Source organism: Corynebacterium tuberculostearicum (assembly GCF_022347235.1).
Taxonomy (GTDB): Bacteria; Actinomycetota; Actinomycetes; order Mycobacteriales; family Mycobacteriaceae; genus Corynebacterium; species Corynebacterium tuberculostearicum_F.
The window spans coordinates 57,672-115,342 of sequence record NZ_JAKRDX010000005.1 but is presented as its reverse complement, the minus strand read 5'-3'; the positions used below and the strand labels follow the sequence as shown (position 1 = coordinate 115,342).

Here is a 57,671-nt window from a genome sequence, read left to right as displayed (position 1 = left end):
CCCCAGGAGCCAGAATCCTATGGATACTTTGGCTACCAGGTAAATTCCCGCTTGGCCACCACTAATGCTGGCACGTCTTTTGGTGATGCTACCTCCGCCGGACTGCTGTCTACGCGGCTTTATCCGGGGCTTTTTGTGCCCGGTCCCTCTGGCGAATTAATTCCCAATGCGGATCTGGTTGAAACTGAAGAGCTTCCGCCCGTTGCCGGCAGCGACCAGCGCAGCGTTCAGCTCACTTTGGAGGAGGACGCCGTATTCTCCGATGGCACTCCTGTTACCTGCGATGATTACTTGTTGACGTATGTGGCTGGTACTCATCCGGCTGAATTTGCCTCACATATGCCGTTGATGAATGACATCTCGGAATTTAGCTGTGAGCCCCAAAGCAAAACCTTCACCCTGACCTTTAACAAGGATCAGGGGCAGCGCTGGCGCCACATGTTTGGCGCCGGCACGGTCATGCCGGCCCATGCGCTGGCCAAGAAGTCCGAGTTGAGCATTGAGGAACTCAACGCCGCCCTGACAGTAGAAGACATGCAGGCGCTTGCGCCGGTTGCTAAGGAATGGCGCTATGGCTTTTCCGTGGCCGAGGATCAACTAGATCCCGAGCTGCAGGTCTCCTTTGGACCCTATGTCATTGACAAGGTAGGCGACGAAGGGGAGATAATTCTCAAAGCAAACGAAAAGTACTTCGGAGACGCCCCAGCGGAAGATCATGTTGTGGTCTGGCCTTCGGAGGCTGATGCACAGAAGCTCGCAGATAAAGGCGCGTTGCGCGTAGTCGATGCCGCAAGCGAAAATCCTGACTGGCTGGACAGCACGAAGGATGAGGCAGGGGAGTCCCCCTACGAGGTCACTCCAATGGTCGGCGAGCTAACGGATACGCTCACGCTATCTGAAGCTGGAGTATTCGCGGAGCCGTGGGCGCGCGAGAGCTTTGCGGCCTGCGTCGATCAGCAGGCGGTTGCTCAGGCAAGCTCGGCAGCCTCTGGTGTGGAAGTGCCACCGGCCTACCTGCGTACCGTTTCCGTGACCAACCCGGTCGCCGGCGGTCTAGACAAGGTGGGGAAGGATCACCAGGGCACCGATTTAGCCAAGGCCGGCGATCTCAACGGGACCACTATCAAGGTGGGCTACTTGGGACCGGATAAACGTTATGCCGCCATGGTGGAACAACTTCGTGCATCCTGTGAGCCGGCTGGTATCACCATCGAGGACGCGTCTGCGGAGTTCATGTCCCCGCACTACTTGGAAATGGAGCCGGAAACCTGGGCGCCTACCGTCGATGCCTTCCTCGGCCCAGTCGATCCCCAGACGGAGTATTCCACTGTGGAGTCGAGCATGAAGAACTCTGCGGAGCTGAAGAAGACAGAAGAGGCTCTGTGGAAGGATGTACCATCCATTCCTCTCTCCGCGCAGCCGCGCGTCTTCCTCGTCCGCCGCGACGTGGAAGGCGTCCTGCCGTACACTGGCGTCTCGGGCATCGGTTGGAATATGGATCGCTGGCACAGCACCGCCCCAACGGACAAGGAATAGGCCCCGAATATCGGGCGTTCAAAACCTCTCGCAATTATTTCTCAAGGAAGATTATGAGTTCGCACTACGAATCAGCAGCACAGGCACTCAAGGATAAGGTTCGCCTCGTTCAAGACTTCCCGGAGGAGGGCATCCTCTTCGAGGACCTCACCCCAGTCTTGGCGGACCCAGAGGCATTTCGCACCGTAGTGGACGGCTTGGCGGCCGCCTGCGAGGAATTGGGCGCAGATATGATTGGCGGCCTCGACGCCCGTGGATTCCTCCTCGGCTCGGCCGTCGCCTACAAGATGGGCCTAGGCATCTTGGCCATCCGCAAGAAGGGCAAGCTTCCCCCACCGGTATATACCGAAGAATATGAGCTGGAGTATGGCTCCGCGGCGCTGGAGATTCCAGCCAGCGGCGTTGACATCAAGGGCAAGCGCGTGGTGCTTGTCGACGACGTCTTAGCCACCGGTGGCACCCTCCACGGTGCCAAGCTTTTGCTTGAGTCCGCAGGTGCCGAAGTCGCTGGCAATGTGGTGGTGCTGGAAGTCAAGGGTCTCAACGGGCGTGAGCGTTTATCCGGCCCACCGCTCATTGTGTTGAATGCCACAGACTAAGATGGGATGCCTAAGCTAGATCGCACGATTTAGTTGGACATGAGGCCACAAGGCCCGTGGCACTGTGAAGGGCGGTAGATTTGGCCATGGACAAACCCGTAAAGCGCCAGTCCGGCGGCGGAATGCGCAGCATGTCGGCTCGCCTAGCTCGTTCGCTTACCGGCGGCCGAGTGAAGGTAAATCCGGTGCTGGACCCGTTGATGTCCATCCACCGCAAGTTTCACCCCAAGGCCGATGCTGATCTGCTCAATCGCGCCTATGACACCGCGGAGCGGCTCCATGAGGGTGTCTTTCGCAAATCCGGTGAACCGTATATCACCCACCCGCTCGCCGTGGCGACGATCGCGGCAGAGATCGGTATGGACACCACCACCATCGTGGCAGCGCTGCTGCACGATACCGTGGAGGATACGGACTACTCGCTAGAGGACCTCACTCGGGATTTCGGTCCTGAGGTAGCTCGCTTGGTCGATGGCGTGACCAAGCTGGACAAGGTGGCACTGGGCTCGGCCGCAGAGGCGGAGACCATTCGTAAGATGATTGTCGCCATGGCCACCGACCCCCGAGTCTTGGTCATTAAGGTCAGCGACCGCCTGCACAATATGCGTACGATGCGGTTCCTCCCGCCCGAAAAGCAGGCTAAAAAGGCGCGGCAGACCCTCGAGGTGATTGCTCCGCTAGCTCACCGCCTCGGCATGGCCAGTGTGAAGTGGGAGCTGGAAGACCTGTCCTTTGCCATCTTGTATCCGAAGAAGTACGACGAGATCGTGCGCATGGTGGCAGATCGTGCCCCCTCCCGCGACCGCGCGCTGAAGGAGATCATTAGCCAGGTCAGTGGGGCGCTGAAGGAAAACGGCATTGAAGCCGAGGTCATGGGCCGTCCAAAGCACTACTGGTCCATCTATCAAAAGATGATCGTACGTGGCCGTGACTTCGCGGAGATCTTTGACCTCGTAGGAATCCGCATCTTGGTCGAGGACGTCAATAGCTGTTATGCCGCGATCGGCGTGGTCCACTCGATCTACCAGGCATTGCCCGGACGCTTCAAGGACTATATTTCCTCCCCACGATTCGGCGTGTATCAGTCCCTGCACACCACGGTGCTGGCAGATGGCGGCGCTACCTTGGAGGTCCAGGTACGTACCCACGAGATGCACTACAACGCCGAGTTCGGCGTGGCTGCTCACTGGCGCTACAAAGAAACCAAGGGCAAGAACTCGGGCCACCAGGAAGAAGTGGACCAGATGGCGTGGATGCGCCAACTTCTGGACTGGCAGAAGGAGGCCGCCGATCCCAACGAGTTCCTCGACTCCCTGCGCTACGACCTGACCGCCAAGCAGATCTTCGCCTTTACCCCGAAGGGCGATGTGGTTAACCTGCCTGCCGGTTCTACACCAGTGGATTTTGCCTACGCAGTACATACTGAGGTGGGGCATAGGTGTATTGGTGCCAAGGTCAATGGCAAGCTCGTCGCGCTCGAATCGAAGCTTAAGTCCGGCGACAAGGTGGAGATCTTTACCTCCAAGGATCCCAATGCTGGTCCGTCCCGCGATTGGCAAGACTTCCTCGTGTCTGCTCGAGCCAAGACCAAGGTGCGGCAGTGGTTTGCCAAGGAACGCCGCGAAGAACACTTGGAAGCCGGTCGCGATGCCCTAGCGACCGAAGTCCAGCGCGGCGGCCTGCCTATGCACCGCCTGTTTACTGCCAGCTCCATGAAGCAGGTAGCGGAACAGCTGCACTACACCGACGTCGATTCGCTGTATACCGCCATCGGGGCCGGCCACGTATCTGCTCAACACGTTGCCAACCAATTGGTTGCCATGTTTGGCGACCAAGATGATGCCATCGACACCCTGGCCTCGCGCACGCCGCTTTCTGAGATTGAGCACTCCCGTGCCCAGCACACCGAAGATTCGGCATCGGGCACCGGCATCTTGGTGGAAGGCAGCCCCGATGTGATGGCAAAGCTCGCCAAATGCTGCCAGCCCGTGCCGGGCGATGCCATTTTCGGTTTCGTTACCCGCGGCGGGGGAGTCTCCGTGCACCGAGCCGATTGCACAAACGCGGAAAAGCTCAAGGCAGAACCAGAGCGCATGTTGGAGGTGGCCTGGTCTTCTGGTACCTCCGCAACGGGCGCTTTCTCGGCGACGCTGCAATTGGAAGCCCTCGACCGTCAGGGCCTCCTTTCAGAGCTCACTCGGGTAATGAGCGATGAGAACATCAACGTTTTGACGATGAACTCTAATCGTGGCGATGACCATATTGCGACGGTAAGGTTCACATTCTCCGTTTCGGATACCAAGCAATTGGGAACCTTGATGACCACACTGCGCAATACCGAAGGCGTCTTTGACGTTTACCGCGTAACCGCCTAAGGCGCTGTGCCCCACCCTCAAGGAGGGGCGGGGCAAGCAACGCAAAGGCATCGGGGAGGTTACCTGTATGTGAATTCTTGACTGCTGCAAGGTAAAACTCCAGCAAGCAAGCTTAATTTCTCCTGCCAAGTAGTTAGCGAAGCGATATAAATTATCCTGTCGCTTTCTACTATCTAGGAGTACTTCAATGCAGTTCCGTCGCATCGGCCAGCTTGTGGCCGCCACTACCGTTTCCGCTGTTGCTCTCTCCGGCGCGCAGGCGGTGGCACAGGAAAACAAGACCACCATCTCCGTCACCAATATCACCGATATTCACGGTCACTTGGAAGACAAGATTGGTGACCCAGCCAAGGCCGGCGATGAAATCGGCGTGGCTCGCTTGCAGTCCCTTATCAAGCAGGTAAATGAAGGACAGGAATTCAACCTGACCTCCTCGGGCGATAACGTGGGCGGCTCTGCCTTTGTCTCTGCAATTTCTGATGACAAGTACACCCTTGAAGCCCTCAACGAGATGGGTATGAAGGTGACTGCTGTAGGTAACCATGAGTTTGATAAGGGTACCGAAGACCTTACAGGGCGTATCGCTGATAGCTCTGATTACCCAATCTTGGGTGCCAACGTGTTCAAGGATGGGAAGCCTCTTCTGGAGGCTTCCCACGTCGAAGAAATTGATGGCGTAAAAGTCGGCTATGTTGGCACGGTAACGGAAAATACCAAGTATAAGGTGTCTGCTGCCAAGATCCCAGGGATCACTTTTACTAATCCAGCCGAGGCTACCAATAAGGAAGCTACTCGTTTGAAAGAATCTGGTGAGGCCGATGTTGTTGTTGCGCTCATGCACGAAGATGCCCAAGGCTTTGCAGAGGACTTTAACAAAGACGTCGACGTAGCTTTTGGCGGCGACACCCACGTTGCCACTAAGGGCGAAATTGAGCGCGAGGGCGCCTTGCCACTGCAGTGGGCACAGGGACACGAGTACGGCAAACTGCTCAACGACGTTGATATTACCTTTGATAAGACTGCTAAAAAGATTACCGACATCAGCTTGAAGCAGTACGACGCGACCGCTGCAGCAAAGGTTGAACCAGATGCTGAAATCGCAGCTATTGTAAAAAAGGCCCAGCAAGAGGCTGGAATCGAGGGTGCCAAGACCGCCGGTACTGTGGAACGGGCCCTGTTCCGCGGATCTGATGAGAATGCTGATTCGGGTTCTAACCGTGGTGTCGAATCTACCCTCAATAACTTCATTGCTGACGGCCAGCGTTACGCCATGAGCAAGCAGGTAGGCGAGGACATCGAGATCGGTGTGATGAACGCTGGCGGTGTTCGTGCTGACTTGAAGGGCGGCGACGTTACCTACAAGGATATTTTTGAGGTACAGCCGTTTGGCAACTCTGTAATTACCGCCAAGATTTCCGGCGAGGAGTTCATTAATGCCTTGGAAAACCAGTGGCAGGAGGGAAGCCGTCCACGCCTGGCCATGGGGCTTTCCAATAACGTGCAGGTGGTCTACGACCAGAAGGCCGGCAAGGGCGAGCGCGTAAAGTCCGTGACTATCAATGGCGAGCCAATTGATCCGAAGAAGGATTACTCCATTGCGCTGTCTTCGTTCCTTGCTTCCAGTGACGAAGAAGCCGGCGGCGATGGTTATTTCAATGCTGGTTCCATCAAGGACAAAAACGATGTGGGCTACATGGACACTCAGGCCATGATTGATTACATCAAGTCGGGTGAGTCTGAGGTTCGCACCGGCCAGGGTCAAATCGGCGCCCACGTTGAGGGTGACGTGAAGCCGGGTGAAGAAATCACCGTCAATCTATCTAGCCTTAATTACTCCACCGAGGGCGAACCGATGGCCAAGAAGGCAACCGTGAAGTTGGGCGACGCTGAGCAGACCGTCGACATCGACAACGCTGCGCAAGAAGGCGATGCGCAATTTGGTGAGCGCGGTCGCGCAACGGTAAAGCTCACCGTTCCAGAGAACCTGAGCGGTACCCAGAACCTAGAAATCACCACCGACGCAGGAACTAAGGCAACTTTGCCACTCGAGGTAAGCGGCGACGGCTCCGAAGAGCCGGGAGCTAAGCCTGCGCCAAAGGGCTCTTCCTTGTCCTCCAACGGCTCTTCCGTGGGTGGCGCAGTATTCGCCATCGTTGCAGCGCTGGTAGCTGGCGTTGCGGTTGTGGGCATGAACCCGCAGATTCTTCCTGCCCCAGCTCGCAAGATGATTGAGGACCTGCGCAAGCAGTTCCACATCTAGGACAGCACAGCACTAGGCGGAGCGGCTCTTCCTGAACGGGGGAGTGACGCTCCGCCTTTTCTGTATGTCTCGCGGCTGCCGGGTAACCTAAGCAGTCGTGGATACTCTAGAACTCTTCCTGCGCGAAATTACTTATCAGCTGGGTATTGAATGGCACCGTATTCCCGTTGTCGTGCTGGCGACTTTGGGTATCTACCTATCCTTCATGGTTTTGGTGAAGGTATTTGGCTCTCGCGTGCTTACGTCCATGACGGCCTCAGATGCCATCATCATTATTATGTTTGGCGCGGTCGCGGGCCGTGTCATCGTGGGCAATCCACCGACCCTAGCCGCCGGCGTCATTGGCCTGACTACGCTGATGGCGCTTGAAGCTGCCTTCGGTACCATTCGCAAGGTAGTGAAGTGGACGCGCTTTCTGGACCGTCGTCCCATCCTTTTAGTCTTTAGCGGGGAGATGGTTGAAGAAAACCTGACCCTGGCACACATTACGGAGTCAGATATCTACTCGGCGGCGCGTAGGGCCGGTATTAGCCGCATGGAAGACGTACAGATAATGATCCTTGAGCCTACGGGCCATATCTCCGTCATTAAGGTCGGTCAAGCCATCGACCCGGAGCTTTTCAAAGACCTCGTGGGGTCCGAATACATCGAAGACGCTAAAGACTCTTAGGGCGCACTCACAGCTTGGCCAGGAGCGCAAAGACCATCTGTAGGCTCCCTTAGCCCAAGAGCACGCGAAAAAGCCGCTGCTTTCCACTAAGGGAAGCAGCGGCTTAAGAATCGCTATGAAGCGGTGACCTTACTTGTTGCCGAAAGGCAGGTCGAGGTACTTGTTTGCGAATGCGAACAGGGTGCCCAGAGCGCCGATAACAGCGGTGACAACGCCGATCCAAGCCTTGATCTCCTTAGGATCAGCGTCCTTGAGGGAGGAACCCTCCTCGGCCGGCTCAGAAGCCTTGGTGGTGGTCGGCTTAGCAGGGGTGGACTGGGTGGTCGGCTCTGCAGCGGTAGCAACGGTGGTGCCAGCGAAGGTCATGGACAGAGCGGTTGCGCCAGCAACGAGTGCCTTGCGGGAGAAAAGCTTCATTTTTTGATTCCTAACAAGCTTGGGATGTTCAAAGACGATTCAAATACTAGACAGGCTGACAGCCTTCCGCAACAGTATTGGCAGGTTTTTGTTCATCGGATGAACTAGCTGAAAGTCCGCTGTGTGCTGCGTGTTTACTACTGTGGTTCTTGTGATCTGGGGGAATTTCGGTGTTCTCGTGTTTCTGCAGCTTAAACCTCATAATCGAGCTCAGTATAATTTAAGGAATGGATAAGCCCCGGCGCATTCGTCCACGGAATGTGTGGTGAATGGCCGGGGCTTTGCGCCCGCCCCCGTTAGGGGGTGTGGTGCGGTGGGTTACAGGGAGCCGTCGCCAAGCAGGGCTTTTCTGCCGCCTAAGCCTTGACGGTTGCCTTCTTAATCTTGACTTCCTTTGCCGGCTTGCCGTCTGGCTGCCCGCCTTCGACGCCGTTCTTGGCAATCTTATCCATCGTCTTCATGCCCTTGTCGGTGATGGTGGCGAAGTAGGTGTAGTTCGGGGCCAGCTCAGAATCGTCGTAGTTGAGGAAGAACTGGGAACCATTGGTGTCCGGGCCGCTGTTGGCCATGGCGACGGAGCCGCGCGGGTAGACAACGGGGTTCTGTGCGTCCTTCTCATCCACCTCGTCGGTGGGGTACTCATCACCAAAGCTGAAGCCGGGTCCGCCGGAACCGGAACCGGTGGGGTCGCCGCACTGCAGCACGTTGAGCCCGCCTGAGGTCATACGGTGGCAGACGGTGTCGTCGTAGTAGCCCGACTTGGCTAGCTCAGAAATAGCGTTGGTGGTACACGGCGCCTTGGCGCGGTCCATTTCCATCTCAATGGTGCCCTGGTTGGTTTCAAAGGAAACGGTGACGGTGCCCTTGGTGGAAATATCCTTGCCCTTTGGCTTCTTCGCGCCGTTGGACTCTTGACCGTTGTCTTCGTACTTACAGGTCACGGTATCCGGCAGGGCCTTGGCGCGCTTGTCAGCGATGGGCTGCGCCTGTGGGGTTTCCTGCGAGGTCTCAGCTGTGGAAGACTCTTCAGCCTGTACGTTTTCATCGTCGCCTTCGCGGGTGGACAAGAAGTAGATGCCGCCGACGAGGGCGAGAATTACTACGAGGGAGGCGGCAACAACGCCTAGGGGGCGTGCCTTTTGTTTGCGTTCACGGGATTTCAGCTCGCGCTCGAGCTTGCTCAGCGCCTCTTCGCCGCGCTTTTGATTATTTGGCACCGGGAGTCAACCTTTCTAGCGATTATCGGTGGCATGATTCAACCTGACCGAGTCTAGCGGTTCCATACTCTCGCGAGAGCGTTGGCATGAAAATAGGTCAAGTTAATAGCTTTTAAGCCCAATCATAAGTACGCTGGTTTCTATGGTTGAACCAGATTTTACCGATCCGCCAACGCCCACCGTTGGTGAACTTCCCGCAGTGGGAGACCCGCTGCCCGAATTTGAACTCATCGGTACCGACCTGCGTCAGATTACTAATGAGACCTTTGCGGGCACGCGCCTTATTATTTCCATCTTGCCCTCTATTGAAACCCCTGCCTGTCAGGAGCAGCTGCGCCGTTTTCATGAGCAGGTTTCGCAGCTAGATAACACTAAGCTTCTCTCCGTTTCTCTCGATTTGCCCTTTACCCTCAAGCGCTTTTGCGCGGCTGACGGCATTGATGATGTCATCGCTGCCTCCGCATTTCGCTCTGACTTTGGTGAGAAGTTCGGCGTGACTGTGCGCGATTCCGTCTTGGAAGGCTTGCTTGCCCGCTCCGTGGTGGTGGCTGATGAAAACCACAAGGTCATCCACACTCAAATGGTTCCAGGTGTGGTTACCGAGCTTGATTATGACGAGGTCTGGGATATTTTGCGTTAAGCCGTTCGGCGCTGTCGGCCTCTACTCATCATGAAAATGGGGGAGGCCGGCTCTTTTTTGTTTCAGGCAGCTAGGGTAGTGGGTATGGAAATCTACGGTTTTACTGCCGGTCCGTTTCAGACCAATACCTATGTGATTGCGGAAGGCCGCCGCGCCTTCATAGTGGACCCGGGCATGGATGCGGTGGAAAAAGTCCTCGAGCATGACTTGGACTATGAGGCTATCGTGCTCACCCACGGCCATATTGACCACACTCGGGATGCCGGATCTTTGGCAGAAGAGCTCGACATCCCTGTTTATATCCACCCGGCTGACAAGTTCATGCTTGACAGCGGTGAAGGTGTTTCGCCCCAGGCGCAAGAGCTTTTCGACGCCGCCCATATGACCCCCATCTCCGACCTCCGCGAGCTACGCGATGGCGAAACCCTGGAGCTTATCGGTCATACCTTTGCCCTCAAACACGCGCCCGGGCATTCGCCGGGATGCGTGATGATTGTCTCCGAGGAATTTGCTTTAACAGGGGACGTGCTCTTCGCCGGGGCCATTGGGCGCACCGACTTACCTCACTCGGACCCCAATGCCATGCAAAAATCTCTTGCCGGCCCAGTGTGGAGTCTGCCCGATAACCTTGACATTCTGCCCGGTCACGGTCCCACCACCACGATGCGCAAGGAGAGGGCGACCAATCCCTTCTTCGCAACATTGAGGGAGGTACTGTAATACCCGTGAGTAAAAAGAAGCAGTTCCAAGCCCTGTCCGCCCCCAAAGGTGTCCCAGACTATTTCCCGCCACAGTCGGCCGCATTCTATAAGGTGCGCCAGACCATGGTGGAGCAGGCACATCTGTCCGGCTTCCAGCACATTGAGCTGCCCATTTTCGAAGACACCGCGCTTTTCGCCCGTGGCGTGGGCGAGTCCACCGACGTGGTGTCTAAGGAGATGTACACCTTTGCCGATCGCGGCGACCGCTCCGTTACTTTGCGCCCGGAGGGTACCGCCGGCGTAATGCGCTCGGTCATCGAGCACAACCTAGACCGCGGTCAGCTGCCCGTGAAGCTCAACTATTTTGGCCCCTTCTTCCGCTATGAGCGCCCCCAGGCTGGCCGCTACCGCCAGCTACAGCAGGTCGGTGTAGAAGCTATTGGCGTGGACGACCCTGCGCTAGACGCCGAGGTCATCGCTTTGGCGGATCGTTCCTTCCGCGCGCTGGGGCTAAGCGGCTTCCGCCTCGAGCTCACCAGCCTGGGCGATCGCAACTGCCGCCCGGCTTACCGCGAGAAGCTGCAGGAATTCCTCTTTAAGCTCGACTTGGATGAAGAGACCCGGCACCGTGCAGAGATCAACCCTTTGCGCGTGCTGGATGACAAGCGCCCAGAGGTCCAAGAGCAGCTTGCCGACGCCCCCTTGATGCTCGACCACCTCAATGACGAATGCCGCGATCACTTCGAAACGGTCACCGGCATGCTGGATGATATGGGCGTAGCCTACGAGATTAATCCCCGTATGGTCCGCGGCTTGGACTACTACACCAAGACCTGCTTCGAGTTTGTCCATGACGGACTTGGTGCGCAGTCCGGCATTGGTGGCGGTGGCCGCTACGACGGGCTGATGGCCCAGCTGGGCGGTCAAGACCTATCTGGTATCGGCTACGGTCTGGGCGTCGACCGCGCCCTGCTAGCGCTAGAGGCTGAGGGCATCACCCTCGACGGCGTTGAGTCGCGCGTGGATGTCTTTGGCGTTGCACTGGGTGCTGCCGCCAAGCGCACCATGACCACCCTGATCAATGACCTCCGCAAGGCTGGAATCTCTGCGGATATGTCCTTTGGAGACCGCGGCCTGAAGGGCGCGATGAAGGGTGCCGACCGCGCCGGTGCACGCTTCGCGCTGGTCTTGGGCGAGCAGGAGCTAGAAAATGGTACGGTTGCGCTCAAGGACCTTGCCGCCCATGAGCAGCACGACGTAAAGGTTTCTGACCTAGTGTCCGTACTTGCTCGGGAAATGAACGGCGAGGCCTAAATTTCCTTTAGCCGGTGGGCATTGCGCTTAGGCGCGGTGCCCACTTTTTATGCCCGCCAGAAAGAGGTCAATGATCTTTTCTTGAATATCCGGCTGGTAGGCATCGATATCAACCTCGCGGGGTCGTGCCAGGCTCAACAGTCCCACAATGAATTCGAGGTGGGTGACGCCGGGGCCAATCTCGCCTTGCTCTTGGCCCAGCTCAATAAACCGTCGGCCGTTGCGCTCCAGAATGTCGCGCTGGGCGGTTAACTCAGGGCTAAGGGAATCCAAATCCTGCGGGACGAACGCAGGAATGAGCGTGTTTAGTCCCATTGTCAGGATATGGGTGGCGTAGGTCCGGACGTAGTCTTCCCCAGAATGTGTAGAGTTCTCGAAGTCCGTGATGAGGCGCTGTTGAAACTCGGCAAAGGCATCACCCATATATTCCGCGCATGCGCGGATGAGGCTCGCACGGTTGGGGAAATTGCGATAGACCGTAGCCACACTTACGCCAGCCTGCGTAGCCACCTTTTCCAAAGCGACATCATCGCCGTGGGTACGAAAGAGCTGGCATGCCGCAGCGATAATGGCGGTGCGGCGGTGAAGAGCATCTGCGCGCATGCAGTCCTTTTTAACACTCCACCTGCGAAACGCTAAAGCCCATGGTCTTGGCCAATCCGCCCAGGGAGGTCTCCTTGTACTTGGAGAGCATATCGCGGCCGGTTTCAGCCATGGTTTGTACCGCATTATCCAAGGTCACGTGGTGAGTGCCTTCTCCCATTTTGGCCATGCGCGCGGCGTTGATGGACTTTACCGCGCCGATGGCATTGCGCTCGATGCACGGAATCTGCACCAATCCGCCCACTGGGTCGCAGGTAAGGCCCAGATTATGCTCCAAAGCAATCTCCGCGGCGTTTTCCACCTGTGCCGGGGCTGCACCCAGCAGTTCCGCCATGCCTGCGGCGGCCATAGCGGAGGCGGAACCCACCTCGCCTTGGCAGCCAACCTCGGCTCCGGAGATGGACGCGTTTTCCTTGATAATCATGCCAATGGCACCGGCGGTCAATAGGTACCGACGGGCAGTGGAACGGGTGAAGTCTGCGCGGAAATCACGCGCATAATGCAGTACCGCTGGAATGATGCCGCACGCGCCGTTGGTAGGTGCAGTAATGACGCGGCCACCGGCAGCGTTTTGCTCATTAACCGCCAGGGCGTACAGGTTAACCCACTCCATGGCGGAGAAACCGCAGCTGGTATCGTCTTGGTTTTCTAGCAACTGGGCATACATCTTCGGGGCACGGCGTGCCACACGCAGGCCACCTGGAAGAAGTCCCTTGGTGGAAATACCCTCAGTCACACATTCACGCATGATGTCCCAGACCAAATCAAGGTGGCGCAGAACGTATTCCGCTCCGCCTTCATCGCGGTGCAAGGCCTCCTCGTTGGCAAGGATGAGCTCCCAAATTGCTTTGTCATGAGCCTCGCAGAGGTTGAGCAATTCTTCGCCCGTGGTGAACTTATAGGGAACGGAGTCATCTACATGGGCGGCGGCTACGCCGGCAGGAACCTCATTGCTTTCGGCGACTTCCGCATCGAGCTCGGCGCGGGAGAGAATAAAGCCGCCGCCGACAGAGAAGTACTCTTCCTTCTCTGCGAGGAGGTTGCCGCTGTCATCCCAGGCGCTAAAAATCATGCCATTCGGGTGCTGGGGCAGTGGTTCGTTATCAAAGACGATTTCATAGTCCACCGTGCCCCGGGGACCAGAAATGGTTCCCTCGCTAGGGATAAAGCCGCCCGCGTGAGGTTCGGCGTCGATAGGCACGCTCAGCGGATCCCAGCCGGCGAGCCCAAGAATGACGGCGCGATCGGAAGCGTGGCCACGGCCCGTTGCGGAAAGCGAACCGCGCAACTCCGTATAGACCTTAGCTGGGTGCTTCTCTAAGGAATCGAGGAATTGCCTAGCCGCGCGCATGGGTCCGACGGTGTGCGAAGAGGAAGGGCCAATGCCGATGGAGAAGATGTCCGTGACGCTAATTGTCATAGTTAAGCTGTGCCGAACCTTTCTGAAGGGATTGCTATCGGGTGCTTTGCTGTGCCGCTATTGCGGTCAAAGGTGGACCCAAAGGGTAGAGGCAGATTTTATGTGACCAGAGTAGCGAAAGTCACACTTTCTATCAATCGCCGTCTATACGTAGCACTGCTAGCGTTGTGGCTTATTTGCCGTACCCATTCAGGAGCTTGTCAAGGGGGATGAAGTTCTCCTTTGCTAGTCGGACGGTGGAGCGGCCTCCCAGCCCGGTGAGATCGCCGGCAATTCCGAGCACCCTGTCCTGTGGGGCAACTATCTGGTCAGCCAGCTGGATGGCAGAGCGCTCAATGCGGGCGGCAATGCGCTCTCCTTCCGGAGTGCCTAGATCTTCTGCGGCCTGGAATACGCCCGTCGGCACGATGTTGGCGTGGAGCTGGTTAAATAGCGGGCGGAGCGCGTAGTCCAAAATGAGGGCATGGCGCGAAGAACCAGCCGTAGCTGCGATGATTGTGGGTAAGTTGTCGAGGGCATGGGGCTCCAAGGTGTCAAAGAACATCTTGAAAAGGCCCGAATAGCTGCCTTGGAATACAGGGGTGACGGCGATCAGGCCATCGGCATCGGCAACTTGCTGCTTGGCTCGAGACAAAAGGGGCGTTTGCGCAGTCTGATCGGTCATGGCGGTAGCTAGTTCGAAAGCAAGATCGCGGACCTCAATGACGTCGATTTGGGATCCTTCACCGCGCGCGGAGATTTTGGCGCGCGTGGCTTCTGCGAGCATGTCTGCCAACCTGCGAGAAGAAGACGGGTGCGAAAGGCCAGCTGAGATAACGAGGAGGGAGCGCATAACTAGTTCTCCTTTCCCGGGCTGACCTGAAGGTGCGAAGGATTAGGCGCAGAGAGCAAGCTTGCGTGCGTCGGCGGGTCAGAAGGTACGTGGCTCGGACGGCGTTGCTCAAAGCGGCGTCGCAGCTCGGGGACAACCTGCGTGCCGAGGATTTCTATCTGCTGGAGAACTACTTCTTGTGGAAGTCCCGCGTGATCGATGAGGAATAGCTGGCGCTGGTAGTCACCGGCCCAGTCCGCAAAGCTGAGGGTCTTTTCAATTACCTGTTCCACGGTGCCAACGGTCAGTGGAGTCTGCGCCGTGAAGTCCTCGAGGCTCGGTCCGTGCCCGTAGACCGGGGCGTTGTCGAAGTAGGGGCGGAAGAAGTCTTTAGCTTCTTGTTCGGTTTCGCCAATGAAGACTTGGCCGCCAAGTCCTACGATTGCTTGGTCCGCTTGACCATGGCCATAGCTTGCAAAGCGACGGCGGTAGAGGTCCACCAACTGAGCGGTGTGCTCCTTATTCCAGAAGATATTGTTGTGGAAGAAGCCATCGCCGTAGTACGCGGCTTGTTCAGCGATTTGCGGCGAACGAATGGAGCCGTGCCAGACAAAGGGCGGAATTCCATCCAGCGGTGCCGGAGTAGCGGTAAACCCTTCTAGTCCCGCGCGGAACTTTCCTTGCCAGTTAACAACCGGCTCACGCCAGAGCCTGCGCAGCAGGTGATAGTTCTCAATAGCCAAAGGAATACCCTGCTGGATGTCTTTGCCGAACCAGGGATAGACCGGGCCGGTATTTCCGCGGCCGAGCATGAGGTCTACGCGGCCTTCAGCAAGGTGCTGCAGAAAGGCATAGTCCTCTGCGATCTTCACCGGGTCATTGGTGGTAATGAGCGTGGTCGCAGTAGATAGCTGCAAGCGCTCCGTCTGCGCGGCGATATAGGCCAAGTGCGTTGTAGGAGAGGACGGCACGAAAGGTGGGTTGTGGTGCTCGCCGGTAGCAAAGACATCAAGGCCGACCTCTTCGGCTTTAAGCGCAATTTCCGTTAGGTTGCGGATGCGCTCAGCCTCATTGGGTGTCTTTCCTGAGATGGGGTCAGTAGTTAAATCCCCGATAGTGAAGATGCCGAATTGCATGGTTGCCTTTCTATGCGGTGCACAGGAGTAAAGATAGACGCCGTGCCGACTGCGGAAAAGCCGACTGCGGGAGAATTATTCCCATTCTAGGGCATCAAAAAGTGCCGGTAGATCGGCCGGTGCAACGAGGCGCAGGGGCCTCTCAGTGACCTTGCCGTGTTCCGTGATGACCGCTGCGCATGGGCGATGTCCTTGGTTGTCGGTTTCTGAAAGGGCGTCCACCGTTTCCTGCACGCTGACTGTGCGGGCAAGAAAGATAGCGCGATCACTGGGTTCTTGATATTCCACGATGTCCGCGATGTCCGCGATGTCCGCCGCATCGAGCACGTGATTATCGCTGAGGTCCCCGGCTACCCATCGCGCAATGGTGTTGGTGGTTAGCAAAGCGGTGAAGCGGCCCTCATCGTAGATGGGGATTTGGGAGAAGTCCTTATCCTTTATGACGCTAAATGCCTCCATGATGGATGTGGCAGACGTCAAGGTGAATACCTTTTGTGGCTGCAAAACCTGAAGCGTGTCGGGCGGGGACACCACTATGTCTCGGAGAGCCGAAATCTGCTTAACCACTGCTTCGTGCGGTTCAGCGATGGGCTCTGATTTGTAGTAACGCCCGTGGGCAATGGCATTGCGTAGGTTGGAAAAATCTTTGAGTGCCTCGGCTTGCTTGCCAGAAAGCATGTGTTTGTCTCGTGCCTTGTCTACTATCCACCAAAAGGAATCTGAGTTCTCAGCGTTGAGAGCCGAGCGCAAGTGTTGCTCTATGTCGTTGAATGCGGCCAGGAATGCAGTTGCTCGGTGCGCGGTCATATGGGCCAGTGTAGAGAAGGGGGCGTCGCCAAGCAGGGCGTTTGTCCAAGCTACCCAATGGAAAATCCGCTAGCCCCGGCTCGATGGCCGGTGCGGCTAGCGGATGAAATGGGGAGTGTCGAGGATATGCGGCGCTGAGCTATCCCTAGAAGACTACGCGCAGCACAGATACGGTGATGGCAGCGATGACTGCCGCGGCGGGCAGGGTGATGACCCACGCCAAAGCGATAGGCTTCATCAGGTTCCAATTAGCTGCCTTGTTGACAATGCCCACGCCCAGCACGGCGCCGATGAGGATGTGGGTGGAAGAAACCGGAAGGCCCAAGATCGATGAACCCATCACCACAGCGGCGGCGGCAAGCTCAGCAGCGAAGCCGGAGGAGGGGTGCATTTGGGTTAGGCCCGAGCCCACAGTCTGAATCACGAAGCGGCCGATGAACCACAAGCCAGAAATCAGGGCAACGCCCATGGCAATCATGACGGCAACCGGCACGGCAGCCTCATCGCTGACTTGGTCGGTCTTGAGGACGTCAATAACCGCAGCGAAGGGGCCAATGGCATTGGCGATGTCGTTGGAACCGTGGGAGAAGGCGAAGGCGGAAGCGGTAAATACCTGCATCCAAGAAAAGAGAAGGAAGGTGGACTTAGCCAGCGACTTCTTTTTCAGGGAGCGGGCGAAAATGAAGACGGCCATCCACACTACTGCGCCGACCATGCCCATGACCAACAGGTTCTGAAGGACGCTGAAATCGAGTCCGGTGTGCTTGAGGCCCTTGAACATCACCATGGCGGAAATGATGATGGCACCGATGGCGGCTAGTACCGGTACCCAGCTCTCCAGGGCGCGGTGAGCCTTGACATTATCCATGTCCTTGTTGAGGTTATACAGATCGCGGTAATACTCGGATTCCAGCTGATCCGGATCAAAGTCTTCTTCTGCCACCAAGGCGGCGTCCCGGGCCATGGCGTTGGTGTAGCTGATCTGCTGGATTTCATTGAGGCGCGAAAAGCGAGACTTGTGCTCTTGGCGCAGCTCCGCACGACGGGTCTTGATTTCACGCAGCTTCTGGTCTGCTTCCTCGTTGTAGACCAAGATGGAGGTCTTAATCCACTTGAACAGGATGAACGCAGCGAGACCGCCGAGAACAGGGGAGAGCACCCACGAGATGGCAATAGTGCCAATCCCGCCCCACTGCACCATGTCCAAGCCACCCTTGCCGGTGATGAAGCCAACGGTGAGCGCGGCGCCGACGATGCCGCCGACGATGGAGTGGGTGGTAGACACTGGCCAACCCATACGGGTGGCAACGAGGAGCCAGATGGCCGCACCCAAAAGGGACGACATCATGATGTAGACGAACTCCATGGGGTCGAGCCCATCGATGGCGTCAAGGTCGACGATGCCAGAACGCACGGTATCGGTGACCTCGCCGCCGGCGAGGATGGCGCCAGAGACTTCGAAGATGGCGGCGACAACGAGGGCCTGCTTCATGGACAGCGTACCGGCACCTACGGAGGTACCGAAGGAGTTGGCAACGTCATTGCCGCCAATATTGAAGGCCATGAAGAGAGCGAAGAGAATGGCAGTGCCAAGCAGAATAGGTTTAGAGCCATCGACGTAGTCGTGGCCCCAGATCATAAAACCGATGAGGGTAACGGCTGTGAGGCCGCCAAAGATGGCGTGCCAAATCCAGTCGTTGCCCTTGCCATTGACGGCCTCAATGTCCGTCATGTGGGTGGTAGGGGTAGACACAGGAAGAACCTTTCAGGAAAAGCGTGCACGAGAGGGATGACCGCGCTTCTCAGCGTGGTTAAGAGGATTCTCAAAGGAAATTCTTATGTAGAGAATGCACACTCAGACTAAAGGCCCTAGGTGTCAGGAAAGTGAACTCAAGATGTGGAGTTCGTGAAAGCAATGTGGCTATTTGTGAACATAATGGCCGCCGCTCTCGGCGACGGCCACGTTGAGAGTTTTAGCCGCGGTAGGCGCCGCGCTCCAGGGTGTCGCACTGGGACATCTTGCCAGAGTTATATCCGGCGAGGAATGCCTTCTCACGCTGTTCGGAGGAACCGTGCGTCCAGGAATCAGGCTGGACCTGGCCGCCGGAGCGGCGCTGGATATTGTCATCGCCCACCGCCTGGGCAGCCGCGACAGCGTCTGAGACCTGTTCCCTAGTAATCGGCTCGAGCAAGGGGTTATCGCCCTTGTCGGCGTAGGAAGCCCACAGGCCTGCGTAGCAGTCAGCCTGGAGCTCGATCTTCACCGCGTTGGAATCGGCGCCTGGGTCGTCATAGTCCGACAGGCCGAGGGTGCCCTCAAGGTTTTGAATGTGGTGGCCGAACTCGTGCGCCACGATGTACATGCGGGCCAAGGGGGCATTTTCCGCGCCGAAGTTGCGCAGGGAATCAAAGAACGCGGTGTCGAAATAGGCGGACTCATCGCGCGGGCAGTAGAAGGGGCCGGTAGAAGAAGAGGCCGCGCCGCAACCGGTATTAACGCCGCCGTGGAAGACCACGCGCTCCGGCTCGGTGTATTGGATATCGGCCTGTTCCGGCAAGACCTTGGACCAGACGTTGTCTACGCTGCGACCGGTGAACTCAACGAGGCATTCATCCTTGGTGTTGCCATCTTCTGCAGTTTCGCATTCGGGGCTTTCGCCTTGTGCAGCGCCGTCGGATTGGGTCTGCTCGCTGCCCAGAATTGAGCCCAAGTCTGAGGGATTGCCGCCCAAGAGGAGGAAAAGGCCTACTAGAACAATCGAGCCGACGCCACCGCCAATGGCGATACCACCGCCACCACCACCCGAACGCGCTTCTTTGCCGCCGAAATCGGCACCTGATCTAAAAGTCATGCCTAAATAGTGCCACATGGTCCCCTCATACACTGGATGGAGATTGTTGCAAAGAAGCCGAAGGAGGGAAACGGGGGTTCTTCTGCGGCCTTCAGGGTTAGCTTGCGTCCACCTAACTGCGCTCCGCGTACCGGTAGGGATGTAGAATTGTGCGCGTTCCTAGTCTTGTGCTTGGTTTGGCGCGCGCTGTTTACGCGTGGCGGGACCCGCAAGTGACACAATTTTCAGAAGGGATTGAACAACAGTGCTGCGTACCCACTTAGCAGGTGAGCTCCGCAAAGAACTCGCAGGAGAGACCGTCACCCTAACCGGTTGGGTTTCCCGCCGCCGCGATCACGGTGGTGTGATCTTCATTGACCTGCGCGATCGCTCCGGCATCGCCCAGGTTGTCTTCCGTGAATCTGACGTGGCGGAGCGCGCCCACGACCTGCGTTCCGAATACTGCGTTAAGGTCACCGGTACCGTGGAGCCTCGCCCAGAAGGCTCAGAAAACCCCAACCTGCCGTCCGGTGAAATTGAGGTCAATGTCGCGGATCTTGAGGTTTTGAATAAGTCCGCAGCGCTGCCGTTCCAAATTGATGATCCTTCCACCTCGGGTGAGGTAGGCGAGGAGACTCGCCTGAAATACCGCTACCTGGACCTGCGCCGCGAGCGCCAGGCACAGGCACTGCGCCTGCGTTCTGCAGCCAACCGCGCGGCCCGCAAGGTGCTGGATTCGCATGACTTTGCTGAGATCGAGACTCCAACCCTGACCCGGTCCACCCCGGAGGGTGCGCGCGACTTCCTGGTTCCAGCACGCTTGAAACCAGGCACCTGGTATGCACTGCCGCAGTCCCCGCAGCTTTTCAAGCAGCTGCTCATGGTCTCCGGCATGGAGCGCTACTACCAGATCGCGCGTTGCTACCGCGATGAAGACTTCCGCGCTGACCGCCAGCCGGAGTTTACCCAGCTGGACGTGGAGATGTCCTTTGTAGACCAGGACGATGTCATCGCCTTGGCGGAAGAGATCGTCACCGAGCTGTGGAAGCTCATCGGCTACGAGATCAAGACCCCGATCCCGCGCATGACCTACGCCGATGCGATGAAGTACTACGGTTCCGATAAACCGGACCTGCGCTTTGACATCAAGATTGTGGAGTGCACCGAGTTCTTCAAGGACACCACCTTCCGCGTCTTCCAGAACGAATACGTCGGCGCCGTGGTTATGGAAGGCGGCGCCTCCCAGCCGCGCCGTCAGTTCGATGCTTGGCAGGATTGGGCAAAGCAGCGTGGCGCCAAGGGTCTGGCCTACATCACCGTGGGCGAGGACGGCACCTTGGGCGGTCCGGTGGCTAAGAACATTACCGACGCCGAGCGCGAGGGCATTGCAGAGCACGTCGGCGCCAAGCCGGGCGACGCCATCTTCTTTGCCGCTGGTGACACCAAGTCTTCCCGTGCCCTCCTGGGCGCTGCACGTGGCGAGATTGCAAAGAAGCTGGACCTTATCAAGGAAGGCGACTGGGCCTTTACCTGGGTTGTAGATGCTCCGCTCTTTGAGCCTTCCGCTGATGCGACCGCTTCTGGCGACGTCGCACTGGGGCACTCCAAGTGGACCGCGGTTCACCACGCCTTTACCTCTCCTAAGCCGGAGTACCTGGACAACTTTGACCAGAACCCGGGCGAGGCGCTGGCATACGCCTATGACATTGTCTGCAACGGCAATGAGATCGGCGGCGGCTCCATCCGTATCCACCAGCAGGACGTGCAGAAGCGCGTCTTCGACGTTATGGGAATCGGTGACGAGGAGGCTCAGGAGAAGTTCGGCTTCCTGCTCGATGCTTTCCAGTACGGCGCCCCACCACACGGCGGCATCGCCTTCGGCTGGGACCGCATCGTCTCCCTGTTGGGCGGCTTCGACTCCATCCGCGACGTCATTGCGTTCCCGAAGTCCGGCGGCGGCGTGGATCCGCTTACCGACGCCCCTGCGGCAATCCCTGCCGCACAGCGTAAGGAGACCGGCGTAGACTACAAGCCGGAAAAGAAGAAGGAACAGGAAAAGTCTGGTTCCACTGCGGCCGAGACTGCTGAGGAGAAGTAAGCCGGGAACTTAAACCTCGGCCTTTCAGGCGCACCGTGCGGGGCACATCGTAGTCCGCGGCAATTTCGCTGCGGGCGAACTTGTGACCCCGCTTTGGTGTGAGGGGGCATACTGGATAGAACTATGGTTGATAACGAAGCTGTGCTATCACCCGAGGATGTCATCAAGGCCGCCTCGGAGATGTTGTCGCGCCGTTTTGGTGGTACCCCGGAGATGTCGGGTGTGGAGCGCTTGGACGGTTCCGGCAATGCAATGGTCCTGCGCGCCAGGATTGCCCCCGGAGCCTTCCTGCCGCACCGCTCGGTAGTCGTTAAGTACAACCCGGTCACCGGCTATGGCGTCGACGATGCCGCGATGCTGCGCGAGGTGGTGGCTTATCAATTCACCACTGCGTTATCTGAGGACGTGCGCCCGGGACCCGTACTTCTGGCCCACGATCTGGAGCAGCGCATTATCGTGTTGACGGACTTGGGTGAGGGCGAAACGCTTGCCGACGTCCTTGTACAGTCCACCGATGATGACCGCGTGCGGGTGCTGCGCTCGCTGGGCAGTGCGTTGGGGCACATGCACGCTGGAACCGCGGGCCACGAGCAAGATTATGAAACCCTGCTCAATAGGATGCTGCGCAAGAATCCGGACTTGGCCCCGCACCAGTCCGTGCGCGATGAGGCGCTGGAGCGCTCCATTGGCATCGGCCTCGACTTGCTGGATAAAGCCGGGCTCGAGGCACCGGCCAGCTTCCGGGATCTTGCGGGTCAAGCCGCACGCTCCCTGGCATCCGGCAAGGACCGGGCCTTTACTCCCTTCGACCTTTCACCGGATAACATCATTGTGTCCCAGCGCCTGCACTTCTTGGACTATGAATGGGCAGGATTCCGCAATGTTGGCTTCGACGTAGCCTGCGTTATCGCCGGATTCCCACAGTTCCTCTTCTCCAAGCCGATTACGGACGAAGAGGCAGATATCTTCATCTCTGCTTGGTCCCGTGCCGTATCTGAGGTGTGGCCGCTATTTTCCAATGCGGAAGAAACCCATGGTCTCATTGTGGCCTCGCTCATCGGCTGGGCGCTATCGAGCGTGACCACGATGCACGCCGGCGGCATCGAAGGGCTGGTTGCCCTAGCCAGGGGTGAAGCCGAAGTGGTCCACGATCCGCAGCGCTCCATCTTGCGCCCTGCTGACCATGGTCCGTTCACGGAAGATGAATTGCTCGTGCGCCGCGACCTCTATGAAACCTTTGAGGCGCTATCCCGGTATGCCGCGCGCTGCGATGGCCCCGCCTGCGCGCCCATCGCGGAATTTGGCAGCGCCATTGCGCGCCGCTTGGATGACGAATAGACAATCACGATGTGCCCGCACGCTTTTAGGAGGTAGCTTTCCAGTGTCTCAAGACTCATTATTTGGCGGGCCCACTCCGGACCGCAGCGCGTCGCCGCTGCCGGGGAAGAACCTTTTTGCCACCCACGCTGGGTCCCCACTGGCGGCGCGCATGCGTCCCCAAAACCTCGATGAAGTGGTCGGACAAGACCATCTTCTGGCGCCCGGCAAGCCATTGCGCCGCCTCGTGGAAGGATCAGGAGAGGCCTCCGTCATCTTGTACGGGCCGCCGGGCACCGGCAAGACCACCATTGCCTCGCTCATCGCCAGCCAAATGGGGCAGAACTTCGTGGGCCTTTCCGCGCTTGATTCGGGCGTCAAGCAGGTCCGCGAGGTCATCACCCACGCCCGGCAAGAGCTCATTCATGGCCGGCGCACGGTGCTGTTCATTGATGAGGTACACCGATTTTCCAAAACCCAGCAGGACGCACTCCTCGCAGCCGTGGAAAATCGTACGGTATTGCTCGTCGCGGCGACGACGGAAAACCCTTCCTTCTCCGTCGTCGCGCCGCTTTTGTCTCGTTCGCTGCTGTTGCAGCTGCATTCGCTCAGCGACGATGACTTGAGGGGCGTCGCCAAGCGCGCGCTAGAAAGCGACCGTGGCCTAGGCGAGCGCAAGATTCGGATTACCGATGAAGCCTTGGACCAGTTGGTACTCCTCGCCGGCGGCGATGCGCGGCGCACGCTGACCTATCTCGAGGCCGCGGCCGAGGCGGTTGACGATGGCGGGGAGATTACCCCACAAACGGTCACGGACAACGTCAATAAGGCGGTGGTGCGCTACGACCGCGACGGCGACCAACACTATGACGTGGTTTCCGCGTTCATTAAGTCCATTCGCGGCTCCGATGTCGACGCTGCGCTGCATTATCTCGCCCGCATGGTAGAAGCCGGGGAGGACCCGCGCTTTATCGCCCGGCGGCTCATCGTGCACGCCTCCGAGGACATCGGCATGGCCGATCCCACCGCGCTCCAGGTGGCCGTGGCGGCGGCCGAGGCCGCTCAGCTCATTGGCATGCCAGAAGCCCGAATTCCGCTGGCGCAGGCCACCATTCACCTGGCCACCGCGCCAAAATCGCCCTCGGTCATCTCTGCCATCACGCAGGCCCAAGCCGATGTAGCCGCCGGCAAGGTGGGCCACGTGCCACCGCACCTGCGCGATGGGCACTATGAGGGCGCCAAGCGGATGGGAAATGCCGTGGGCTATGTCTACCCCCACGATGATCCCCGCGGCGTTGTAGAGCAGCAGTACCTACCCGATGAGCTGGAGGGTTCGGTTTACTATGAACCCACCGATCACGGGGCTGAGAAGCGTGTTTATGACTATATAGGCCGCTTGCGCAGCATTATTCGAGGCAAGCGTGGCCCAGGCAAAAACGCTCGCCGGCCGCGCTGATCCCCACCGATGGGAAATCGCTGTGCAGCGAAGGGTAGAGTTGGGCGGGTTAGAAACTTCTTGATAGAAGATGAAAGCTCAGACAGTTAGGATTGTTGCTCGTGAAGACTCATGAGATCCGGGAACGGTTTACCCAGCACTTCGTCAATTCTGGTCACGAGGCAGTACCAAGCGCCTCGCTGATCCTGGATGACCCTAACCTGCTGTTCGTTAATGCCGGCATGGTTCCGTTTAAGCCCTACTTCTTGGGCCAGCAGAACCCGCCCTTTGCCAAGGGCCTTGCCACTTCCATCCAAAAGTGCGTGCGCACCTTGGACATTGATGAGGTGGGCATTACCACCCGCCACAACACCTTCTTCCAGATGGCCGGCAACTTCTCCTTTGGCCAGTACTTTAAGGAAGGCGCCATCACCAATGCGTGGACCTTGCTTACCGGCTCCGTTGATGAGGGCGGCTTTGGCCTAGACCCAGAGCGCCTGTGGGTTACGGTTTACCTGGATGATGATGAGGCCGCCGAAATTTGGCGCGACAAGATCGGCGTGCCTGAAGAGCGCATTCAGCGCCTCGGCATGGAGGACAACTACTGGTCCATGGGTATCCCCGGACCCTGTGGCCCGTGCTCTGAGATTTATTATGATCGTGGTCCTGAGTACGGCAAGGACGGCGGCCCGATTGCCGATGACAACCGCTACATGGAGATCTGGAACCTGGTCTTCATGCAAAATGAGCGCGGCGAGGGCATTGGCAAGGGCAACTTTGAGATTGTCGGCGAGCTGCCCAAGAAGAATATCGATACCGGCCTGGGCATCGAGCGCGTGGCCTGCATTTTGCAGGACGTAGACAACGTCTACGAAACGGACCTGCTGCGCCCAGTCATTGACGTAGCCGAGGAGCTTACCGGCGCCACCTATGGTGACAAGGCCTCCCACGAGGACAATATCCGCTTCCGCGTGGTTGCTGACCACTCCCGTACCGGCATGATGCTCATCCTGGATGGCGTGACCCCGGGCAACGAGGGCCGCGGGTACATCCTGCGCCGCCTGCTTCGTCGCATTATCCGTTCCGCCAAGCTGCTGGGTGCTAAGGGCGCCACCATGGAGCGCTTCATGAATACGGTCATGGATACCATGACCCCGTCCTACCCGGAGATTGCGGACAACCGCGAGCGCATCCTGCGCGTTGCCGTGAATGAGGAAAAGGCCTTCCTGAAGACCCTCGAGTCCGGCACCCGCCTCTTCGATGATGCCGTACAGGAGCTCAAGTCCACTTCCCGCGCGAAAACCGCAAAGGTCCTGCCGGGCGAGAAGGCCTTTGAGCTGCACGATACCTACGGTTTCCCCATCGATTTGACCTTGGAAATGGCCCAGGAGGCCGGCCTTGAGGTCGACATGGATGGCTTTAACGATGCCATGGGCGAGCAGCGCCGCCGCGCCAAGGCCGATAATCAGGCCAAGAAGCACGGCCACACTGACCTTTCCCTCTACCGCGATTGGGTGGACAATAACCCCACCGTCTTCACTGGCTTTGAGGAGCTTACTTCCGACGCCCGCGTGATCGGCCTCGTCCGCGGCGGCGAGAAGGTCGACCAGGTACGCGAGGGCGAGCAGGTTGAGGTCATCTTGGACCACACCCCGCTATACGCCGAAGCTGGCGGCCAGATGGCAGACCGCGGCCGCATCATGGCCGGCGAATCCCTCCTTGAGGTCAACGACGTTCAAAAGATCGGTAAGAAGCTGTGGGTACACAAGGCGACGGTTACTGCCGGCGGCCTTGACTTGGGCATGTCCGTTGAGGCGGCCGTCGACGAGCAGTGGCGCCACGGTGCTACCCAGGCACACTCTGCTACGCACCTCATTCACGCCGCACTGCGCCAGGTGCTTGGCCCCACCGCCGTCCAGGCCGGCTCCATGAACCGTCCGGGCTACCTGCGCTTTGACTTCAACTACACCGAGCAGCTCAGCCAGGCACAGTTGGAAGAGATTGCTTTGATTACCAACCAGGCAATCGACTCCAACTTTGCCGTGAACACCATTGAGACCTCCCTGGAGGAGGCCAAGGCCATGGGCGCTATGGCACTATTCGGTGAGAACTACGGCAAGGAGGTCCGCGTAGTAGAAATCGGCGGACCGTTCTCCATCGAGCTGTGCGGTGGTACCCACGTTGGTTCCTCCGCTGAAATCGGACCGGTGTCCGTGCTGGGTGAGTCCTCCGTTGGCTCTGGTGCTCGCCGTATCGAGGCCTACTCCGGTTTGGATGCCTTCCGTTATTACTCCAAGGAAACCGCCTTGGTAGAGGGCGTTTCCCGCGAGCTGAAGGTGCAGACCGAGGATCTGCCAGAGCGCATCGCGCAGCTGTCTGAAAAACTCAAGGCAGCGGAGAAGGAAATTGAAACCCTGCGCAAGCAGCAGCTGGCTGCGCGTGCTTCCGAGTTCGTCAGCGCAGCTAAGGACGTCAATGGTTTCAAGGTCATTGCGCTGACCTTGCCAGAAGGCACCACCGGTGGCGACCTGCGCACCGTTGCAACGGACCTGCGCAACCGCCTGCGCGAAGAAGAAGCCGTCATCGTCCTGGGCGCCGAAGACAAGGGCAAGTTCCCATTCATCGCGGCAGCCACGGACAAGGCTGTTGGCCGCGGCGTAAAGTCCGGCGACATCGTCAAGGAGTTTGGACAGTACGTCGACGGCCGCGGTGGCGGAAAGCCGGATATGGCCCAGGGCTCTGGCTCTACTGCGGCCGGCGCTGAGCGCGGCTTTGAAGCTGTCAAGGACATGCTCGAGTCCCTGTAGGAGTTCGACCGTGGCAAAAGTGGAACCAGATAGCCCCGGAGTTGATGACCCGGGGCAGGGCCGCCGGCTCGCGCTCGATGTCGGCACGGTGCGCATTGGTGTGGCAGTGTCCAATAGGGAAGCCACGCTTGCCACCCCAGTGGAGACCGTGCGCCGAGAAACCGGGTTCAAAGACCGCGATAAGGGCGATATTGACCGCATCCTGGAGCTCATTGATTCCTATGATGCAGTTGAAGTTGTCGTTGGCCTGCCACGGGACTTGCAGGGAAATGGCTCCAAAAGCGTAAAACACGCTAAAGAAATTGCGTTTCGGATCCGCCGTCGGTTGAATCGAGATGCAAATATAGATAAAGTTCCACCACCAGTACGTTTGGCTGATGAGCGTCTGACTACCGTGGCAGCGACCACCGCGCTGCGCGCGTCCGGCGTGTCCGAGAAGAAGGGCCGTAAAGTCATCGACCAAGCAGCAGCGGTGGAGATATTGCAGACTTGGTTGGATGGGCGCGCGAGCGCGCTACGATCCCATGATGCAATAGACCAGCCTTCAGACTCAGGAGACTAAAACACGTGAGCCGTAATCAAGAACGCCTCGGCCGATCGATGGAGCCGAAATACGTCAAGCGCCGCCAGCGCGGCATTGCCGTTGTTATTGCGTCGATCATCGTCATCCTTGGCGCCCTTATCTACATCGGATTCCGACTCGGCAATACCTCCGCCGATTATGAAGGAACCGGCAACGGTACCACCCAGCTGGTGGAGGTGCCGGAAGGCTCGTCCATGTCCGAGCTCGGACCTGCATTGGTAGAAAAGAATGTGGTGAAGACGCAGGACGCTTTCGATTCTGCTGCGTCGATGAACCACGGCGCGAGCCAAATCCAGCCGGGCTTCTATCGTCTGCAGGAAGAAATGAGCGCGGACGCGGCAGTCGAGGCACTGCTGGATGAGAATAACCGCGTGGACATGCTCGAGGTCCAAGGTGGCGCCACCTTGGAGGACGTCAAGGTTGTGGGCGGAGACGTCCGCTACGGCATTTACTCCCTGATTTCTGAGGTCAGCTGCAACGATGGCAACTGCCTGAAGAAGGAGGACTTGGAAAAGGTTGCGGCGGAAACCGACCCAGCCGAGCTGGGCGCACCGGAGTGGGCCTTGGACGCCATCAATAAGCGCGGCAATGATCCCAAGCGCATTGAGGGCCTTATTGCCCCAGGCCAGTATGTCCTCGACCCCAACATGGAGGCCAAGGATATCCTCAAGGACCTCATCACCCGCTCCACCAAGCGCTACAACGAGACCAATATCGAGGAACGCGCCCAGGCTATCGGCTTGAGCCCTTATGAACTGCTCACCTCCGCTTCCTTGGTGGAGCGCGAGGCTCCGGCGGGCGAGTTCGATAAGGTTGCCCGCGTTATCCTCAACCGCTTGGACGAGCCAATGCGCCTGGAGTTTGACTCCACCGTGAACTACGGCTTGGAAGACGTTGAGCTGGCCACCACCGATGAGGCCCGTGGGGAGAAGACCCCGTGGAATACCTACGCGAAGGAAGGCCTACCGGATACCCCGATTGCTTCTCCTTCGGACGATGCAATCAAGGCCATGGAAGAGCCGGCTGAAGGCAACTGGAAGTTCTTCGTCACCGTGGACAAGGAGGGCACCACCGTCTTCTCCGATTCCTACGATGAGCACTTGGGCCGCGTCGATGACGCCATCCGCTCCGGCGTGCTTGACTCCAAGCGCGAAGGTGAGGGCGCTGGTTCCGGCAACGGCGACGCCGCTGCCGAGCAGCCCGCCCAGTAGAGTCGCGACAACCACAAAGAGGTAGAACACCATGCCACGTGCGGCGGTCCTTGGTAGCCCCATCAAGCACTCCTTGTCTCCGGTGCTCCACAATGCTGGCTACGAGGCCGCCGGGCTGGCCGGTTGGGACTACACCCGCTTTGAAACATCGGCGGAAGGCTTGCCGGAATTGGTGGCGGCAAGCGACTCAGAGTTTGTTGGTTTCTCCGTGACCATGCCCGGCAAGTTTGCCGCCCTCCGCTTTGCGGACACCGTAAGTGACCGGGCCCAACTGATTGGCTCAGCAAATACCTTGGTGCGCAGGGCTGATGGTTGGTATGCGGACAATACCGATACCGAGGGCGTACGCGGTGCGCTCGCCGAACTTCTGGGGGATGATCCAGCAGCTCATGCGCTGCTCATTGGTGCTGGGGGCACCGCTCGTCCCGCGTTGTGGGCGCTTTCCGAGCGCGGGGTGAAAAAGGTTACGGTCCTCAACCGTTCCGACCGCAGCACCGAACTTTTGCCGCTCGCGCAGAACCTAGGGCTGGAACTTTCCTTTGTTAGCTTCGACGGGGACTTATCCGCGCTGGCTCGCAGCGTCGATGTCATTGTGTCCACCGTTCCAGCCGCGGCGGTGAAAGATTATGTCTTTGACCTCGCCCACGCACCGGTGCTGGACGTCATCTATGATCCCTGGCCTACACCGCTGACCACGTGCGCGGCGGCCAATGGGTACAAGACCGTGGGCGGGCATGTCATGCTCGCGCACCAAGCATTTAGCCAGTTCGAGCAATTTACCGGGGTGGCCGCCCCGCGGGAAGACATGCTGAAGGCATTGCACGAGGAGCTGCAGAAGCGGTCGCAGACGACTAAGTAAAAAAGGGGGCGTCGGCAAGCGCGGGCTGGAATCCCCGTGTAGCAGGAACTGCAGACTTCGCCATGTAGACATTGACGCCCAGCGCTTCCTCACAGCGTGCCTTAGAGTGATCCCCGTGCTAATAGTCGGGGGAATTATTTATGGTTTGTGGGCAGCAACCTTGTCTTGGTGGGATATTCGGCAGCGCCGATTGCCAGACTGGTTAACCCTTCCATCTGCGGTGCTCTCGCTCGCCGTTGCCAATTGGAGTGGGCTGTGGTGGCCGGGGCTGTACCTGGTGCTAGGGCTAGCTCGTGCAGGAGTCGGTGGAGGCGACATTAAACTCGCCTGGCCCCTGGGAATGCTGGTGGGGCATGTGGCCGGGTTTATGGGCGTGGTAGCGGCAAGCGGCTGCGCGTCCCTTCTGACTTTGGTCTGGTCTGCGTGTAGCGGGCAGAAGGAGAGCCCGCACGGTCCTGCAATGTTGCTAGCGGCAACGGTCGTTATCGCATGTGCGCACCCTCTTTGAGGGGGTGGAAGAATATATTGCGGGGCCAAGTTGGTACTGGATTGGCCAGGCCGTGCGATAATACCCGCATGCTTCGTTGGACTACTGCAGGCGAATCCCACGGCCAGGCTCTTATTTCGATGCTGGAGCACATGCCCGCTGGGGTCCCCATTACCCGCGCCGATATTTCCCATCAGCTTTCCCGGCGCCGCCTAGGCTATGGCCGCGGTGCCCGTATGAAGTTTGAGGCCGATGAGGTGACCGTGCTGGGTGGAGTCCGCCATGGGCTTACCTTGGGTAGTCCCATCGCCATCATGATTGGCAATACGGAGTGGCCCAAGTGGACCACCATCATGTCGGCCGATCCGCTGGATATGGACGATGAAGACACTATTAAAGCGATGAACTCCGGCCGCGGTGCCGCCTTGACTAGGCCGCGCCCAGGGCACGCGGATTTTGCCGGCATGGTGAAGTACCGCCACAGTGAAGCGCGCCCCATCCTCGAGCGATCCTCTGCGCGTGAGACGGCGGCGCGAGTGGCCGCAGCTACCGTTGCGCGCAATTTCCTGCGCGAGACCTTGGGCGTCGAGGTTCTTTCCCACGTGATTTCCATTGGCGCTTCCGAGCCTTATGAGGGGCCTGCGCCAGCGTTCGCGGACATCGAGGCGATCGATGCCTCGCCGGTCCGCGCCTGCGATAAGGCGGCTGAAGCCTCCATGATTGTGGAAATTGAGGCCGCAAAGAAGCAGGGCGATACCTTGGGCGGCATCGTTGAGGTTGTGGTCGATGGCCTGCCCATTGGGCTGGGCTCGCATATTTCCGGCGATGACCGCTTGGACGCCCAATTGGCGAGCGCGTTGATGGGCATTCAGGCTATCAAGGGTGTGGAAATTGGCGATGGTTTTGCCGAGGCCCGCCGTCGCGGTTCTGTTGCCCACGATGAGATGGTGCGAACCGAAGACGGCGTATCCCGCCTTAGCAACCGCGCAGGCGGACTCGAAGGCGGCATGACCAACGGGCAGCAGCTGCGCGTGCGGGCGGCAATGAAGCCGATTTCTACCGTTCCGCGTGCCTTGCGCACCATTGATATGGAGTCCGGTGCTGAAGCTACTGCCATCCACCAGCGCTCCGATGTGTGCGCGGTTCCGGCTGCGGGCGTGGTAGCAGAAGCAATGGTTGCCCTCGTCCTTGCGCGCGCCGTGCTAGAAAAATTCGGTGGCGATAGCCTCGAAGAAACCTCCGCGGCCATTGCCGCGTATGATAAGTACGTTTCGGACCGCCTTGCTTTTGACCAGGAGTAAGTTATGACCACCCCAACCGCCGTTACGGGCCTGCCCCGTCCACGCGTTGTTTTGGTTGGCCCGCCAGGTGCGGGTAAATCCACCATCGGCCGCCGCCTTTCCCACGCCTTGAGCTGCGAACTGGTGGATTCGGACCACCTTATCGAACAGGCTAAGGATAAGCCGTGCGGAGAAGTCTTTAGCGAGCTTGGTGAACCAGACTTTCGCGCGCTCGAAGCCGAGCACGTTGCTGCGGCACTGCGCACCGGTGGAGTAGTCAGCCTCGGCGGCGGGGCAGTGCTGACGGACGCCACCCGTGAGCTGTTGGAGCGCCATACCGTCATCTTTTTGGATATCTCGCCCGAAGAAGGCGCACGGCGGACGTCCGGGGATAGCAATCGGCCGGTTCTCGCAGCCGCAGATCCCCTTGAGCACTACCGCAACCTCGTGGAGGCGCGCCGCCCCTATTACCAAGAGGTGGCCGATTACCGGGTACGCACCGATGCCCGGACCCCACAGCAGGTAGTGGGCGATATCCTCGGCTTCCTCGATACCCTGTAGACTCCCGCAGCGCTACCACTAACTCCTCGTCATGCCGGCTTGGCGGCGAACGGAAAGGACCACCATGCCCAGCATTGCCGTTAATGGACCACAGCCCTATGAAGTTCGCATTGGCACCGATCTCAACCGGGACATCGCGCAGCGCTGTGCGCAGATTGGTGCAGGCCAGGCGGGCATTATCTGCCAGCCGCCGCTGCGCGCCGCGGCCGAGCGCTTAGCGGAACTCGTCGCCGCTGAGGGGGTGGAGCCTACGCTTATCGACGTCCCCGATGCCGAGGCCGCCAAACAGCTCAGCGTTATCGGCGGCGTGTGGGATCAGCTGGGGGAGAAGGGCTTTAACCGCCGTGACGCCATCATCGGCCTCGGCGGCGGCGCCACCACCGATTTGGCTGGGTTCGCGGCGGCTGGGTGGATGCGCGGTATCAAGGTCATTCAGGTGCCCACCACGCTATTGGCCATGGTTGACGCGGCCGTCGGCGGCAAAACCGGTATCAATACCCCCGCCGGCAAGAACCTCGTTGGCGCCTTTCATGAGCCGGATTCTGTGTTTGTGGACCTCGAGCGCCTCGATACCCTGCCCGCAGCGGAGATCATTGCTGGCTCGGCAGAAATCATCAAAACCGGATTCATCCATGACCCGGTGATCCTTGAACGCTATGACAGTGACCCCGGCGCATGCGTGGACCCGCAGGGCTATCTTCCAGAATTGATTGAGCGCTCCATCGCGGTAAAGGCCGCGGTGGTGGGCGAGGATCTTAAAGAATCGGGCCTGCGCGAAACGCTCAATTACGGTCATACCTTTGGCCATGCGGTGGAGCGCCATGAACAGTATCAGTGGCGCCATGGCAACGCGGTGGCCGTGGGCATGATGTTCATCGCCTACCTGGCGCATGCGCGCGGCCTCATTGACGCGGAACTGGTGGAAAAGCACCGCCGAATCCTGCACAGCATTGGGCTGCCGACCACTTATAGGCCAGGTCAGTTCGCGGACCTGCATGAGGCAATGACCCACGATAAGAAGAACCGCGACGGAAAGATCCGGTTTGTAGCCTTGACCGGGGTGGGCGAGACCACCCGTCTCGAGGGGCCCAGCACGGAAGAGCTAGAGGCGGCCTACGCCGCGATTTCGGAGTAGAAATGAAGATTATTGTCCTCAACGGCCCGAACTTGAACCGCTTGGGAAAACGCCAGCCGGACGTCTACGGCTCGACCACCTTGGCTGATGTAGAAGAGATGATCTCCTCCCGCGCCGCCGCGCACGGTGCAGAAGTAGAGTGCTTCCAGTCCAACTATGAGGGCGAGCTCATTGAGAAGGTGCATGCCGCCGCGGATGCGGGCCATCCGGTAATCATCAACCCCGGCGGATTTACCCATACCTCAGTGGCCCTGCGGGATGCCCTGGCAGAGGTAGCCGATGGCACCGGATTCGTAGAGGTGCATATTTCTAATGTGCATGCGCGCGAGCCCTTCCGACATCACTCCTATCTCAGCCCTATCGCCCGCGGCGTTATCGCCGGGTTGGGTATCTTTGGCTACGTGGCGGCAGTGGATTACCTTTGCCAATAGGCACCCCACGAACGGGCTGGGCGGCAGCCGGCTAGAAAGAAATCCGCCCAACTGCGGTGGCGGGGCCGATATACTGGGTGGATACTTTCTACACCGCAGTCGACCCTAAAAGGATGAAATCATGGCTTTGGCAGATACCCGTTTTAGTGACCGGCGCCGCAAGCTTGCCGCGGAACTAGCCGGCCAGCGCAGCGATGCCGTTCTGGTCACCCACCTCACGCACGTGCGTTACCTTTCGGGGTTCTCCGGCTCGAATGGCGGGCTATTGCTGCGTAAGGACCTTACCGCGCAGGTTGCTACCGACGGCCGGTACACCACGCAGATCGCCCGCGAGGTTCCCGATCTGGGGGCTATCCAGGGCCGCGCGGTAGGAAAGGTGCTGCTGCAGCAATTTGCCGATGTCGAGGGGCCGGTTCGAGTCGGTTTTGAAGCCGACTACCTCTCGGTCTCTGAGTTGAAGGAACTGGAAGACTCTGCCCCGGAGTCGGTTACCTTGGTTCCCATTGCCGGGGTCATTGAAAAGATTCGCTTGGTCAAGGATTCGCTCGAGCTAGAGAAGCTGGAAGAGATTGCTGCGCTGGCTAATCAGGCGCTGGAGGATCTGCTCGCTGCCGGTGAGTTGCGTGCCGGCCGCACCGAGCGCCAGGTGGCTGCCGATTTGGAATATCGGATGCGCATGCTTGGCTCGGAGCGAGTGAGCTTCGATACCATCGTGGCTTCTGGTCCGAACTCGGCGATGCCGCACCATGGCGCTGATGACCGGGTCATCGAGGACGGTGACCTAGTGACCATCGATTTTGGTGCTCACCTGCGTGGATTCAACTCCGATTGCACCCGAACCTACGTCGTGGGCACGGCGAATGACTTTGCCAAGGAAATCTATGATGTGGTGCTCCGCGCCCAAAAGGCAGGCGTGGCAGCGTCGGTGCCGGGCGCTAAGCTTGCCGACGTCGACGCCGCCTGCCGCGATGTCATCTCCGCCGCCGGCTATGGCGACTACTTTGTGCACTCGACGGGCCACGGCGTGGGCCTAGACGTCCACGAGGCCCCGTCCGCGGCACAGACCGGTAAGGGCGAGCTCGCCGCCGGTATGACCCTGACCATCGAGCCGGGCATCTATGTGCCTGGCAAGGGCGGCGTGCGCATCGAAGATACCCTCATCATCACCGATGGCGCACCGAAGATCATTACCGCCGCGACGAAGGAATTTACTGAACTGCCCGCCTAGTGAGCCAGCACCTTGGAGTTAAGCAGTTGGGCGACGTTGCGGTTGCCCAGGTGCGTGAGGTGATTGAAGAGGTTGTGCGGTACGGAGTACTCCCACTTGCCGGAAACCCAGCGGGTGCTGTCCGGCGCGCACATGCCGTGATCAATGGAATCGGCGCGTAGGTCGTAGTACTGCACGCCGTTTGCGCGGGCTGCCTTGTACATGGCGCTATTAACCTGGTCCTCGCCGGTGCGAACCAAGCCCGCGTAGTCCATGTTGAAACCGGCTTCAGAGGATCCCGGTGCGGAGGTGCGCAGCGGGCATACCGCGCCATTGCGGGCGGAAATGGCGGGATAGCCTACAACGGTGATGCGGGCATTCGGGGCAGCGTGGCGGACCCGCTGGATCGAATTCTTCATGCCGTCGTAGTAAGGGTTAGAAGAAGAAAGCGATGGGCGCACGATTTCCTGGAAATCATTGGCACCGAACTGAATCAAAACGTTCTTCGTTTCGCCATTGAGATCATTATTAGCAATGGCTCCGTTGATCTGCTCAGTGAAGTCCTTGCGGTGCGAGTGGCCAGCGGCCTTCGCCGCAGAGCATGCGTAGTTGGCTACGTGCTGACCAGAAACACGGCCCAGTTCGCGGCCAACATTACTCTGCCCCTGCGGGCAGCCCTGCGGGGATGGTGCGCCGGGAGCGTCTTCGATGCCGTGGGTGGCAGAAGAGAGCGTAGTGCCTGCCGAAGGAGACAGGCTCGAGGTCGTGCCAACTTGGCCATAGGTTGGGTTGGCAAAGACAGAATCGCCGAACATCACGGTCTGGGCGTCTGCTGCCATGGCCTGCGGAGCGGAGAGTGCTGCTACGGCTGCGCCAGTAGCGGTGGCCGCGGCGTAAAACTTCTTGAGAGGCATCGCAAAAATCCTTGGTAGACATGTGAAAAATCAATTAAGCAAAGCCTTATGGTACAGCGAGTTATTGCTGGATAAAAACCTTTGATTGCTCGCGTGTCTGATGGTTTAGGGCAGGCGACGGGCCCCAAAAGTCACTCCGCTATCAACTGTGGGGAAGAAATGGGGGACCGGTAATACCCCAAGGGGCAGTTGTCCGGTAGGCTTAAACATTGTTTTCAACCTTTAGTCCACAATTTTCGGGAGTTTAACCGCAATGGCTGATACTACTGATTTCAAGAACGGCCTCGTTCTGAAGATCGACAACAAACTGATGCAGATCGTTGAGTTCCAGCACGTGAAGCCGGGCAAGGGCCCAGCCTTCGTGCGTACCAAGCTCAAGGATGTTGTCTCCGGTAAGACCGTGGACAAGACCTGGAATGCTGGCGTTAAGGTAGAGACCGCTACCGTGGACCGCCGCGATATGACCTACCTGTACAACGATGGCACCAGCTACGTTGTTATGGATGAAAAGACCTTCGAGCAGTACGAGCTCCCGCCGGAGAAGTTCGGCGATGCCGCTCGCTTCCTGCTGGAAAACATGCGCGTTCAGGTTTCCTTCTATGAGGATGAGGCACTCTTTGCAGAACTGCCTATTTCCGTAGACCTTAAGGTCGAGCACACCGAGCCTGGCCTGCAGGGTGACCGTTCTTCCGGCGGTACCAAGCCCGCCACCCTGGAAACTGGCGCTGAGATCCAGGTTCCGCTGTTCATCGAGATCGGCAACGTTCTCAAGATTGATACCCGTACCGGCGAGTACCTCTCCCGCGTTAACAACTAGGGCATCTGACTGTGTCTGATAACACCCCTAAGCGCGATATCAACTACAAGCGGCACACCGCGCGGTACCGCGCACGTCGTCGTGCCGCCGATATTCTCTACGAAGCAGAAAACAGGGACGTTGACCCCGTAGCCATCGTGGAGGATCGTATCGCCCTGGCACGTGAGGATCGCAACGCGGTAGCACCTGTCGCCGAATACACGCAGGTGATTGTCAAGGGCGTAGCCGAAGAGCTGGATGCCATCGATGACACCATCTCTCGCTTCCTTGCCGAGGACTGGGAACTGCACCGCATTCCGGCCGTTGACCGTGCGATCCTGCGCCTGTCGGTATGGGAGCTGCTGTTCAACCCGGATATTCCCACCGCTACTGCGGTCGTGGAAGGCGTGGAGATTGCCTCCCAGTATTCCAACGATCAAGCGGCGCCATACATTCACGCTGTGTTGGATGACGTTGCACAATCCCGTTCTGCGGAAAACCCGATGTCCGCAGAACACCAGGGTAGCGATGCGGATACGGACGGCGAAGATTCGACCGACGAGGAGCCGCTAGACTCCGAGAACGCGGATGATGCGGCCGAGGATACTTCCGCATCCACCGCTTCGGACTTCGCTGCCGCGGCCGATGACTCGGCTGTAGCAGACCGTTCTGCGCAGCAGGACCCCACTGCGGAATAGTCAGGTTTAGACTGGCCCGCATACTTAAACCGCCCGCCCAGCTCGATGGTGAAGAGCTGTGGCGGGCGGTATTTTCATGCCCAAGACCGTGCCAATCGACGCTCATCCTCGCGTCTCCGTGTGCCCAGTATGGCCAAGAGCAAAAAGAACTCTCCCCGTCACCCTTGCGCCATTGTTAAGGCAGAAGGAGAGGGGAGAGCAGTGAATTCTAGGGCGGCTTAGCTCTGCGGGGCGTCGCTTGCGGCGGCGTCGCCAGATCCGGCGTTGGCTGCGGTCTCGGAGCCAAGCTTGGCCATCTCTTCGGCGGCAGAAACCATGGCATCCTGGCCGCGGATGACGCCATCCACGGCGGACTTCAGGGCAGCCTGCAGCTGCTCATCGGTCATGCCGGCGGCGGCAGGGATATCGCGTTCGGTGCGCACCACGAGCATGTCATCGTGCTCCGAGATAACTGCGCGGGCGCCGAAGGCTACGGAGTTGATCTGGTTAGCCGCGAGGAAGAGGCCGGCATCGGCCTTGGAGTAGGCGGCGTCGGTAGGCACATCGCAGCGGACAATAACCACGGAATCGAGAACCGCGAACATGGTGGGCAGGCCGTTGAGGTTGGCGGTAGCTGCCTCAATATCGCTGTCCATCTTGGTCAATTCGATGTCGAAGGTACGCATGGCCTCGACAACGCGGTCTAGGGTGATCTCCGGCAGATTGTTTTCGGTAGAGGCATTAGTCATGGTTGTGCTCCTCCCAAGTCACGAGCTGTGGGTAGTGTTCTTCCACGAAGGCGAAGGACTGCAGCATAGAATCCAGCGTGGACATCACGAAGGCGCCGATCTGATTGCGGGACAAACCGTGGGCAATGTTGATCTCGCGCACGCCGGAGACGGCGAGGTTATTCTCGGCAGACTCAAAGAAACGCAGGGTCGGCGCGAAGTGCTGCTGGTTCCACTGGTTGAGCACCGTCAACAGGGTTGGGCCCTCAGAAGAAGGCACGTTGCCGCGCCAGACGGAATCCGCCACGAGCACATCATCTCGCACCTGCATGGCGATGGCGACGTTGGAGAAACCCGTGCGCAGGATCTGCACGGTTTCTTCCTCGCTCACTGGCTGCTCTTCGAGGCGGTATTCCAGGTTCTCAGATGCAAAGATCTCGCCGATGCGCTCGAGAGTTACGGGCTCTACCGGCGTATCGGGATACAGGGTTGGTTCTTCAGACACTTAAGTAGTCTCAATCCATGTACTAATCGGGGATAAAGGTCAACCTTTGCCAGTTTACCTAAGTTCCCATCCAGTTAGTGGGACTGCCATAGACGCTCGCCGCCAAGTTCGTGCGCGAGAGCAGTATCGATCGTGGGGTAGCGGAAAGTATGCCCGATGTTGTGTAGAACCGTAGGGCTTACGCGTTGTTGCGCCAAGGCCAACTCTTGGGCGCCTTCCTTGCCCAGCAAGATTGCGGGACCGAAGGGTGGAACGGGAAGCAATGCCGGACGGTGTAGCTCAGAGCCAAGGGCTTTGACGAAGTCCTTGTTGAGCACCGGGTTAGGCGAGGCCGCATTGACCGGGCGTTCCAGCGAATCGTCCACGATGGCGCGGAAGTAGGCATCCGTCAGGTCATCGAGGGCAACCCAGCTGAACCAGAACTCACCGTCGCCGAAGGGGCCGCCTAGGCCGGTGGAGAAGAGGGCGCGCAGCAGTGGCAGGAGGCCGGAACCGCTTGACATGGCGATGCCGGTACGGATATTGACCACGCGGGTGCCCGCGGCGCGGGCGGGCTCGCAGGCGCGCTCCCAGTCGACTACCACGTCTGCCAAGAAGCCCTCGCCAGGTGCGGAGTCCTCGGTGAGGACCTCATCGCCGCGGTCGGATCCGTAGTAGCCCACGGCAGAGGCGCAAACCATGGTGTGGACGGAATCCGTGGTGCCCGCAAGACGGGCTAGGCGCTCGGTGGGGCCAACGCGGGAGTCGCGGATGGCGGCCTTGTGCTCGTCATTAAAGCGGCCGAAGATGGGCTCGCCTGCCAGGTGGACGAGGACGTCGACCCCGCGCAGGAGGTCGGGATCGGGATCCTCTGGCCGCCAGGTGCGCTGGCCCGTGGAAGCCGTGCCGCGCACGAGCTGGATCACCGTGTGTCCGGCGGTGCGCAGTTGTGCGGTAAGCGCTGCACCCACGCTGCCGCGGGAGCCGGTCATGGCGATGGTTAGTGGTTGGGTGTTCAAGGAGGCGTCGGCAAGCCGCTGGAGAAAGGAAAAATCCTCAATGAGTTGGTTCTGCCGATAAGCAAAGACCGATTTCAGCGCCGCCGAAGGGATGCGGGTAGTAACTTCATCGCGAACGAGCGTGCCGTCCGGGTGATCCGCAAAGGTGTGATGGTGTTGCCATGTGGCAAATTTGCGAATGGGCGAGTTTACGCACACATCGGTGAACTCATAGCCCTCGCGGTACTGGGAAAGCTTATGCTGAGCGGTCCAGCGCAGGCCGCCCGGAAGGCCCAGGATGGAGGTGCCATCGCCCAGGCTCTGGGCCTGCTGGATGGGTTTCATGAAGGCAAAGGGCGCGTTCAGACGGGTTAAAGCGCCTTGGCGGGTATGCCATTGCCAGACCTGCTCGCGAGGGGCGGGGACTATGTGTTCGGCGGAAAAACTCACTTCTTGATGCGCCTCCTTCTTTTCGCCCTCACCCAAATGGTGGGGAAGGTGCTAGAGTATTTTGTGTCTAAGAGCATAGACATTTTTGAGACCATCAACCGGCATCCTTTAAAGACCGCACCGTGAGGCGGGGAAGGAGGTCACGATGAGTGGAACTGACGCTACCGCGAACAAGCTAGAGCTTTTGAGCTCTGATGACGTTTCGCGTACCGTTGCACGCATCGCGCACCAGATCATTGAAAAAACGGCGCTCGATTCCGCGGACGCACCGCGGGTCATTCTGCTTGGCATTCCCTCTGGTGGCGTGCCGCTTGCACAGCGCCTAGCGCACAAGATTGAAGAATTTTCTGGGGTTGCAGTCCCGTGGGGCTCCCTCGATATCACTCTCTACCGCGATGACCTGCTTGGTAAGCCGCATCGCGCGCTCCAACCTACGACCATTCCCACCGGTGGCATCGATAACTCCACCGTCATTTTGGTCGACGATGTGCTGTATTCCGGCCGCACTATCCGCGCCGCCTTGGACGCGTTGAGTGACGTGGGCCGTCCGGACATTATTCAGCTGGCCGTCTTGGTAGATCGCGGCCACCGCGAGGTTCCTATCCGCGCCGATTATGTGGGAAAGAATCTGCCCACCGCGCGAGAAGAAGACGTCAGCGTATACAACAGCGAGATTGACGGCCGGGATGCGGTCGTATTGACCCGAGCCGCCGCAACTACTAACGGAACCGGCTCCGAAACGGGGGAGGCATAACCATGAAGCACCTCATCGATATGGCAGAGCTGGACCGAAGCGAAATTATCGGTCTAATGGATGAAGCGGATCGCTTCCGCGAGGCCCTCGAAGGCCGCGAGGTAAAGAAGCTACCGACCCTGCGGGGCCGGACCATCTATACCCTCTTTTATGAAAACTCCACCCGCACCCGCTCTTCCTTTGAAACGGCCGGCAAGTGGATGTCCGCGGACGTCATCAACCTGTCCGCCTCCACCTCCTCGGTAAAGAAGGGCGAGTCCCTGAAGGATACGGGCCTGACCTTGGCCGCCATCGGCGCCGATGCGATCATCATGCGCCACCCTTCCTCTGGTGCGCCCCAGCAGCTGGCCCAGTGGGTAGCCCCTAACGGCAAGGGACCTTCAGTGATCAACGCGGGCGACGGCGCGCACCAGCACCCAACGCAGGCGCTTCTCGACGCCGTCACGATGCGCCAGCGCTTAGGCCTGCACAGCGACGAAGGCTTTGCCGGCCTGAAGGTAAAGATTGTCGGCGATTGCCTGCACTCGCGCGTCGTGCGCTCCAACGTAGATCTGCTTACCACTCTCGGTGCTGAGGTCACCCTCGTAGGCCCAGCCACCCTCATGCCCTTTGGGGTAGAGAACTGGCCGGTGCGCGTGTCCTATGACTTTGATGCGGAAATCGCAGACGCCGACGTCATCATGATGCTGCGCGTACAGCAAGAACGCATGAATGGCGGCTTCTTCCCCTCCCACCGCGAATACGCCAACCTCTTTGGCCTGTCCAAGGATCGCGCGGCGGCCATGCACAAGGACGCCATCGTCATGCACCCAGGCCCCATGCTGCGCGGCATGGAGATTAACTACGGCGTCGCAGATTTGGACAAAACTGCGGTCCTGCAGCAGGTGCACAACGGTGTACACGCCCGCATGGCGGTGCTGTTTACCCTGCTGACCAATGGCGAAAACGCCGGCATTTAAAACCGCGACCCACACTCAACTTTAGGGAGAGACAATGACTACTTACCCGGAAACCGGTCGCCTTTCCGCGCCGGCGGAAACCCCACTGGTAATTAAGAATGTGCGCCTGTACGGCGAAGGCGAGCCCACCGATGTCGTGGTCAAGGACGGCATCATCGCTGCCATCGGCAACACGGCAGAAGCCGAGGATGCACAGGTTATCGACGGCCAGGGCAACGTGCTCTTGCCGGGCCTGGTGGATATGCACGTCCACCTGCGTGAGCCCGGCCGCGAGGACACCGAGACCATCGAGACCGGCTCCAAGGCTGCCGCCAAGGGCGGTTTCACCGCCGTGTTCACCATGGCTAATACCAACCCGGTGACCGACCAGCCGATCATCGCTGAGTCCGTATGGGCCAAGTCCCAAGCACTGGCGCTGTGCGACGTCCACCCGGTGGGCTCCATTACCAAGGGCCTGGAAGGCAAGACCCTCACTGAGTTCGGCATGATGGCCCGCTCGGACGCCAAGGTCCGCATGTTCTCCGATGACGGCAAGTGCGTCCAGGATCCGCAGCTCATGCGTCGCGCCTTGGAATACGCCAAGGGCATGGACGTGCTGCTGGCACAGCACGCCGAGGACGACCGCATGACCGGCGGTGCTTCCGCCCATGAAGGCGAGACCGCGGCCAAGCTCGGCCTGCGCGGGTGGCCGCGCGTGGCGGAGGAATCCATCGTGGCTCGCGACGCCCTATTGGCGCGCGACTACGGCAACCGCGTGCACATCTGCCACGCTTCGACCCAGGGCACTGTGGAGCTGCTGAAGTGGGCCAAGGAGCAGGATATTCCTCTCACCGCCGAGGTAACCCCGCACCACCTATTGATGACCGATGACAAGCTGCGCACCTACGATGGCCTCTTCCGCGTCAACCCGCCGCTGCGCGAACAGCGCGATACCGCGGCCCTGCGCGAGGCGCTGCTCAATGGCACCATCGACTGTGTTGCCACCGACCACGCCCCGCACGGCTCCGAAGACAAGTGCGTGGAGTTTGAAAATGCCCGCCCTGGCATGTTGGGACTGGAATCTTCCTTGGCCGTCATCGCCAAGATCTTTGTCGAGACCGGCTTGGCTGATTGGCGCTTTGTTGCCCGCGTGATGTCCGAGCGCCCCGCAGAAATCACCCGCCTGCCAGGCCATGGCCGCCCCATTGCAGAGGGCGAGCCTGCCAACTTGACCATTGTGGACCCAAACCACCACTGGGTTTCTGATTCCGCCAAGCTGGCCTCCAAGTCCGAAAACAACCCGTACGCTGGCGAAGAATTTGGCGCCCGCGTTACCCACACCATTTTGCGAGGTGCCGTCACTTTTGACTTGGCAGCCTCCGAAGAAGACTAACCTTGCAGACTGAGACCACCTATATGGCAGAGAAAGGCCACGACGTGACTGATAGAACCCCAGCAATCCTCGTTCTCGCGGACGGGCGCACCTTCCGCGGTTATGGCTTTGGCGCCACCGGCACCACCTTGGGCGAGGCCGTATTCACCACGGCGATGACCGGCTACCAGGAGACCATGACGGACCCGTCTTACCACCGCCAGATTGTGGTTTCCGCAGCGCCGCACATTGGCAATACCGGTTGGAACGACGAGGACAATGAGTCCCACGGCAACCACATCTGGGTTGCGGGCCTCGTCATCCGCGACCTCGCGCAGCGCGTATCTAACTGGCGTGCAGAGCGCAGCCTGAGCGAAGAGATGGAAAAGCAGGGTGTCATCGGCATCCGCGGCATCGATACCCGCACCTTGGTACGCCACCTGCGCAACTACGGCTCCATTGCCGCCGGCCTGTTCTCCGGCGAAGCTGCACAGCGCCCGGTAGAGGAGTTGCTCAAGGAAGTTAAGTCCCAGGACTCCATGGAAGGCGCCGACCTCGCCGCGGAGGTATCTACTGACGAGCCCTACACGGTTGAGGCCGTAGGGGAGAAGAAGTACACCGTCGTTGCCTTCGATATGGGTGTGAAGACCGCAACCCCGCGCCACTTCTCCCAGCGCGGAATCGAAACCATCGTCGTGCCCGCAAATACCTCCTTTGACAAGGTGAAGTCCTATAACCCGGATGGCGTCTTCGTCTCCAACGGCCCGGGCGACCCGGCTACCGCCGATGAAATGGTGGGCATCATCAAGCAGGTGCTCGAAGCCAAGATCCCGTTCTTCGGCATCTGCTTTGGCAACCAGCTCCTGGGCCGCGCGCTGGGACTGGACACCTACAAGATGAAGTTCGGCCACCGCGGCATCAACGTGCCGGTGCGCAATAACGTGACCGGCAAGATTGATATCACCTCCCAGAACCACGGCTTCGCGCTCAAGGCACCGGAAGGCTATGACCTAAACAGCAATGACGCCGAGTTCGCCACCGACTTCGGCCCCGCGCAGGTCACCCACATTTGCCTGAATGACGACACCGTCGAGGGCGTGGCATTGCGCAACGGCATGGCCTACTCCGTGCAGTATCACCCGGAATCCGCTGCGGGCCCGCACGATGCCAACCCGCTATTTGATCAGTTTGAAGAACTGATGGCTAACCACACCCCAAATAAGTAGACAACCAGGAAAAGGAAGAATAACTATGCCAAAGCGCAACGACATCAACCACGTCCTGGTCATCGGCTCCGGCCCGATCGTCATTGGCCAGGCTTGCGAGTTCGACTACTCCGGCACCCAGGCCTGCCGCGTGCTCAAGGAGGAGGGCCTGCGCGTAACGCTGGTCAATTCCAACCCGGCCACCATCATGACCGACCCTGAGTTTGCGGACCACACCTACGTGGAGCCCATCGAGCCGGAATACATCGAAAAGATCCTGGTCAAGGAGCGCGAAGAGGGCAACCCCATCGACGCCGTGCTGGCTACCCTGGGCGGCCAGACCGCGTTGAACGCTGCAGTTCAGCTTGACCGCCAAGGAATTCTGGACAAGTACGGCATAGAGCTCATCGGCGCAGATATTGACGCCATCGAGCGTGGTGAGGACCGCCAGAAGTTTAAGGACATCGTGGCCTCCATTGGCGGTGAGTCCGCCCGCTCCGCTGTGTGCCACAACATGGATGAGGTCCACGAGACCGTCGATAAGCTCGGCCTGCCCGTCGTAGTCCGCCCCTCCTTCACCATGGGCGGCCTGGGCTCCGGTCTGGCCTTCAATAATGAGGACCTGGACCGCATCGCCGGCGGCGGCTTGGCCGCGTCCCCAGAGGCCAACGTGCTTATTGAGGAATCCATCCTGGGCTGGAAGGAATACGAGCTCGAGCTCATGCGCGATGGCGATGACAACGTCGTGGTTGTGGCCTCCATCGAAAACGTCGACGCCCTAGGCGTGCACACCGGCGATTCCGTCACCGTCGCCCCGGCGCTGACGCTTACTGACCGTGAGTTCCAGAAGATGCGTGACTTGGGCATTGCCATCATCCGCGAGGTCGGCGTCGATACTGGCGGCTGTAATATCCAGTTCGCGGTTAACCCGGAGGACGGCCGCATCATCGTCATCGAGATGAACCCGCGCGTGTCCCGTTCCTCCGCGCTGGCCTCCAAGGCCACCGGTTTCCCGATTGCCAAGCTGGCGGCCAAGCTCGCCATTGGCTACACCTTGGACGAGGTTCAGAATGACATCACCGGCGAGACCAAGGCGGCCTTCGAGCCGACCCTGGACTACGTCATTGTCAAGGCCCCGCGCTTTGCTTTTGAGAAGTTCCCGGGCGCCGATGACACCTTGACCACCACCATGAAGTCCGTCGGCGAGGCCATGGGCATCGGACGTAACTACATCGCGGGCCTGAACAAGGTCATGCGTTCTTTGGAAAACAAGCCCAATGGCTTCTGGACCAAGCCGGATGAGTACTTCGCCGGCGAGCGTGCTACCGATCTGCAGGCGGTGCTCAAGGATCTGGAGCGCCCGACCGAGGGCCGTATGTACGACATCGAGCTGGCCCTTCGCCTCGGCGCCACTGTGGACGAGGTCCACGAAGCTTCCGGCGTTGACCCATGGTTCATCGCTGAGCTGGCCACGTTGGTGGCCTTCCGCCAGGAGCTTATCGACGCCCCAGTGCTCACCGAGGAGCTGCTGCGCGAGGCCAAGGTCTTTGGGCTTTCCGACGCCCAGATTGCCGCCCTTCGCCCCGAATTCAACGGCGAGGATGGCGTCCGCAGCCTGCGCTGGCGCATGGGTATTCGTCCCGTGTACAAGACCGTAGATACCTGTGCCGGCGAGTTTGAGGCACAAACCCCGTACCACTACAGCTCCTATGAGCTCGATCCGGATGCCGAGACCGAGGTTCGCCCGGCACCGGAAGGCTCCAAGGGCAAGGTCATTATTTTGGGCTCCGGCCCTAACCGCATTGGTCAAGGTATCGAGTTTGACTATTCCTGCGTTCACGCGGCCCTTGAGCTTTCGGAGCAGGGCTATGAGACCGTCATGGTCAACTGCAACCCGGAGACCGTCTCCACCGACTATGACACCGCAGACCGCCTCTACTTCGAGCCGCTGACCTTTGAGGACGTAATGGAGGTCTACCACGCGGAGGCCGCTTCCGGTGACGTTGCTGGCGTGATTGTCCAGCTGGGTGGCCAGACGCCGCTGGGCCTTGCCGCTCGCTTGGAGGAGGCAGGCGTTCCGGTTGTGGGCACCAGCCCTGCAGCTATCGACTCCGCCGAGGACCGCGGCGAATTCGGCAAGGTTCTCGATGAGGCGGAACTGGCAGCCCCGGAGTACGGCACCGCCACCTCCTTCGCAGAGGCCCGCGAGGTTGCTTCCTCCATCGGCTACCCAGTACTGGTTCGTCCGTCCTACGTGCTGGGCGGCCGCGGTATGGAAATCGTCTACGACGAAAAGGCGCTGGAAGACTACATCGAGCGTGCCACCGAGCTGTCTCCGGACCACCCGGTTCTGGTGGACCGCTTCCTGGATTCCGCCATCGAGATTGACGTTGACGCCCTATGCGACGGCAACGAGGTCTACCTGGGCGGCGTCATGGAACACATCGAGGAGGCCGGTATCCACTCCGGCGACTCCTCCTGTGCGCTGCCTCCGATGACCCTTGGACCAGAGGACATTGAAAAGGTCCGCCGGTCCACCCGTCTGCTCGCCGAGGGCATTGGCGTCAAGGGCTTGATGAACGTCCAGTTCGCCTTGAAGGATGACATCCTCTACGTCATCGAGGCGAACCCGCGTGCTTCCCGTACCGTGCCGTTTGTCTCTAAGGCCACCGGCGTACCACTGGCTAAGGCAGCTTCTCGCGTCATGATGGGCTCGAGCATCGCCGACCTGCGCGCCGAAGGCATGATTCCTTCCGAATACGACGGTGGCTCTTTGCCGCTGGAGCACCCGATTGCCGTCAAGGAAGCAGTCTTGCCATTCAATCGCTTCCGCCGTCCCGATGGCAGCCTGCTCGATACTCTGCTCTCGCCAGAGATGAAATCCACCGGTGAGGTCATGGGCTTGGCTACCAACTTTGGCGCGGCCTATGCCAAGGGCGAAATTGCAGCCTTCGCCGTGCCGCCCACGGAGGGCACCGTCTTCGTTTCTGTTGCCAACCGCGACAAGCGCACCCTGATCTTCCCGATTCAGCGCCTGGCCAACATGGGCTACAACATCGTCGCTACCGCCGGCACCGCCCAGATGCTGCGCCGCAACGGTATCGAGTGCGAGGTTGCCGCCAAGGTCTCTGAGGCCAAGGAAGGCGAAGAGTCCATCGTGGATAAGATTTTCAACGGCGAGATCGACTGGATTCTCAATACCCCGGCCGGCTCCGCCGGTGCCCGCCACGACGGCTACGATATCCGTGCCGCCGCCGTGCACATGGAAATCCCGCTGGTGACCACCGTGCAGGGTGTAACCGCGGCTGTCCAGGGCATCGAAGCGATGCGCATTGGCAACCTCCAGGTACGCGCACTCCAGGAGCTTGAGCATGGCCCACAGAACTAAAGGATTTGGCGAGCGGCTAGAAGAGGCCGGTCAGGAGCGGGGACGCCTGTGCGTCGGCATCGACCCTCACCCATATCTCTTGGACAAGTGGGGGCTGGAGCCTACCGCTGACGGTCTGCGGACCTTTAGCCTGCGCTGCGTTGAAGCCTTTAGCGATACCGCCGCCTTGGTAAAGCCACAGGTTGCTTTCTTTGAGCGCTTTGGCTCCCAGGGCTTTGCAGTCCTCGAAGACGTTCTGGCTGCCCTGCGCGAAGCGGGGTGCCTGACTGTTGCCGATGCCAAGCGCGGCGATATTGGCTCCACCATGGCCGGCTACGCAGATGCGTGGCTTAGCGATAGCTCGCCGCTGCGCGCAGACTCTGTGACCGTGTCGCCCTATCTAGGTGTCGGTGCACTCGGGCCGGTATTCACCAAGGCCGAAGAAACCGGCCGCGGTGTATTCGTCCTGGCGGCTACCTCCAACCCGGAGGCGCGTGCCATCCAATCGGTCCCGGTGGGCGAGGAGAGCACTATCGCTCAGGGCGTCGTCGATGAATGCGCCGCGTTCAATGTCGAGGCGCAGAAGGCTAACAAGCCTGGCGATGTCGGCGTAGTCGTCGGCGCGACGTTGGACAACCCGCCGCGCCTCGATGCGCTCAATGGCCCGGTTCTTCTGCCCGGTGTTGGCGCTCAGGGCGCAGGCCCAGAGCAGGTGCACGGCATTGTTTCTGCTCGTCCATCGCTGGGATTCGCCAATGTGTCTCGAGCAGTGCTGGAGCAAGGTCCTGACGTCGCTGACCTGCGCAAAGCAGTTGCTCAGGTGGCAGCGGAGTTCCGGGACTAAAAGGGGCGGCGTGGCTGATTAACGGCCGCGCCGTTTACCTGGTACTTTGTTTAAGGTATGTGCGGTGACGTGCTAAAATAGGCGTGCTTTTGGACCCGTTAATCGTCACCGTTCAATGAGCAGTGCTAGGATTGCCAGAAGTCGGTTTGCTCGAAGGTTATTGATGACTTTCCGCGGTGTATAAACTGCGTTAGGCAGCCGTAATCTGGTACCAAGTACTAGACGTAACAGAATCAATCTAATGAATCGGAGGAAACCCGTGGCCCTTCCAAAGTTGACTGATGAGCAGCGCAAGGAAGCTCTCGCAAAGGCCGCTGAGGCCCGCAAGGCTCGCGCCGAGCTCAAGGCTGCGCTCAAGCGCGGCGAGACCGACCTGAAGGACGTGCTCGAAAAGGCTGAGACCGATGAGATCATCGGCAAGACCAAGGTTTCTGCACTCCTCGAGGCTCTGCCGAAGGTTGGCAAGGTCAAGGCTAAGGAAATCATGGAGGACCTGGAGATTGCTCAGACCCGCCGTCTGCGCGGCCTGGGTGAGCGTCAGCGTCGTGCTCTCCTCGAGCGTTTCGGCTACGGCGAATAGTCACAACCATGGCTGACGCAACTGCACGCGGGCGCCTCGTCGTATTGGCGGGGCCTTCCGCAGTGGGAAAATCCACCGTAGTTTCGCGTCTGCGCAGTGACGTCGAGGGGCTGTACTTCAGCGTGTCTATGACCACGCGCCAGCCCCGCCCCGGGGAGCAGGACGGTGTCGACTACTTCTTCGTCACCCCAGAAGCCTTCCAGCAGCGAATCGATGCCGGGGAGATGCTCGAATGGGCTGATATCCACGGCGGATTGCAGCGCTCTGGAACGCCCGCCCAGCCGGTAGAGGAAGCTTTGGCCGCTGGCCGCCCAGTACTTGTTGAGGTTGACCTCGCGGGTGCTCGGAGTGTTAAGAAAGCGCTGCCGGAGGCAGACCTGGTCTTTTTGGCACCCCCGTCATGGGAGGTACTTGTGGAGCGGCTCACCGGCCGCGGTACCGAGCCGCAAGACGTCATTGACCGTAGGTTGCAAACTGCGCATGAGGAACTAGCCGCACAGGACGAGTTCGATCACGTCGTTGTGAACGAGGATCTGGACGAGGCAGTATCTGCCATTAGTGATATCCTGCGGGCATAGACCTCCTTTTTGACCATCTTCAATCAATGTAAAGGTGCATGTGACTAACGTGACCACCCCTTCTAACACTGAAGCCGCAAAGGCGGAACCAGTATTTGATGATCCGATCGGCATTACTGATCCCCCGATCGATGAGCTTTTGGACAAGGTTTCCTCTAAGTACGCTTTGGTCATCTTTGCCGCTAAGCGCGCACGCCAGATCAATAGCTACTACCAAGAGCAGGATGAAGGTGTCTTCGAGTTCGTAGGCCCGCTGGTTACCCCAGAGCCAGGCGAAAAGCCTTTGTCCATCGCATTGCGCGAGATTGATGCTGGCCTGCTTGACCACGAGGAAGGCAAGTAGCTAGCACAAAGCGTGTAATAGCTTTAAGGCTCCACGTGCCGCCACAGACGTGTATCCCCGGTTTGGGGTGCACCTCTTGGTCGCGGCGGGTGGAGCCTTTCTCTATGTCGGCAGGTACCATCGTGCGGTGTGACTGATAAAGATACCTCTCGCAATATTGTTCTGGGCGTCGCTGGCGGCATCGCTGCCTACAAGGCGTGCCACCTTGTGCGCAATCTCAAGGAAGCGGGCGATGATGTCCGCGTTGTCCCGACGGAAAGTGCACTGAACTTCGTGGGCGCGGCTACGTTTGAGGCTCTATCTGGCCATCCTGTCTCCACGAGCGTGTTTGAGGCCGTGGATGAGGTGCAGCACGTCAACGTAGGACAGCATGCGGATGCAGTGGTCATTGCGCCTGCCACCGCAGACCTTATCGCGCGCTTGGCCGCAGGCCGTGCAGACGATTTGCTCACGGCCACCGTATTGGTCGCGACGTGCCCGGTTATTGTGGCCCCGGCCATGCACACTGAGATGTGGCATAACCCCGCTACGCAGGACAACGTGGCTACTTTGCGACGTCGCGGTATCACCGTCATCGAGCCCGCCCACGGCCGCCTAACCGGCAAAGATTCTGGCCCGGGTCGTTTGCCGGAGCCGGAACAGATTGCGGAGATTGTCCGTACTGAAATGGCGGGCTACCGAGTGCAACACACCTGGCAGGGCAAGAAGGTCGTCATATCAGCCGGCGGTACCCAGGAAGAGCTGGACCCGGTCCGATACTTAGGCAATCGCTCTTCCGGCAGGCAGGGATTCGCGCTCGCGGAATGGGCCGCCCAGATGGGGGCCAAGGTCACCCTCGTGGCGGGTAATACCGCCCAGCTTCCTGTACCAAGTGGCGCGAAACTCCGGCACATTGTCTCCACCCGTGAGTTGGAGGATGTCATGCGCGAGGAGTCCCGCAACGCGGACGTGGTGATCATGGCCGCTGCAGTCTCTGACTTCCGTCCGGCGGAGGTCGCCGAGTCAAAGATGAAGAAGGGGCAGGCAGACGATGCGCTCTCGACGCTCCATCTGGTGGAAAACCCCGATGTACTCAAAGGGCTCGTCGCTGCGCGCGAGCGCTCGGAAATTCCTGCGGAGTGCGTAATTGTGGGCTTCGCCGCCGAAACCGGCGATGCCCAGAAGTCCGCCTTGGACTATGCCCAGGAAAAGTTTGCGCGTAAGGGCTGCGACGTGCTCATGGCCAATGAGGTCGGGCGTGGAAAGACCTTTGGTCAAAAGTCCAATGAGGGATGGATTTTGCGTCCGGATTGCGCGCCGCAACGCGTGGAGCATGGCTCGAAGCAGGTTGTTGCCGCTCAGATTCTTTTGGCCGTGAATGAAATGTTTCAGGTGTAGACAACTAAAATTGCATTTATAGACCGCTTGGTCTAGGCTTGCGAGGTATTAGGCTTGGGCGTAGAAAACCCACAGCATCGAATCAACAGTGAGAACGAAGGAAGTTTTTGTGACTGATAACGCTGCAGTGGCAACTCGTCTTTTTACCAGCGAGTCCGTGACAGAAGGCCATCCCGATAAGATTTGTGACGCCATTTCTGACGCCATCCTTGATGCCCTGCTGGAAAAGGATCCAGCATCCCGCGTCGCCGTTGAGACGTTGGTAACCACCGGCCAGGTTCACGTGGTAGGCGAGGTTCGCACCGAGGCATACGTAGAGATCCCGGCGCTGGTGCGCGACACCCTTAAGTCCATCGGCTTTACTTCTTCCGAAGTCGGCTTTGATGGCAACACTTGCGGCGTGAATATCGCCATCGGCGAGCAGTCCCAGGAAATTGGCGCCGGAGTGGACAACTCTACTGAAGCCCGCGCCCATGACGAGGACTATGACGCTGAGAACGATACCGCTGGCGCAGGCGACCAGGGTCTGATGTTCGGCTATGCCTCCAATGAGACCGCTGAGTACATGCCGCTGCCCATCGCTTTGGCGCACCGCCTGTCCCGCCGCCTGACGCAGGTACGTAAGGAAGGAATCGTCGATCACCTGCGCCCGGATGGCAAGACCCAGGTGACCTTTGCCTACACCGACGACAACGAGCCGTCCCACCTGGATACCGTGGTGATTTCCACGCAGCACGATGCTGAGGTCGATAGCGCTTGGTTGGAAGGTCCCTTGCGCAGTGAGGTCCTTGAATGGGTTATCAAGGACGCCGGCTTGGAGAAGTACTACACCGAAGACACGACCTTGTTGGTCAACCCGTCCGGTTCCTTCATCCTTGGTGGACCGATGGGAGATGCCGGTCTTACCGGCCGCAAGATCATCGTCGATACCTACGGCGGCATGGCTCGCCACGGCGGCGGCGCGTTCTCTGGTAAGGACCCGAGCAAGGTGGACCGCTCCGCTGCTTATGCCATGCGCTGGGTGGCTAAGAATATCGTGGCTGCGGGCTTGGCAGATCGCGCTGAAGTCCAGGTGGCTTATGCAATCGGCCGCGCCAAGCCGGTGGGTCTGTACGTAGAGACCTTCGGTACCGCCAAGGAAGGCCTGAGCGATGCGAATATCCAGGCTGCGGTGAATCAGGTATTTGACCTGCGTCCGGCCGCTATCATTCGCGAGCTCGACCTATTGCGCCCCATCTATGCGCAAACTGCGGCCTACGGTCACTTTGGCCGCACCGACGTTGAGCTGCCGTGGGAGGAGTTGAACCGAGTGGAAGCATTGCGTGCTGCCGCTGGTCTGTAGAATCGAGGCCTATGCCTAAGAAAACACCCGCCACCCGGAAGCCGGTTGCGCGGGTGTTGCCTCTTTTAGGGGTTGCGCACCTAGACCGGGGATTTGATTACCTCGTAGAAGAGGCAGACTCGGAGGAAGTCCAACCGGGGATTAAGGTGCGCATCCGCTTCAATGGGCGCTTGGTGGATGCGATTGTTTTAGAACGCCGGCATGACTCCGAATTTGGCGGCAACCTGCGCTTTATCGAGCGCATTATCTCACCCTTCCAGGTTTATCCGCCGCAGCTGGCCCGGCTTGTCGACGCCCTGGCAGACCGCTACGGCGGCGTGCGCTCGGACATTATCCGCTCTGCTATCCCGCCGCGGCACGCCAAGGCGGAGGAATCCGATTTAGAGACCCCGTGGGAGGAGCTCGGCACCACGAGCGAGCCCGACCTATCAGGATGGTCGGCCTATCAACATGGCGAGGCTTTCGTCGATTCGATTCTGGCCGGCAAGCTCGCCCGTGCCGCCTGGCAAATCGCCCCGGGCGATGATTGGGCACATGCGCTGGCTGCACTCGCTGCTAAAGTGGCGCTTGGCGGAGGAGGGGTTCTCCTCGTCGCCCCGGACCAGAAGAGCGTCGATGCTGTAGAGGCCGCGCTTCGCCGGGTACTTGGGGCAAAGCAGATAACGGTGCTGACTAATAGCATGGGCCCGCAGGCGCGCTACCGCCGCTATCTCTCCGCACTAGTGGGCCAAGCGCGCGTGGTCATTGGCACCAGGTCTGCCGCCTTTGCCCCGGTCAAAGACCTGCAGCTGGCGGTGATCCTTGATGATGGCAATGATAATTTGGTCGACAACCTCAAGCCTTATGTCCATGCGAGGGAAGTACTTACCACCCGCTCAGCCTTCGAAGGCTGCAGCATGGTTTTGGCCAACCATTCACGGACGTCGGAGACACAGCTCCTCGTGGAATCAGGATGGGCGCACGATGTGGTGGCCAAAGAGCAAACCATAACGGCGCGGTGCCCGGCTATCGAGGCGGTGGGGTCGTTCGGTCTGTCTATCGCCCGCGACCTGCAGGGCGGCACCACCAAAGTACAGGCGCAGGCCTTCCAAGCCGCCCACCAGGCGCTGGATAGGGGAGAGCCCGTGCTGGTGCAGGTACCGCGCAAGGGGTATGCACCCATTTTGGCCTGTGGCCAGTGCCGAGCGCCGGCTCGCTGCCGGCATTGCAATGGGCCGTTGGGGCTGCCGCCCAAGGGGGCGTCGGCAAGCGCAGGCCCGGAAGAGGCGGGAATGCCTACCTGCCGCTGGTGTGGCCGAATCGAGGCACGGCATCGGTGCACCGAATGCGGGTCTCCGCGCCTGCGGGCCATCGTGTTGGGCTCGGAGCGCACTGCGGAAGAAATGGGCCGGGCCTTTCCCAATACGCGGGTGGTGGTCTCGGGCGGAAACAAGGTGCTCGATGCGGTGGACAATGCGCCGGCGCTGGTCATTGCCACCCCTGGCGCTGAACCGAAAGTAAACGATGGAGCCTATGGCGCGGCGTTGCTCTTGGATGCCGGAGCATTGCTCAACCGGCAAGACCTGCGCGCCACGGAGGACACCCTAGCGAAGTGGGCGCAGGCGGCTACCTTGGTGCAGCCGCATTTCAAGGGTGGTCGAGTAATCCTGGCGGCCGATGACTCGCTCACCGTAGTCCAGCATTTCCTACGCTGGGATATGGTGGGCGCGGCCGCGGCAGAGCTTGCTGCCCGGCGCGAAGTGCGCTTCCCACCCGCGGTGCATTTTGCTGCCATCGACGGTGCGGATGCATCCCTAGATGGCTTTGCCGAGCTTGTGGATCTTCCAGACCACGCGGAGGTATTAGGCCCAGTTCCCCTTCCCCCGGGGCAGAGCCTGCCTGGTGACTACGATAGCCAGCGCTTTGGCCCACCGCAGCGGTTGGTCGTGCGCACCCCGCTGGGGCCGCGTTCCCAATTGGGGCGGGCATTGCGCAGCGCCAACGCCGCGCGCAGCGCCCGCAAGGATGACCTGCCTTTGCGCATCGTGGTTGACCCCATCCACGTGGGTTAGCCATATCGGGGCCATAGGCGCTCATGCGCTAATCTCGACGGAGGAAGCCGCCACCGCCGGCCGGCTTGGTCACGGTGCCAGGAGAAAGGTGTGATTGCCATGTCCCTTCGAGAGCTGCGTATCTACGGCGACCCAGTCTTGGGCAGCCGCGCGGAGGAAATTAGTAAATTTGATGCAGGTCTGCGCGCTCTGGCGAGCGATATGCTCGAGACCATGGATAACGCCGGGGGAGTAGGCCTCGCGGCTAATCAGGTGGGGATTTTGAAGCGCATCTTTGTCTATGACTGCTCGCATACCCAATCTGGGCTGCGTGGGGCGATTGTTAACCCGGTCTGGACTCCGGTGGGAGAGCAGCAGCAAACAGGCCCGGAAGGATGCCTATCTATTCCGGGAATTAGTGCGGAAACCACGAGATTCAACCAGGTCTTTGTGTCCGGCCAGGATATTGAGGGGCGCCCTGTGTCCATGGTGGCCTCAGGCCTGATGGCTCGGTGCATCCAGCATGAGACTGACCACCTCGATGGGGTGCTCTTCCTACAACGCCTAGAGGCGCCAGTGCGCAAGGAGGCCATGCGCGCCATCCGTGAATCCGAGTGGTTTAACGCCTCGTAGCCCACTCGCTGTGGCGGCAGCGTTGCGGCGTTGTAGCCTAGTATTTTGAACGATATTAAGAGGAGAGTTTCCCCGCATGCGGATCATTTTTGCCGGTACCCCTGAGCCAGCCGTTGTGGCCTTGGAAAAGCTGCTTGCCTCGTCGCACGAGGTGCTGGCCGTAATTACTCGCCCAGACGCAAAGAAGGGCCGCGGCCGCACTCTTCACCCGAGCCCAGTGAAGGCGCTCGCCCAAGAACATGGCATTGAAGTATTGACCCCAACCACCCTGCGCCCTGACTCGGAGGACGGTCAGGCGCTGCGCTCCCGCTTAAAGGAATTGCAACCAGAGGCGATTCCGGTGGTGGCCTACGGCAATCTGGTGACCAAGGACCTGCTGGATCTGCCGCAGCATGGCTGGGTAAACCTGCACTTTTCCTTGCTTCCGGCATGGCGCGGCGCGGCCCCAGTGCAGGCTGCCATTGCTGCAGGCGATGACGTGACCGGCGCATCAACCTTCCGCATCGAAGAGGGCCTGGATACGGGCCCGGTGCTCGGCACCGTGACGGAGGAGATTAAGGGCACCGATACTGCCGATGACCTGTTGACGCGCCTTGCCTATTCCGGCGGCGATCTGCTCGTGGCCACCATGGATGGCCTAGCGGCGGGACAGCTGGAGGCACAGCCGCAGCAGGGCGAGGCTACCTATGCGCCGAAAATCTCTACCGCGCAGGCCCGCGTGGAGTGGTCACAGCCTGCCTTCGCTATCGATCGGCACATTCGCGCGCACACGCCTGGGCCGGGTGCATGGACCATGTGGGACGAGGCCCGCGTGAAGATTGGACCGGTCAGCCTCATAGAAGAGGCGGCGGTTCCACAGGAACTAGCACCAGGGCAGCTGCACATTGCCAAGAACGCCGTATTCATCGGTACCGGTACGCAGCCAGTCCAGCTGGGTAAAATCCAGCCTCCGGGTAAGAAGATGATGAATGCGGCCGATTGGGCCCGTGGACTAGGCAAGGATGCCGAGGTGAAGTTTCAATGAGTGGAGGTTTCCGTTCCCGCAGCAAGTCCGGGGATAAGTCCCCGGCGGGTAAGCCGCAGGACTCCCACAAATCCACTGGTACGAAGGGCCGCGGTGGCCGCCCGCAACGGCAGCAGCGTGGTGGCCGCGGTGGGCAGCACAGGGGCCAGCAGGCTGCTAAGGGCCAGCGTCCCGGCAAGCGCCAGGAAGGCGGACTGATTCAGGCCGCGCTGGCCGCGGGCGTGGATGCGCCGCGCGCGGTCGCCTTCGACGTGGTGCGCAGGGTAAGCGATGATGATGCCTTCGCTAACCTCATTTTGCCCAAGGCACTGCGCAAGCAAAAGCTCAAGGGGCGCGACGCCGCCTTTGCCACCGAAATCACCTATGGCACGCTGCGCACCCTTGGCGTAGTTGATGCCGTCATCGCAGAGTGCTCTTCGCGCGGCCTCGAGGACATTTCCCCCGCCGTGGTTGATGCCTTGCGCCTGGGCACCTATCAAGTTCTCTATACCCGCGTGGAGCCACACGCGGCGGTTGATACCACCGTTCGTTTGGTAGAAGCCGCCGGGGAAGTCAAGGCCAAGGGCTTTGCCAATGGCATCATGCGCACCATTACGCGCACGCCGGCTAAGACCTGGCTGGACAAGCTCGCTCCACAGGGGGAGATCGCCGGCATCGCCTTTAAGCATGCCCACCCCACCTGGATTGCGGAATCGTTTAGCCGCGTGTTGGGCCTAGGGGAGTTGGAGGCTGCCCTGGCGGCGGATTCGGATCGACCTTCGGTGCATCTGGTGGCGCGCCCCGGGGAAATCTCGGCCGAGGAATTGGCCCTGATGACCGGTAATGAGGAGGGGCGCTATTCCCCTTATGCGGTGTACATGGAATCCGGTGACCCCGGCCAATTGGAACCCGTGCGCCAAGGATTGGCGGCCGTGCAGGATGAGGGCTCGCAGCTGATTGCTCGCGCGGTATGCGAGGCGCCCCTCGAGGGCGAGGACACCGGCCGGTGGCTGGATCTCTGCGCCGGTCCCGGCGGAAAGGCGGCCTTGATGGGGGCGCTTGCCCGCATCGACTCCGCGCATGTTGATGCAGTGGAGGTATCTCCGCACCGAGCGGCGCTGATTGAAAAGACGGTGAGCGACTTGCCCGTAGACGTTCGTGTGGCAGATGGCCGAAATCCCGGCGTGGGAGAGGGCTTTGACCGCGTGCTTGTCGACGCCCCTTGTTCCGGCCTTGGCGCGCTCCGTCGCCGCCCAGAGGCGCGGTGGCGCAAGTCGGAGGCCGATATTGCTGAGCTCAACCAGCTGCAATTCGAGCTCTTGTCTTCCGCATTAAACCTGGTGCGTCCAGGTGGTGTGGTTATCTACTCCACGTGTTCGCCAGATCTGCGCGAAACCCGGGGCATCGTTGACCGCGCCGTGCGCGAACTCGGCGCCGAAGAACTCGATGCACATGCTCTCATTCCTGATATGGGCGATGTGGGCCATGAGAAATCCGTGCAGATGTGGCC

Annotated in this window: 51 protein-coding genes (1 of these 51 only partly in view); 38 read left to right on the top strand and 13 right to left on the bottom strand. The window is 59.7% G+C overall.

The annotated features are described in order from the left end of the window. The first annotated feature begins 51 nt into the window (after nt 1–51). The 5 genes from MHK09_RS04400 to MHK09_RS04380 all read left to right on the top strand — a co-directional run bounded on the left by MHK09_RS04400 (nt 52) and on the right by MHK09_RS04380 (nt 7,440). On the top strand, nt 52–1,536 hold the full coding sequence (locus MHK09_RS04400) for an ABC transporter substrate-binding protein (RefSeq protein WP_250412767.1): 1,485 nt from the start codon (nt 52–54) through the stop codon (nt 1,534–1,536). Between the two features lie 53 nt (nt 1,537–1,589). Further along, nucleotides 1,590–2,135 carry an adenine phosphoribosyltransferase gene (locus MHK09_RS04395; RefSeq protein WP_005324978.1) on the top strand — a complete coding sequence of 182 codons (546 nt, stop codon included), beginning with the start codon at nt 1,590–1,592 and terminating at the stop codon, nt 2,133–2,135. A gap of 86 nt (nt 2,136–2,221) precedes the next feature. Beyond that, a complete protein-coding gene (locus MHK09_RS04390; RefSeq protein WP_005324977.1) occupies nt 2,222–4,510 on the top strand; it encodes a RelA/SpoT family protein in 2,289 nt (762 codons plus the stop codon). Between the two features lie 187 nt (nt 4,511–4,697). After that, nucleotides 4,698–6,770, top strand: coding sequence for a bifunctional metallophosphatase/5'-nucleotidase (locus tag MHK09_RS04385; protein WP_250412765.1), 2,073 nt, complete (start codon nt 4,698–4,700; stop codon nt 6,768–6,770). Between the two features lie 97 nt (nt 6,771–6,867). Then, nucleotides 6,868–7,440, top strand: coding sequence for a DUF421 domain-containing protein (locus MHK09_RS04380; protein WP_250412764.1), 573 nt, complete (start codon nt 6,868–6,870; stop codon nt 7,438–7,440). A 129-nt stretch (nt 7,441–7,569) separates the two neighbouring features. Here MHK09_RS04380 and MHK09_RS04375 read toward each other — a convergent pair whose 3' ends face one another. Beyond that, on the bottom strand, nt 7,570–7,857 hold the full coding sequence (locus MHK09_RS04375; RefSeq protein WP_150850503.1) for a hypothetical protein: 288 nt from the start codon (nt 7,855–7,857) through the stop codon (nt 7,570–7,572). Between the two features lie 356 nt (nt 7,858–8,213). Then, on the bottom strand, nt 8,214–9,074 hold the full coding sequence (locus tag MHK09_RS04370; protein ID WP_005324968.1) for a peptidylprolyl isomerase: 861 nt from the start codon (nt 9,072–9,074) through the stop codon (nt 8,214–8,216). A 142-nt stretch (nt 9,075–9,216) separates the two neighbouring features. Between MHK09_RS04370 and tpx the strand changes: the two genes are divergently transcribed. From tpx to hisS, 3 genes are all read left to right on the top strand, one after another. Then, nucleotides 9,217–9,714, top strand: a complete 498-nt coding sequence (gene tpx, locus MHK09_RS04365; RefSeq protein ID WP_005324967.1) for a thiol peroxidase — start codon at nt 9,217–9,219, stop codon at nt 9,712–9,714. Nucleotides 9,715–9,798: 84 nt separating this feature from the next. After that, nucleotides 9,799–10,434, top strand: a complete 636-nt coding sequence (locus MHK09_RS04360; RefSeq protein ID WP_250412762.1) for an MBL fold metallo-hydrolase — start codon at nt 9,799–9,801, stop codon at nt 10,432–10,434. A gap of 5 nt (nt 10,435–10,439) precedes the next feature. Continuing rightward, a complete protein-coding gene (hisS, locus tag MHK09_RS04355; protein ID WP_250408462.1) occupies nt 10,440–11,729 on the top strand; it encodes a histidine--tRNA ligase in 1,290 nt (429 codons plus the stop codon). A 27-nt stretch (nt 11,730–11,756) separates the two neighbouring features. Here hisS and MHK09_RS04350 read toward each other — a convergent pair whose 3' ends face one another. The 7 genes from MHK09_RS04350 to ypfJ form a co-directional block, all read right to left on the bottom strand. Beyond that, nucleotides 11,757–12,332, bottom strand: coding sequence for a TetR/AcrR family transcriptional regulator (locus MHK09_RS04350; protein ID WP_250412761.1), 576 nt, complete (start codon nt 12,330–12,332; stop codon nt 11,757–11,759). A 10-nt stretch (nt 12,333–12,342) separates the two neighbouring features. Next, entirely contained in the window at nt 12,343–13,752 is a 1,410-nt protein-coding gene (locus MHK09_RS04345) for an L-serine ammonia-lyase (protein WP_250412759.1), read from the bottom strand. 172 nt (nt 13,753–13,924) lie between these two features. Beyond that, nucleotides 13,925–14,584 (bottom strand): FMN reductase, encoded by a 660-nt coding sequence (locus MHK09_RS04340; protein WP_250412757.1) that lies wholly within the window; start codon nt 14,582–14,584, stop codon nt 13,925–13,927. Between the two features lie 2 nt (nt 14,585–14,586). Continuing rightward, the gene (locus MHK09_RS04335) at nt 14,587–15,699 is read right to left on the bottom strand and encodes an LLM class flavin-dependent oxidoreductase (protein WP_250412755.1); all 1,113 of its coding nucleotides are present in this window, start codon (nt 15,697–15,699) and stop codon (nt 14,587–14,589) included. A gap of 75 nt (nt 15,700–15,774) precedes the next feature. Next, nucleotides 15,775–16,506, bottom strand: coding sequence for a CBS domain-containing protein (locus MHK09_RS04330; RefSeq protein ID WP_250412752.1), 732 nt, complete (start codon nt 16,504–16,506; stop codon nt 15,775–15,777). A gap of 145 nt (nt 16,507–16,651) precedes the next feature. Further along, a complete protein-coding gene (locus MHK09_RS04325) occupies nt 16,652–18,238 on the bottom strand; it encodes an inorganic phosphate transporter (protein WP_179387571.1) in 1,587 nt (528 codons plus the stop codon). A gap of 241 nt (nt 18,239–18,479) precedes the next feature. Further along, nucleotides 18,480–19,358, bottom strand: coding sequence for a KPN_02809 family neutral zinc metallopeptidase (ypfJ, locus tag MHK09_RS04320; protein ID WP_250412750.1), 879 nt, complete (start codon nt 19,356–19,358; stop codon nt 18,480–18,482). A 244-nt stretch (nt 19,359–19,602) separates the two neighbouring features. Between ypfJ and aspS the strand changes: the two genes are divergently transcribed. The 13 genes from aspS to MHK09_RS04255 all read left to right on the top strand — a co-directional run bounded on the left by aspS (nt 19,603) and on the right by MHK09_RS04255 (nt 34,769). Then, entirely contained in the window at nt 19,603–21,435 is a 1,833-nt protein-coding gene (gene aspS, locus MHK09_RS04315) for an aspartate--tRNA ligase (RefSeq protein ID WP_005328495.1), read from the top strand. 123 nt (nt 21,436–21,558) lie between these two features. Next, a complete protein-coding gene (locus MHK09_RS04310) occupies nt 21,559–22,773 on the top strand; it encodes a protein kinase family protein (RefSeq protein ID WP_250412748.1) in 1,215 nt (404 codons plus the stop codon). Between the two features lie 43 nt (nt 22,774–22,816). Then, nucleotides 22,817–24,208 carry a replication-associated recombination protein A gene (locus MHK09_RS04305; RefSeq protein WP_005324949.1) on the top strand — a complete coding sequence of 464 codons (1,392 nt, stop codon included), beginning with the start codon at nt 22,817–22,819 and terminating at the stop codon, nt 24,206–24,208. A 101-nt stretch (nt 24,209–24,309) separates the two neighbouring features. Beyond that, nucleotides 24,310–26,994, top strand: a complete 2,685-nt coding sequence (alaS, locus tag MHK09_RS04300; protein ID WP_250412746.1) for an alanine--tRNA ligase — start codon at nt 24,310–24,312, stop codon at nt 26,992–26,994. Between the two features lie 10 nt (nt 26,995–27,004). Beyond that, nucleotides 27,005–27,556, top strand: coding sequence for a Holliday junction resolvase RuvX (gene ruvX, locus MHK09_RS04295; protein ID WP_005328491.1), 552 nt, complete (start codon nt 27,005–27,007; stop codon nt 27,554–27,556). A gap of 38 nt (nt 27,557–27,594) precedes the next feature. Further along, the gene (mltG, locus tag MHK09_RS04290) at nt 27,595–28,788 is read left to right on the top strand and encodes an endolytic transglycosylase MltG (RefSeq protein ID WP_034668418.1); all 1,194 of its coding nucleotides are present in this window, start codon (nt 27,595–27,597) and stop codon (nt 28,786–28,788) included. A gap of 31 nt (nt 28,789–28,819) precedes the next feature. Beyond that, the gene (locus tag MHK09_RS04285; protein WP_005324941.1) at nt 28,820–29,647 is read left to right on the top strand and encodes a shikimate dehydrogenase; all 828 of its coding nucleotides are present in this window, start codon (nt 28,820–28,822) and stop codon (nt 29,645–29,647) included. Nucleotides 29,648–29,753: 106 nt separating this feature from the next. Further along, the gene (locus MHK09_RS04280) at nt 29,754–30,155 is read left to right on the top strand and encodes a prepilin peptidase (RefSeq protein WP_366511700.1); all 402 of its coding nucleotides are present in this window, start codon (nt 29,754–29,756) and stop codon (nt 30,153–30,155) included. Nucleotides 30,156–30,223: 68 nt separating this feature from the next. Beyond that, the gene (aroC, locus tag MHK09_RS04275) at nt 30,224–31,435 is read left to right on the top strand and encodes a chorismate synthase (protein WP_250412743.1); all 1,212 of its coding nucleotides are present in this window, start codon (nt 30,224–30,226) and stop codon (nt 31,433–31,435) included. A 3-nt stretch (nt 31,436–31,438) separates the two neighbouring features. Further along, on the top strand, nt 31,439–31,975 hold the full coding sequence (locus MHK09_RS04270; RefSeq protein ID WP_005328489.1) for a shikimate kinase: 537 nt from the start codon (nt 31,439–31,441) through the stop codon (nt 31,973–31,975). Nucleotides 31,976–32,039: 64 nt separating this feature from the next. Next, the gene (gene aroB / locus MHK09_RS04265; RefSeq protein WP_250412740.1) at nt 32,040–33,110 is read left to right on the top strand and encodes a 3-dehydroquinate synthase; all 1,071 of its coding nucleotides are present in this window, start codon (nt 32,040–32,042) and stop codon (nt 33,108–33,110) included. Between the two features lie 2 nt (nt 33,111–33,112). Further along, nucleotides 33,113–33,541, top strand: coding sequence for a type II 3-dehydroquinate dehydratase (aroQ, locus tag MHK09_RS04260; RefSeq protein WP_250412738.1), 429 nt, complete (start codon nt 33,113–33,115; stop codon nt 33,539–33,541). Between the two features lie 121 nt (nt 33,542–33,662). After that, a complete protein-coding gene (locus MHK09_RS04255) occupies nt 33,663–34,769 on the top strand; it encodes an aminopeptidase P family protein (RefSeq protein ID WP_250412736.1) in 1,107 nt (368 codons plus the stop codon). On the opposite strand, the gene MHK09_RS04250 is transcribed toward MHK09_RS04255, so the two are convergent. Further along, nucleotides 34,766–35,662, bottom strand: coding sequence for a GDSL-type esterase/lipase family protein (locus MHK09_RS04250; protein ID WP_250412734.1), 897 nt, complete (start codon nt 35,660–35,662; stop codon nt 34,766–34,768). The genes MHK09_RS04255 and MHK09_RS04250 overlap by 4 nt on opposite strands. A gap of 253 nt (nt 35,663–35,915) precedes the next feature. Here MHK09_RS04250 and efp point away from each other — a divergent pair, with 253 nt between their 5' ends. Together efp and nusB are read left to right on the top strand one after the other, a co-directional pair. Then, complete coding sequence (gene efp / locus MHK09_RS04245) at nt 35,916–36,479, top strand: elongation factor P (RefSeq protein WP_005324919.1); 564 nt, start codon at nt 35,916–35,918, stop codon at nt 36,477–36,479. Nucleotides 36,480–36,517: 38 nt separating this feature from the next. After that, nucleotides 36,518–37,156: a transcription antitermination factor NusB gene (nusB, locus tag MHK09_RS04240; RefSeq protein WP_436232067.1), complete on the top strand. Its 639-nt coding sequence runs from the start codon at nt 36,518–36,520 to the stop codon at nt 37,154–37,156. Between the two features lie 218 nt (nt 37,157–37,374). On the opposite strand, the gene MHK09_RS04235 is transcribed toward nusB, so the two are convergent. The 3 genes from MHK09_RS04235 to MHK09_RS04225 all read right to left on the bottom strand — a co-directional run bounded on the left by MHK09_RS04235 (nt 37,375) and on the right by MHK09_RS04225 (nt 39,795). Continuing rightward, a complete protein-coding gene (locus MHK09_RS04235) occupies nt 37,375–37,884 on the bottom strand; it encodes a YbjN domain-containing protein (RefSeq protein WP_005328477.1) in 510 nt (169 codons plus the stop codon). Continuing rightward, nucleotides 37,877–38,368 carry a YbjN domain-containing protein gene (locus tag MHK09_RS04230; RefSeq protein WP_179386555.1) on the bottom strand — a complete coding sequence of 164 codons (492 nt, stop codon included), beginning with the start codon at nt 38,366–38,368 and terminating at the stop codon, nt 37,877–37,879. The genes MHK09_RS04235 and MHK09_RS04230 overlap by 8 nt, the downstream gene beginning before the upstream one ends. 74 nt (nt 38,369–38,442) lie before the next feature. Continuing rightward, entirely contained in the window at nt 38,443–39,795 is a 1,353-nt protein-coding gene (locus MHK09_RS04225; RefSeq protein ID WP_250412733.1) for a TIGR01777 family oxidoreductase, read from the bottom strand. Nucleotides 39,796–39,940: 145 nt separating this feature from the next. On the opposite strand from MHK09_RS04225, the gene pyrR reads away from it, so the two are divergent. The 15 genes from pyrR to MHK09_RS04150 all read left to right on the top strand — a co-directional run. Continuing rightward, the gene (gene pyrR, locus MHK09_RS04220; protein ID WP_005328471.1) at nt 39,941–40,549 is read left to right on the top strand and encodes a bifunctional pyr operon transcriptional regulator/uracil phosphoribosyltransferase PyrR; all 609 of its coding nucleotides are present in this window, start codon (nt 39,941–39,943) and stop codon (nt 40,547–40,549) included. A gap of 2 nt (nt 40,550–40,551) precedes the next feature. Next, nucleotides 40,552–41,508 (top strand): aspartate carbamoyltransferase catalytic subunit, encoded by a 957-nt coding sequence (locus tag MHK09_RS04215; protein ID WP_250408491.1) that lies wholly within the window; start codon nt 40,552–40,554, stop codon nt 41,506–41,508. Between the two features lie 34 nt (nt 41,509–41,542). Then, complete coding sequence (locus MHK09_RS04210; protein WP_250412732.1) at nt 41,543–42,880, top strand: dihydroorotase; 1,338 nt, start codon at nt 41,543–41,545, stop codon at nt 42,878–42,880. 23 nt (nt 42,881–42,903) lie between these two features. Further along, nucleotides 42,904–44,085: a glutamine-hydrolyzing carbamoyl-phosphate synthase small subunit gene (gene carA, locus MHK09_RS04205; protein ID WP_250412782.1), complete on the top strand. Its 1,182-nt coding sequence runs from the start codon at nt 42,904–42,906 to the stop codon at nt 44,083–44,085. A 25-nt stretch (nt 44,086–44,110) separates the two neighbouring features. After that, nucleotides 44,111–47,452: a carbamoyl-phosphate synthase large subunit gene (gene carB / locus MHK09_RS04200; RefSeq protein WP_250412731.1), complete on the top strand. Its 3,342-nt coding sequence runs from the start codon at nt 44,111–44,113 to the stop codon at nt 47,450–47,452. Beyond that, nucleotides 47,436–48,275 (top strand): orotidine-5'-phosphate decarboxylase, encoded by an 840-nt coding sequence (pyrF, locus tag MHK09_RS04195; protein ID WP_179386549.1) that lies wholly within the window; start codon nt 47,436–47,438, stop codon nt 48,273–48,275. The genes carB and pyrF overlap by 17 nt, the downstream gene beginning before the upstream one ends. Nucleotides 48,276–48,534: 259 nt before the next feature. Then, nucleotides 48,535–48,855: an integration host factor, actinobacterial type gene (mihF, locus tag MHK09_RS04190; protein WP_005328460.1), complete on the top strand. Its 321-nt coding sequence runs from the start codon at nt 48,535–48,537 to the stop codon at nt 48,853–48,855. An 8-nt stretch (nt 48,856–48,863) separates the two neighbouring features. After that, nucleotides 48,864–49,433 (top strand): guanylate kinase, encoded by a 570-nt coding sequence (gmk, locus tag MHK09_RS04185; RefSeq protein WP_179386548.1) that lies wholly within the window; start codon nt 48,864–48,866, stop codon nt 49,431–49,433. A 40-nt stretch (nt 49,434–49,473) separates the two neighbouring features. Next, nucleotides 49,474–49,776 carry a DNA-directed RNA polymerase subunit omega gene (gene rpoZ / locus MHK09_RS04180; protein WP_005324891.1) on the top strand — a complete coding sequence of 101 codons (303 nt, stop codon included), beginning with the start codon at nt 49,474–49,476 and terminating at the stop codon, nt 49,774–49,776. Nucleotides 49,777–49,905: 129 nt separating this feature from the next. Then, nucleotides 49,906–51,153, top strand: a complete 1,248-nt coding sequence (coaBC, locus tag MHK09_RS04175) for a bifunctional phosphopantothenoylcysteine decarboxylase/phosphopantothenate--cysteine ligase CoaBC (protein ID WP_250412730.1) — start codon at nt 49,906–49,908, stop codon at nt 51,151–51,153. A gap of 109 nt (nt 51,154–51,262) precedes the next feature. Further along, entirely contained in the window at nt 51,263–52,495 is a 1,233-nt protein-coding gene (metK, locus tag MHK09_RS04170) for a methionine adenosyltransferase (RefSeq protein ID WP_250412729.1), read from the top strand. Nucleotides 52,496–52,506: 11 nt separating this feature from the next. Next, complete coding sequence (locus MHK09_RS04165; RefSeq protein WP_250412728.1) at nt 52,507–54,546, top strand: primosomal protein N'; 2,040 nt, start codon at nt 52,507–52,509, stop codon at nt 54,544–54,546. A 99-nt stretch (nt 54,547–54,645) separates the two neighbouring features. Beyond that, nucleotides 54,646–55,158 carry a peptide deformylase gene (gene def, locus MHK09_RS04160; RefSeq protein WP_005328451.1) on the top strand — a complete coding sequence of 171 codons (513 nt, stop codon included), beginning with the start codon at nt 54,646–54,648 and terminating at the stop codon, nt 55,156–55,158. A 76-nt stretch (nt 55,159–55,234) separates the two neighbouring features. Next, entirely contained in the window at nt 55,235–56,182 is a 948-nt protein-coding gene (gene fmt, locus MHK09_RS04155; RefSeq protein WP_250412727.1) for a methionyl-tRNA formyltransferase, read from the top strand. Then, on the top strand, nt 56,179–57,671 hold the 5' portion of the coding sequence (locus MHK09_RS04150; RefSeq protein WP_250412726.1) for an RsmB/NOP family class I SAM-dependent RNA methyltransferase. It continues 58 nt past the right edge of the window; only the first 1,493 of its 1,551 coding nucleotides appear in the window; its start codon is at nt 56,179–56,181; its stop codon lies beyond the right edge, outside the window. Before fmt ends, MHK09_RS04150 begins: the two co-directional genes overlap by 4 nt.

Coding starts and splice junctions, on each gene's coding strand:
- MHK09_RS04395 (WP_005324978.1), top strand. CDS start 1,590: ATGAGTTCGCACTACGAATCAGCAGCACAGGCACTCAAGGATAAGGTT.
- MHK09_RS04390 (WP_005324977.1), top strand. CDS start 2,222: ATGGACAAACCCGTAAAGCGCCAGTCCGGCGGCGGAATGCGCAGCATG.
- MHK09_RS04385 (WP_250412765.1), top strand. CDS start 4,698: ATGCAGTTCCGTCGCATCGGCCAGCTTGTGGCCGCCACTACCGTTTCC.
- MHK09_RS04375 (WP_150850503.1), bottom strand. CDS start 7,857: ATGAAGCTTTTCTCCCGCAAGGCACTCGTTGCTGGCGCAACCGCTCTG.
- tpx (WP_005324967.1), top strand. CDS start 9,217: ATGGTTGAACCAGATTTTACCGATCCGCCAACGCCCACCGTTGGTGAA.
- MHK09_RS04360 (WP_250412762.1), top strand. CDS start 9,799: ATGGAAATCTACGGTTTTACTGCCGGTCCGTTTCAGACCAATACCTAT.
- MHK09_RS04350 (WP_250412761.1), bottom strand. CDS start 12,332: ATGCGCGCAGATGCTCTTCACCGCCGCACCGCCATTATCGCTGCGGCA.
- MHK09_RS04345 (WP_250412759.1), bottom strand. CDS start 13,752: ATGACAATTAGCGTCACGGACATCTTCTCCATCGGCATTGGCCCTTCC.
- MHK09_RS04340 (WP_250412757.1), bottom strand. CDS start 14,584: ATGCGCTCCCTCCTCGTTATCTCAGCTGGCCTTTCGCACCCGTCTTCT.
- MHK09_RS04335 (WP_250412755.1), bottom strand. CDS start 15,699: ATGCAATTCGGCATCTTCACTATCGGGGATTTAACTACTGACCCCATC.
- MHK09_RS04330 (WP_250412752.1), bottom strand. CDS start 16,506: ATGACCGCGCACCGAGCAACTGCATTCCTGGCCGCATTCAACGACATA.
- MHK09_RS04325 (WP_179387571.1), bottom strand. CDS start 18,238: ATGACGGACATTGAGGCCGTCAATGGCAAGGGCAACGACTGGATTTGG.
- ypfJ (WP_250412750.1), bottom strand. CDS start 19,358: ATGACTTTTAGATCAGGTGCCGATTTCGGCGGCAAAGAAGCGCGTTCG.
- MHK09_RS04310 (WP_250412748.1), top strand. CDS start 21,559: ATGGTTGATAACGAAGCTGTGCTATCACCCGAGGATGTCATCAAGGCC.
- mltG (WP_034668418.1), top strand. CDS start 27,595: ATGGAGCCGAAATACGTCAAGCGCCGCCAGCGCGGCATTGCCGTTGTT.
- MHK09_RS04285 (WP_005324941.1), top strand. CDS start 28,820: ATGCCACGTGCGGCGGTCCTTGGTAGCCCCATCAAGCACTCCTTGTCT.
- aroC (WP_250412743.1), top strand. CDS start 30,224: ATGCTTCGTTGGACTACTGCAGGCGAATCCCACGGCCAGGCTCTTATT.
- MHK09_RS04270 (WP_005328489.1), top strand. CDS start 31,439: ATGACCACCCCAACCGCCGTTACGGGCCTGCCCCGTCCACGCGTTGTT.
- aroB (WP_250412740.1), top strand. CDS start 32,040: ATGCCCAGCATTGCCGTTAATGGACCACAGCCCTATGAAGTTCGCATT.
- aroQ (WP_250412738.1), top strand. CDS start 33,113: ATGAAGATTATTGTCCTCAACGGCCCGAACTTGAACCGCTTGGGAAAA.
- MHK09_RS04255 (WP_250412736.1), top strand. CDS start 33,663: ATGGCTTTGGCAGATACCCGTTTTAGTGACCGGCGCCGCAAGCTTGCC.
- MHK09_RS04250 (WP_250412734.1), bottom strand. CDS start 35,662: ATGCCTCTCAAGAAGTTTTACGCCGCGGCCACCGCTACTGGCGCAGCC.
- efp (WP_005324919.1), top strand. CDS start 35,916: ATGGCTGATACTACTGATTTCAAGAACGGCCTCGTTCTGAAGATCGAC.
- MHK09_RS04235 (WP_005328477.1), bottom strand. CDS start 37,884: ATGACTAATGCCTCTACCGAAAACAATCTGCCGGAGATCACCCTAGAC.
- pyrR (WP_005328471.1), top strand. CDS start 39,941: ATGAGTGGAACTGACGCTACCGCGAACAAGCTAGAGCTTTTGAGCTCT.
- MHK09_RS04215 (WP_250408491.1), top strand. CDS start 40,552: ATGAAGCACCTCATCGATATGGCAGAGCTGGACCGAAGCGAAATTATC.
- MHK09_RS04210 (WP_250412732.1), top strand. CDS start 41,543: ATGACTACTTACCCGGAAACCGGTCGCCTTTCCGCGCCGGCGGAAACC.
- carA (WP_250412782.1), top strand. CDS start 42,904: ATGGCAGAGAAAGGCCACGACGTGACTGATAGAACCCCAGCAATCCTC.
- carB (WP_250412731.1), top strand. CDS start 44,111: ATGCCAAAGCGCAACGACATCAACCACGTCCTGGTCATCGGCTCCGGC.
- pyrF (WP_179386549.1), top strand. CDS start 47,436: ATGGCCCACAGAACTAAAGGATTTGGCGAGCGGCTAGAAGAGGCCGGT.
- gmk (WP_179386548.1), top strand. CDS start 48,864: ATGGCTGACGCAACTGCACGCGGGCGCCTCGTCGTATTGGCGGGGCCT.
- MHK09_RS04165 (WP_250412728.1), top strand. CDS start 52,507: ATGCCTAAGAAAACACCCGCCACCCGGAAGCCGGTTGCGCGGGTGTTG.
- def (WP_005328451.1), top strand. CDS start 54,646: ATGTCCCTTCGAGAGCTGCGTATCTACGGCGACCCAGTCTTGGGCAGC.
- fmt (WP_250412727.1), top strand. CDS start 55,235: ATGCGGATCATTTTTGCCGGTACCCCTGAGCCAGCCGTTGTGGCCTTG.